This is a genomic window from Caulobacter sp., assembly GCF_039596335.1.
In the GTDB taxonomy this organism is placed as follows: Bacteria; Pseudomonadota; Alphaproteobacteria; order Caulobacterales; family Caulobacteraceae; genus Caulobacter.
Map to the genome: position 1 here is coordinate 331,813 of NZ_JBCNJZ010000002.1, position 55,765 is coordinate 387,577.

Genomic DNA, 55,765 nt, shown 5'->3' on the forward strand with positions numbered 1-55,765 from the left:
GCGCGACATGATCGCCGAGATCCGCTCGCTGAGTCCGCGTCCGGGCGCGGCCTATCACAGCGAGCCGGCCGAGACCCTGGTGCCCGACGTCATGGTCCGTGAGGGCCTGGGCGGCATGTGGCACGTCGAGCTGAACACCGACACCCTGCCGCGCGTGCTGGTCGACCAGCGCTACCACGCCCGCGTCTCCAAGGGCGCCAAGAGCGACCAGGAGAAGACCTTCGTCGCCGACTGCATGGCTACGGCCAACTGGCTGGTGAAGAGCCTGGATCAGCGCGCCAAGACCATCCTGAAGGTCTCCAGCGAGATCGTCCGTCAGCAGGACGGCTTCCTGGCCTTCGGCGTCGAGCATCTGCGCCCGCTGAACCTGAAGACCGTCGCCGACGCCATCGGCATGCACGAGAGCACGGTCAGCCGCGTCACTTCGAACAAGTACATCGCCACCCCACGGGGGGTGTTCGAGCTGAAGTTCTTCTTCACCTCGGCCATCCAATCGTCGGAAGGCGGCGAGGCCCACTCGGCCGCCAGCGTTCGCCACAAGATCAAGAGCCTGGTCGACGCCGAGAAGACGGAAAGCGACGTCCACTCCGACGACGCCATCGTCGAGATCCTGAAGACCGCCGGCGTCGACATCGCCCGTCGCACCGTCGCCAAGTACCGCGAAGCCCTGCGCATCCCGTCGTCGGTCGAGCGCCGCCGCCAGATGAAGCAGCCGGCTTCAAAGTCACTTTTGGCGCGCAAGGCGGCGGTCGAGCGGCTAACACTCGACCAAGGCGCGCGCCCTATCGCTCTCTCGCGCGTTCCTGACCGGGCGTTGACGAGGATTTGATGACCGACAAGAGCCTGGCCGACGTGATCGAGGGCTTCGGGGAGGACGCCAGTCCCACCCTGACAGTCGGCGAGATGCTGGAGGCGTTCGAGAGCCGCGCCTTTGGGGCCATGCTGCTGGTTTTCGGTCTGCTCAACACCCTGCCGCTGCCGCCAGGCTCCTCGACTATCCTGTCGCTGCCGATCCTGTTCCTGGCTCCGCAGATCGCCATGGGCGCGGACACGCCGTGGCTGCCGCGCGGACTGGTCGAAAAGCCCCTGAAGCGCAACGACCTGCGCGGCCTGTTCAAGCGCCTGGCGCCGATCGTGCGCAGCATGGAGCTGGTCACCCGTCCGCGGCTGAAGGCCCTGTTCTCGCCGCTGGGCGAGCGGGCCATCGGCGTGGTCTGCACCTTGCTGGCCTTGGTGCTGGTCCTGCCCATTCCCCTGGGAAATTTCGCGCCCGGCGCGACGGTCGCCGTGCTGGCCCTGGCGCTGCTGCAGAGGGACGGCTTTCTGGCGCTGTTGGGCTATCTGATGGCGTTGGGCAGCGGCGCTCTGCTGTTCGTCAGCGCCCATGTGGTGGTGATCGCCGTGCGCAAGCTGATTGGGGTGTTTTCGGGGCTGATGTAGGGGGAATCCGGACGTTTCCGTAAGGGGTACAGCCACGCTTGACACCCGTCCCGGACAGGCGCGTTGTATCGGTATGCAAGTCCAAGTCTCCGGCAAGCATGTCGACGTTGGTGAGGCTCTGCGAGCGCGAGTCTCCGACGAAATCACCCTGAGCATTGGCAAGTACTTCGACCGAGGCGGAGCCGCCGAAGTCGTGGTCAGCAAGGAGGGCTACGCCTTCCGTGTCGATTGCTCGGTAAAGCTGGCTTCGGGTCAGCAGCTCATCAGCCATGGATCGGGGGGTGACGCCCACGCGGCCTTCGATGCGGCGTTGTCGAAGATCGACACCCGCATCCGCCGCTACAAGCGCCGCCTCAAGAGCCATTCGGCGGCGGCGACGGCCAAGCAGGTCGAAAACGCCGCCATGTTCGTCCTTCGCGCTCCCGATATCGACGAGGGCGAAGAGCACGATTGGGATGTGGAAAACGACCACCCGACGGGCGCGCCCGCGGCCATGGTCATTGCGGAAACCCAAGCCGCTGTGAAGACGATGACCGTTTCCATGGCGGTCATGGAACTGGACTTGACCGCCTACCCGGCAATCGTGTTTAGGAACGCCGCCCATGGCGGATTGTCCGTGGTGTATCGACGTCCAGACGGCAACATCGGCTGGATCGATCCCGAGCGCACGAAGTCGCTGAACGGACACGCCGCGAACTAACCGGACCGCCCATGGTCTGGGGCGCCGCCGGCGGGTTTGGCTGGCGGCGTCGAGGCGGTCGACAAGAGCGAGCGTTGGAAGTCCATGACCATCGGCGATCTACTGGAGCCCGGAGCGGTGGCGCTACGCGCTGGCGCGCCTGGCAAGCGCCAGGCCCTTTCGATGGTCGCGGACGTCGCCGGCCGCGTTCTGGGCCTGGACGCCGACACGATCCTGGATGGTCTGATCGAACGTGAAGCCGCCGGCTCGACCGGCGTGGGCGAAGGCGTCGCCATTCCCCATGCACGTCTGGAAAGGCTGGACGGCATTCGCGCCGTCGTGGTGCGTCTGGACGCCCCGGTGGCGTTTGACGCCCTGGATGACAAGCCCGTGGACCTCCTGATCGCGCTCCTGGCCCCGCCAGAGGCCAATGCACAGCATCTGCGAGCCTTGGCTCGCGTGGCGCGCATGATGCGTCAGGCGGATATTCGCACGGCCCTGCGTCAGGCCCGCTCGGCCGACGCCATCCATGTGCTGCTGACCCAGGAAGCGGCCACGGCCGCTTGAGGCGGCTTGGCGGGCCTCTAGGGCCCGCCGCCATCATAAATCTAGTGAACCGACACCGGCGCCAGTTCGTGGGCGAGGGCGGCGGCGATCGCCGTGTCCCGGTCGATCATCACGGCCAGGCGCGCGCCGTCGGCGCGGCACACCGCGTACAGGGTCTGGTCGGGGGCCAGGTTGAAGTCCTCCACGCCCTCGGGGACGTCGGCGAGGATCTCGGCGGCCTTGATCGGCCGGACATAAACGAGGTCAGGCGCGCCAAGGGCCGCGAAAGCTTCGCTGGTGAACAGCGAATGGGTGTGGGTGTTGGGCGTCATGATGACCACCTCCTTCAACTAGGGAACGCGCCTTTTCCCGGCCGGTTCAGAGCCGGACCTCGCGGCGGGTTCGGCGCGGCCTTTCAGCCCGCGCTGCGGATCGGAATTTTCTTCACCAGGCGTTCCGGCTCGGGCCGAGCCAGGTCGATGTGCAGCAGGCCGTGCTCCAGGGTCGCGCCGCTGACCTCCATGCCCTCTGCGAGCACGAAGGTGCGCAGGAAGCCCCTGGCGGCGATCCCACGGTGCAGGAAGGCCCTCTCGGCCTCCGGACGACCCTCGACGTCGCGTTTGCCCGCTACGATCAACTGGCCGCCCTCTACGGTCACGTGCAGCTGGTCGGGCGAGAAGCCGGCCACCGCCAGGGTGATGCGCACCCCACCGTTTTCCGACTGTTCGACATTGTAGGGCGGATAGCTTTCCGAGGCGGCCTTGGCGGCGCGCTCGATCAGGTCTCGGGTGTGTTCGAAGCCCAGCAGGAAGGGGCTGTCGAACAGGATCGTCCGGGTCATCGCGAAGTCCTCGCTCAAGCGACTTCGTTCGTGGAGAGACAAACCCGGGGATCGGCGCAAGGTCCCCACGACACAGCCACAGAGATGGCGAGCGCGCGTGTAAGGTTCAAGAGGCGTGGGGTTCGAGAGCGCGCTGGGCGCGGGGGCCTGATGGCCAGGCCCAGAAATGGACAAGGCCCGGACGTTTCCGTCCGGGCCTTGATGGTGGAGCTTAGCGGAGTCGAACCGCTGACCTCTTGCATGCCATGCAAGCGCTCTACCAGCTGAGCTAAAGCCCCAATTTTTTCCTCGAAGACCTTGCGGTAACTCTCGGAAATCCTTGGTCTCTTCGGCGTTCCGGCTTGCGTCGCCCTCCGAAGAGGCGCGGAAACTAGTCCGGGATTTTTCGGGGATCAACCCCCCTCAGCGAACTTTTTTCGAGAAAAGTTTCGCATCCCTGGAAACGCCTGTGGATAGCCGGTTTCGAAAGCCCGAAACCGGCTATCCGGCAGGAATTAGTCGTCGTCGCCCTCGCCGGGCAGGCCTTCGATCTCGTCCTCGAGATTGTCGTCGTCGTCCTCGTCCTCCAGGAACGGAACGTCGTCGGCTTCCTCGTCTTCGAGTTCTTCGTCTTCCGCGAAGTCGACGCCCAGGTCGCCGTCGCCCGAGGGCGAGCTCGAACCGGGTTCGGAATCCTCGTCGTCGGACTCGACAACGTCGGCCTCGGCCGCCTCGTCGATTTCCGGCGTTTCGTCGGCTTCGTCCTCGTAGCCGTCCTGCTCCTTGGGAGCCGGGGCTTCCTTCTCGTCCTCGGCGTCATAGTCGGGCGTGACCGCGCGGGCGCGGACACGGCGCGACTTCAGCGCCTCTTCCGGATCGAACTGCTCACCACACTTGGGGCAGACGGCCGGACGACGGTTGAGATCGTAGAACTTCGATTGGCAGTTGGGGCAGATTTGTTTTGCGCCCAAGTCGGGATTGGCCAAGTTGGCGACCCTTTGATCCTGATGGGAAAAGCGGCCGGTCACTTGCCATGACGAGAGGCCGCTGTCAAAAGCAAACCCCTTCGCGAAAACCACCAAGTACTAAGGAGCCGGTTTCGGCATGTCGTCGGCTGGATTGAAGAGCGCACCCGCAGGCGCTCTGCGAGGGATCGTGCGGGCCCCGGGCGATAAGTCCATTTCTCACAGATCGATGATCCTGGGCGCGCTGGCGACTGGGACCACGACGGTCGAAGGCCTCCTGGAAGGCGACGACGTCCTGGCGACCGCGCGGGCCATGCAGGCCTTCGGCGCGCGCATCGAGCAGGAGGGCGTCGGTCGCTGGCGCATCGAGGGCAAGGGCGGCTTCGAGGAGCCGACCGACGTCATCGACTGCGGCAACGCCGGCACCGGCGTGCGTCTGATCATGGGTGCAGCGGCGGGTTTCGCCATGTGCGCCACCTTCACCGGCGACAATTCTCTGCGTGGCCGTCCGATGGGCCGGGTGCTGGATCCGCTGGCCCGCATGGGCGCGACCTGGCTGGGCCGCGACAAGGGCCGCCTGCCGCTGACCCTGAAGGGGGGCAATCTGCGCGGCCTCAACTACACGCTGCCGATGGCCTCGGCCCAGGTGAAGTCGGCCGTGCTGCTGGCCGGCCTGCACGCCGAGGGCGGCGTCGAGGTCATCGAGCCGGAAGCCACCCGCGACCACACCGAGCGGATGCTTCGCGCCTTCGGGGCCGAGGTGATCGTCGAGGACCGCGTCGCCGGCGAGCACACCATCCGCCACATCCGCCTGCCCGAGGGCCAGAAGCTGACCGGCACGCACGTGGCCGTGCCCGGCGACCCGTCGTCGGCGGCCTTCCCGCTGGTGGCTGGCCTGCTCGTTCCCGGTTCGGAAGTGACGGTCGAGGGCGTTATGCTCAACGAGCTGCGCACCGGCCTCTTCACCACCCTGCAGGAGATGGGCGCAGACCTGGTCATCTCGAACGTCCGCGTCGCCAGCGGCGAGGACGTCGGCGACATCACGGCCAAGTTCTCCAAGCTCAAGGGCGTCGTGGTGCCGCCCGAGCGCGCGCCGTCGATGATCGACGAATATCCGATCCTGGCCATCGCCGCCGCCTTCGCGGAAGGCGAGACGGTGATGCGCGGCGTTGGCGAGATGCGCGTCAAGGAAAGCGACCGTATCGCCCTGACCGCGGCGGGCCTGGAGGCCTGCGGCGTCGACGTCGAGGAGGAGCCGGAAGGCTTCATCGTTCGCGGCACCGGCCAGCCGCCGCGCGGCGGCGCGACCGTCGAGACGCATGGCGACCACCGGATCGCCATGAGCCACCTGATCCTGGGCATGGCCGCGCAGGAGGCCGTGTCGGTCGACGAGCCTGGCATGATCGCCACCAGCTTCCCCGGCTTCGTGGAGCTGATGCGCGGTCTGGGCGCGACCCTGAGCGAGGCCTGATCACATGGGCTTCATCATCGCCGTCGACGGTCCGGCCGCGTCGGGCAAGGGCACCGTGGCCTCGCGCCTTGCGGCTGCTTACGGCCTGCCGATGCTGGACACCGGCCTGCTATATCGCGCCGTCGGCGTGAGGCTGCTGGCCATCGGCGGCGACCTGGACGACCCGTCCGCCGCCGAGGCCTCGGCCCGGGGGCTGGATCTCTCGGAACTGGAGAAGCCGGAGGTGCGCACCCGCGCCGCCGGCGAGGCCGCCAGCCGTGTGGCCGTTCATCCGGGCGTGCGAAAGACGCTGTTTGACCTGCAGCGCGCTTTCGCCGAGCGGGAGCCCGGTGCGGTGATCGACGGCCGCGACATCGGCACGGTCATCGCCCCCGACGCCCACGCCAAGCTCTATGTCACCGCCAGCCCGGAGGTGCGCGCCGACCGCCGCTGGAAGCAGCTGACGGGGCAGGGCGAAAGCGTCACCTTCGACGAGATCCTGGCCGACATCCACAAGCGCGACGCGCGCGATGGCGGCCGCAAGGACGCCCCCATGACCCAGGCTGTGGACGCTATCTTGCTCGACACCTCGGAAATGAGTATAGAGCAGGCCTTCGATGCGGCCCGCCGTATCGTCGAGGACGCGCGCGCCCGGTCGGGAAACCTCCCGGGCTAATCCACCGCCGACCTCGCCGTGACCCAGAAAGTCGCGGGACCCGCTTCAAAACCCTCTTCATCCGGAATCCCGAGAACCGTCATTCGGCGGCGCTCATCGCAGGGCTTCCCCTAACCCTAGAGACCAAAGATCAGCATGGCTGACGATATGAGCTTCAACCCGACGCGCGACGATTTCGAAGCGCTCCTCAATGACTCGATGGGCGGCCGCGACTTCGCGGAAGGCACCGTCGTCAAGGGCCTCGTGGTCGGGATCGAAAAGGACTTCGCCATCATCGACGTCGGTCTGAAGACCGAAGGTCGCGTCCAGCTGAAGGAATTCGGCGTCGACGAGAACGGCAAGGCCACCATCAAGGCCGGCGACACCGTCGAAGTGTTCCTGGAACGCCTCGAAAACGCCATGGGCGAAGCGGTCATCAGCCGCGAAAAGGCCAAGCGCGAAGAAGCCTGGACCCGTCTGGAAGGCGTCTACGCCCGCAACGAACCCGTCATGGGCGCCATCGTTGGCCGCGTGAAGGGTGGCTTCACCGTCGACCTGGGCGGCGCTTCGGCCTTCCTGCCGGGCTCGCAAGTCGACATCCGTCCGGTCCGCGACGTCGGTCCGCTGATGGGCAAGGAACAGCCCTTCGCCATCCTGAAGATGGACCGTCCGCGCGGTAACATCGTCGTCTCGCGTCGCGCTATCCTGGAAGAAGCCCGCGCCGAGCAGCGCACCGAACTGGTGTCGCAGCTGCAAGAGGGTGAAATCCGCGAAGGCGTCGTCAAGAACATCACCGACTACGGTGCGTTCGTTGACCTGGGCGGCATCGACGGCCTGCTGCACGTCACCGACATGAGCTGGAAGCGCGTCAACCACCCGAGCCAAGTGCTCGCCGTGGGCGACACCGTGAAGGTCCAGATCGTCAAGATCAACCCGGACACCCAGCGCATCAGCCTCGGCATGAAGCAGCTGCAGTCGGATCCGTGGGATGGCGTTGAAGCCAAGTACCCGGTCGGCGCCAAGTTCACGGGCCGCATCACCAACATCACCGACTACGGCGCCTTCGTGGAGCTGGAAGCCGGCGTTGAAGGCCTGGTGCACGTCTCGGAAATGTCGTGGACCAAGAAGAACGTCCACCCCGGCAAGATCGTCTCGACCTCGCAAGAAGTCGACGTGGTCGTGCTGGACGTCGATCCGTCGAAGCGCCGCGTTTCGCTGGGCCTGAAGCAGGCTCTGGCCAACCCGTGGGAAGCCTTCGTGGAAGCTCACCCGGTCGGTTCGACCGTCGAAGGCGAAGTCAAGAACGCGACCGAATTCGGTCTGTTCATCGGCCTCGACAACGACATCGACGGCATGGTGCACCTGTCGGACATCGACTGGAGCGCTCCGGGCGAAGAAGCCATGGCTCGCTACAAGAAGGGCGACGTGGTCAAGGCGAAGGTTCTCGATGTCGACATCGAGAAGGAACGCATCTCGCTGGGCATCAAGCAGCTGGCTGGCGACCCGATGTCGGGCGACACCTACCGCAAGAACCAGACCGTGACCGTCACCGTCACGGAAGTCACCTCGGGCGGCATCGAAGTCCGCTTCGGTGAAGACGACGCCCCGATGACCGCCTTCATCCGCAAGTCGGACCTGTCGCGCGATCGTCAGGAACAGCGCCCCGAGCGCTTCGCCGTGGGTGACCGCGTCGACGCTCAGATCACCAACGTGGACAAGGCTGCCCGCCGCGTCTCGCTGTCGATCAAGTCGCTGGAAATGGCCGAAGAGAAGGAAGCCATCGAGCAGTTCGGCTCGTCGGACTCCGGCGCTTCGCTGGGCGACATCCTGGGTGCGGCTCTGCGCGAGCGCGCCACCAAGGAATAGTCTTCCGCTTCTCGTGAGCTGAAGTCAGGCGGCGGCTGGAGCAATCCAGCCGCCGTTTTCTTTTGCGCGCAGACCTGATCGAGGGTGTACGCATTAACCGAACCTTGGTCGTGAATCGCACGCAACCCCTTGAAGACTCAGCCCTCGTTGGGCAAAGGTCCGCTCGCGCCTTTTCCTCCCAAGGGCGTTCCGGGGATATCGATGATCAAGTCTGAACTCATCGCCAGGCTCGCGAATGAAAATCCGCACCTGACGCAGAAAGACGTCGAACGCGTTGTCGGCGTGATCCTGGAGCGCATGATCGGGGCCCTGGAGGATGGCGGTCGCGTTGAACTGCGGGGCTTTGGCGCCCTGTCGGTCCGCTCTCGCCCGGCCCGCACCGGCCGCAACCCGCGCACCGGCGAGGCGGTCGACGTCCGCGCCAAGCACGTGCCGTTCTTCAAGAGCGGCAAGGAACTGCGGGCCCGCCTGAACGCCGACGGCGACGAATAACAACGATTGTATCCCGGGGTTGACCCTGGGACACGAACGCCTTCAGCTTCGGCACCTTCATTTGGGTGGCGAGGAGTAGGCCATGAGCGTCGTCAAGGAATTCCGCGAGTTCATCTCGCGCGGCAACGTCATCGACCTGGCCGTCGGCGTCATCATCGGCGCGGCCTTCAACGGCATCGTCAAAAGCCTGGTCGACCAGGTGATCATGCCGCCCATCGGCCTGCTGACCGGCGGCCTCGACTTCTCCAAGCTGGAATGGGTGCTCAAGCCCGAGAATCCGGCCACGGAGGCGATCGAGAAGGTCTCGATCCAGTACGGCGCCTTCATCAACACCCTGATCCAGTTCTTCATCGTCGCGGCGGTGGTCTTCCTGCTGGTCAAGGCCGTCAACAGCATCCGTCGCCAGGACGCCGCCGAACCGGCCCCCTCGGCGCCGCCAGCTCCGACCCCGGAAGAAAAGCTGCTGACCGAAATCCGCGACCTGCTGGCCAAGCCTAAGGCTTAAAGGCTTTCGACGGCCGCTCGCCCCGCCGCCTGGCCCGTCTGCCAGGCGCCGTGGGCGGTGGAGAAGGCGCGAGCGCTGCAGGCTTCGCCCGCGAAGAACAGGCGCTGGTCCACGGGCGCCGCCAGCCGCGCCCGTTCGCCGGCCCGTCCCGGCAGGGCGTGGGAGTAGGAGCCGCCGGCCAAAGGATCGGTCGCCCAGGCCGTCTCGGCCAGCACATGCACCGTGCGGCGAATGTTGCTCCCGTACAGCCCGACCAGCTCCTCCAGTGCAAAAGCGCTGGCCGCACCAGGACCTTGCCCCTCGAGTGACCGGGCATGGGCGCCGCCCAGGAACACCTCGATCATTGGCCGGTGCAGGGGGCGCAGGTGATAGGCCCCGGTCGCCGTGCGCCGGGGATCGCCATAGAGCTGGGCCTCGGCCGGGAAGGCCTCGGGATCGTCCAGGCGCAGGAAAACCTTGTCGGCCAGGCCTAGCGGCAGGCCTGACACAGCCTCCAGTTTGTCCGGCAGCTCGGGGAGGAACCGCAGGGCGCCGGCGGTCAGGATCGCGGTCGGCACGCAGACGATCACAGCGCGTGCAGAGAGCATGCCCAGGGCCGTCTCCAGCACCACGCGCGGACCGTCGTGGCGGATCACCGACACCGGACAGTTCAAGCGGATCGGCAGAGCCGTCGGCGCCAGGCGCGTCAGGCCGGTCCCGTAGCCCTCGGCGACTCGCCAGTTGACGTCGGTGTCGTCATAGGCGGCGTAGTCGTGCAGCGAGACCTGATCGAACTCCGCCCCGTTGTAGAAGGCGCTGAAGGCGTTCAGCAGCGGGTTCCAAGGGCATCCGGGCTCCATCAAGTCCGCGGCCGGGCGGTCGGGGCCGCTGGCGGCTTCCTCGAGCCGGGTCTCCAGGGTCTGGAAGGCGCGACTGAAGACGGTGTGCTCCTCCCGCGTGAACATCGGACTGTCGGCGATATTGGCCCAGGGCGGCGGGGTTCTGTCGATGGTCAGGCCCAGGGCCTGGAAGCGGGCCACCAGCGGGTTCTGGTCGGCCGAGTGCAGCCACTCGCAGCCCAGGTCGATCGGGCCGACGGGCGTCTCCACGGTATGGCCGCGGCCGCCCAGGCGGTCGCGGGCCTCCAGCAGGACGCCTGAGCGCTCACTGGCGGCCACCTCTCCGGCGGCGGCCAGGCCGGCGGCGCCGGCGCCCACGATCGCGATGTCGACCTCGTTCATGGAGACCTCAATCGCGCTCGTGGGGCCCGCGTTCCGCTACTTGCTCAGGCCCTACTTAGTAAGATTGGGAGCATCCAGATCGAGCTTGTCGGTCGCGATCACCGTGGCGTCCGGTGCGGCCTTGGTCAGGCTCTCGCCCATGGCCTTGGCGTCGCCGGCGACGATGACGCTCATCTGGGCCGGATCCAGCTTGTCCTTGGCGAAGACCTGGACCTCTTCTGGAGTCACGGCCTCGACCTTGACGGCGTAGCTCTGGATCTCGGTCAGCGGCACGCCATAGACGGCCAGGTTGCCCAGGATGTTGGCCAGCCCCTCGGACGTGCCCAAGTCACGGCCGAAGCCGCCGACTAGCACCGACTTGCGGGCCGTCAGTTCGGCGGTCGAGGCGGGCTCGGCTGCCAGGCGGGTGAGCTCGGCGCGGGTCAGGGTCACGACCTCGCCGGCCGACTCGTTCTTGGTCTGCACCCGGGCCGAGAAGCCGCCGAAGCGGCCCTGCGGCGTCAGGCTGGAGCCGGCGCCGTAGGAGAGGCCGCGCTTGATGCGGATCTCCTGGTTCAGGCGCGAGGAGAAGCCCACGCCCAGCACCGTGTTGGCGACAATGCCCTGATAGTAGTTCGGATCCGCGCGGGTGATCGCCGGCTTGGCCAGCACCACGGCTGCCTGGCCCGTGCCCGGCAGGTCGATGACCAGGTTGCGCGGTGCATAGCCGGTCGGGGCGGCGGGCGCGGCCGGCGGCGGGGTGGCGGGCTTCTTCCAGCCGCCGAACGCCTTCTCGGCCAGGGCGAAGCCGGCTTCGGGCGTCAGGTCGCCAGTCAGCACCAGCACGGCGTTGTCCGGACGCCAGGCGGCGGCGTGGGCCTTGGCCAGATCCGTGGTCTTGATCTTGGGCAGCGAACCGGGCGTGCCGCCGGCCACGTGGCCATAGGCCGAACCCGCGTACAGCAGCGGCGCGGTGGCGAAGGCGGCCAGGGTCCCGGGGCGCTGGAACGACACCGACAGGCCGTCCAGGGTCTCGGTGCGGACGCGGTCCAGCTCCTCGGCCTTGAAGGCCGGGTGCTGGGCGACGTCGGCCATGATGGCCATGGCCGGGGCGGCGTTGTTGGCGGTGACGCTGAGGGTCAGGGAGGCGGCCTCCCAGCCAGAACCGGCTTCCAGATTGGCGCCCAGGGCCTCGGTCTCGCGAGCGATCTGGGTGGCCGAGCGGGTGGCCGTGCCTTCGGTCAGCAGGCCCGAGGTCAGGCTGGAGACGCCGGCCAGGCCCTGCGGATCGGCGCTGGCGCCGCCCTTGACGGTCAGGTCGGCGGTGACCAGCGGCAAGTCGCTGGACTTGGCGACGATGACCCGCAGGCCGTTGGCCAAGGTCTTCTCGGCCAGGGTCGGCAGCACGGCGGGCACCGGGGCGGCGACGGCGGGCATCTTCTCGCGTTCGGCTTCGGGCGCGAGCGTCGTGACCGGGCCGTCGTACTTGACCGAGGCGACCTTAGGGATCGGCGGGGTGGCGTCCTTCTCGCCGGCCGGGCGGTCCTTTTCCGGCAGGTAGCGGATCACCGTGCTGCGGTCGTCGGCCAGATACTTCTTCGCCACGCGCTGGATGTCGGCGGCGGTCACGGCCTGCAGTTCGGCCAGGCTGGTGTTGGCGACGGCGGCGTCGCCCTCGGTCTGCAGGGCGTAGCCGAGGGCGAAGCCGCGGCCATCGATCTCCTCGCGGCGGCGCACGGCGTCGGCCAGCAGGCCGGCCTTGGCTTCCGCCAGCTCTGCGGCAGTCACGGGGGCGTCGCGGAAGCGGGCGACCTGGGCGCGCAGGCCCGCCTCGCCCTGGGTCGCCGTCTTGCCGCCGGCCATCACCGCGCCGACGTAGAACAGGCCCGGCTGGGCGTTGTTCGGTGCGGCCGAGAACACCGACTGGGCGATCTGCTCCTCGTAGACCAGGCTGTCATAGAGGCGCGAGGACTTGCCGGCCGACAGGATGGCGTCCAGCACGGTCAGGGCCGGCACGTCCTTGTCGGCGGCGGGGGGGGCCAGCCAGGTGATGGCCACGGCCGGCAGCGGCACGTTGGGGCCGTAGGTGTTGACGCTCTTGGGGCCGGTGCGGGCCGGCTCGACGGCGGTGACCTTGGGCAGGGCGCTCGCCGGCTTGGCGATCGGCGCGAAATACTTGTCGATCATCGCGTCCAGCTGGGCCTGGTCGAAATTGCCGACGATGATCAGGGCCGCATTGTCTGGGCGATAATAGGTGCGGTGGAAGGCGCGCACGTCATCGACCGTCGCCGCGTCCAGCTCCTCGATCGAGCCGATGCCCGGGCGTTGATAGGGGTGGGTGGTGAACGACTGCTGCGGGATCGAGAGCGCGAAGAAGCGGCCATAGGGATCGGCCAGGACCCGTTGGCGCAGTTCTTCCTTCACGACGTCGCGCTCGGAGGCGAACACGGCCTCGTCGATGACCAACGACTTCAGGCGGTCGGCCTCGGCCCAGACCAGGCGTTCCAGATGGTTGGCCGGGGCGACCTCGTAATAGTTGGTGAAGTCGTCCCAGGTGGAGGCGTTATTGAAGCCGCCCACGTCCTCGGTCAGGCGATCCAGCGTCTCGCTGGGCATGTTGCGCGTGGCCTTGAACATCAGGTGCTCAAAGAGGTGCGCGAAGCCCGAGCGGCCTTGCGGATCGTCCTTGGAGCCGACGCCGTACCAGACCTGCACCGTCACGTTCGGCGTGGTCGTATCGCGGGAGGTTAAGACCTTCAGGCCGTTGGGCAGCACGCGTTCCTTGTAGACGATCGGCGGCACGGTGATGGCCGAGGCCGTCGGCGCGGCCTTCGCCTTGGTCTGGGCCATCGCCAGCGGAGAAAGGGCGGTCGTGGAGAGAGCCGCGGCCACGAGGGCCAGCTTGGCGGTGCGGAACATGCGCTTAAGGTCTCCTGAAAGTCGTGAGGGACCCTAGCACCAGCGCTCCGCGGGTAAAGCTTACCAACCTGTCATCTGCGCCGACATGAGGATGGAACCAACCGGCGACGTCTGTGTTAGGGAGAGTCGTTTCGTCCCCACCTGCGTGCAGGGCCGATCGTATCGGGGGGGAAAGTTTGTCCGAAATCTCACTACGCGAGCGCCTGCGCGCGGCCACGTCCGAGGCCCATGCGGCGCTGGACGCCACGGCCGGCGGGCTGGGTCTGTCGACCCGGGCGGGCTATGGCGCGTTCCTGTCGGCCTCTGCGTCGGGCTTGGCCCCGCTGGAGGCGGCCCTGGAACGCGGCGGCGTCAGTGAGTGGCTGCCGGACTGGCCACGCCGGGCTCGCCGCGAGGCGGTGTTTCAAGACTTGAGCGCTCTCGATCTCGACGCCCCCGAAGCCGACCCGGCGCCGACACCGTCCTTCGCCTTCGCCACGGGCATGCTCTACGTGCTGGAAGGCTCGCGTCTGGGCGCGCGGTTCCTGTCGCGTCAGGTCCGTACCGCGGACCCCGATCTGCCGCTGGCCTATCTGACCCACGGCGAGGACGACGACCTATGGCGCAGCTTCGTGGCGTGGATGGAGGCGATCCCCAAAGTCGGGTTTCGGACAGACGACGCCGAAGCAGGCGCGCGATATGCGTTCCAGCGTTTCTCGGACGCGTTCGCGCGCGTCTCGCCTACCGGCGCGTCTGGAGTAGTGGATGACCGAGCAGGCGGCCATGTCGGGGTTTGAAGTCGACCTGACCAATTGTGACCGCGAGCCGATCCACATTCTCGGCTCGGTCCAGCCGTTCGGCTTCCTGCTGGCGGTCAATTCCGACTGGATCATCGTCCACGCCTCGACCTCGGCTTTGCGCTATCTCGGTGTCACGGTCGACGACCTGCTAGGCAAGCCGCTGGCCCAGCTGCTGAACGGCCACGCCCTGCACAATATTCGCGGTCGCCTGCAGATCATGCGCGGCGCCGACGCCGTCGAGCGGATGTTCGGCGTCGCCCTGATGGACGGTGGCGAGGATTTCGACCTCGCCCTGCACTATTCCGGCCGACTGCTGGTCATCGAGGCCGAGCCCAGCCAGGCCGACGCCCTGATCGAGGCGGCGTCTGCCGTGCGCTCGATGACCACGCGCATCGCCGCGCGCCCCAGCTTCGACGAGTTCTGCCACGAGGCCGCCCGCCAAGTCCGCGCCCTGACCGAGTTTGACCGGGTGATGGTCTATCGCTTCGGCCACGACGGCGCCGGCGAGGTGATCGCCGAGTCCGTTCGGCCCGGCATCGGCTCGTTCCTGGGCCAGCGCTATCCGGCTTCCGACATCCCTGTGCAGGCTCGCGCCCTCTATGAGCGTAGCTGGCTGCGGATCATCGCCGACGTCGACGCGGAGGTCTCGCAGATCATCCCGCCGGTCAGTGTCACGGGTGAGCCCGTCGACCTGTCGATGAGCATGCTGCGGGCCGTTTCGCCGATCCACCTCGAATATCTGCGCAACATGGGCGTGGCCGCTTCGCTGTCGATCTCGATCCTGCGCGACGGCAAGCTGTGGGGCCTGTTCACCTGTCACCACTACGCCCCGCGCCACATCAGCTACGAGCGCCGCACGGCCGCCGAGCTGTTCGGCCAGCTGTTCTCCCTGACCCTGGAAAGCCGCGAGCGCGAGCACGAGGCCCGGCGGATGACCGAGGCGCGGGCTCTGCACGACCGGATGATGAGCGCGGTGGTCGCCGCCCCCCAGGGCGCCGACAGCCTGACGCCGTTCCTGGACGATCTGTGCCGGCTGGTCGGCTGCGACGGCCTGGCCCTGTGGCTGGAGGGGCGCCTCACCTTGCGCGACTCCACGCCCGACGCCAGCGACGTCCACACCCTGATCCGCGTGCTGCGCGAAAAGGACACCCACTCGGTCTTCGCCACCCATGAGATCAGCGCCGTGCTGCCCTCGGCGGCGGCCTGGGCCGAGAAGGCGGCGGGCATGATGGCCGTCCCGCTGTCGCGTGCGCCGCGCGACTATCTGATCTTCTTCCGCAAGGAGGAGGCCAAAACCGTCGTGTGGGCGGGCAAGCCGGCCAAGCTGGTCCAGGTCGGGCCGCTGGGTGACCGCCTGACCCCGCGCAAGAGCTTCGAGGCCTGGGAAGAGACCATGCGCGGCCAGGCCCGGCCGTGGTCGGCGATCGAGAAGTCCCTGGCCGAGAGCATGCGCGCCAGCCTGCTGGAGATCGTCTTCCGGCTGACCGATCTGGCCGACGAGGAGCGCCAGCGCGCCAACCAGCGTCAGGAACTGCTGATCGCCGAGTTGAACCACCGGGTGCGCAACATCCTGGGTCTGATCCGCGGCCTGATCAGCCAGAGCAAGGCCGGTGTCGGCAGCGTCGAGGAGTTCGCCGAGGTGGTGGGCGGCCGTGTCCAGGCCCTGGCCCGGGCCCACGACCAGATCACCCGTCACCAGTGGGGCCCCGGCGCCCTGTCGGACCTGATCACCGCCGAAGCCGAGGCCTACCTGTCGACCAAGGCCGAGCGGGTGAAGCTGAATGGCGCGCCGACGGCCGTGGCCCCCGACGCCTTCTCGATCCTGTCGCTGGTCATCCACGAACTGATGACCAACTCGGCCAAGTATGGCGCCCTGTGCGACCAGCGGGGCCAAGTGCTGATCGACTGGGCCCGCGACGCCAAGGGCGACCTGATCATCGACTGGCGCGAGAAGGACGGTCCGCCGGTCAAGCCGCCGACCCGTCGCGGCTTCGGCTCGACGATCATCGAGCACTCGATCCCGCACGACCTCAATGGCGAGGTCAGCCTGGACTACCGGCCCGAGGGCTTCCAGGCGCGCATCCGCATTCCGGGGCGCTACGTCACCACCGAGGGCGTCACCGCCACGCTCAGCCAGCCGCGCCGTTCGGACAATCCGGTGCGCGCGCCCGAGCGCATGCTGGTGCTGGAAGACAACATGATCATCGCCCTCGATCTGGAGGACATGCTGACCCGCATCGGCGTCAAGCACGTGATCGTGGCCTCCAGCGTCTCCCAGGCTCTGGAATATCTGGCCGAGGAGAAGCCGCCGTTCGCGATCCTCGACGTCAATCTGGGGGCCGAGACCAGCTTCCCGGTGGCCGAGGCCCTGCAGGAGCTGGGCGTGCCCTTCGCATTCGGCACCGGCTTTGGCGACAGCGCCGCCTTTCCCGACCGCTTCCGCGACATCGCGGTGCTGCAGAAGCCCTACAGCGCCGAGAGCGTCGCCGGACTGTTCTAGCTATTTGTGGGCCACCACCCAGGCGGCAAGGCCTACGAACAGGAACAGCGCCAGGACCCGGGCGATCCAGGGGGCGGTGACGAACAAGCCCAGCACCGTGAAGCCGGACTTCACCGCGTCGGGCCGGGTCAGGGCGTCCTTGAACGTGCCGCCGCCGCCACGCGAGGCGGCGATCGGGTGGCCGCAGCCGGGGCAGGTCGGGGCGGCTTCCGAGACCTGGCGGGCGCAGGCGGGACAGGAAATCAGGGCCATGCTCAGCCTCCAGCCTTGGGGGTGATGCGGATCTCGACGCGGCGGTTCTTCTGCCGGCCGTATGGATCGTCGCTGCCGTCGGGATGGGCGTTGGGGGCCACCGGCTGCTTCTCGCCGAAGCCTTCCGACGCTAGGGTGCGGCCGGCGGGACCGGCCAAGCGGTCGGCGACGGCCTTGGCGCGGCGCAGCGACAGGGCATCGTTATAGGCGTCGTCGCCCTTGGAGTCGGTGTGACCGCCGATCGTCACCAGGGCGGTCGGATAGCTCTTCAGCACCTCGGCGGCCTTGGTCAGGGCCGGTTCGGCGTCAGGCCGGATCGTCGCCTTGTCGAAGTCGAACAGCACGTCGGCCGGCAGGTCGACCACAATCGTCCCCTCGCTGCGGCGGGCGTTCAGCTCGCTCAGCAAGGTGCGGGTGGTCTCGATGCGGGCGGGCGCGACCTCGGAGGCCACGAAGACGCTGGAGAGCGTGCTTTCGGGACCGGCCTTGTCGAAGGTCGAACGCGGGGCGTTGGCGGCGCGTTCGAAGGTCGAGGCCATGCCGATGGCGCTGCCCTTCATTACCCGCACCCGAACATCGGCGGTGGCCAGGCCGGGGATCGTCGCCAGGGCGGCGACGGCCAGCAGCAGCGACCTCATCCGGCGGCCCCGGCCGCTTGGCCGTTCAGCGGCACATCCAGGCGCAGGAACGGACCGATGATGCTGTCGGAGGTCGAGCCCTCGTTGAACACCACGGTGATCTTCTGGGCGTCACGCGGCACGGCGCCCATGAACACCAGGCGGCCGTTCATGGTGTCGCCGTTGACGATGTTCATGTTCGGATTGCCCTCGGGGGCCTTCAACATCAGCTTCTGGCCGCCGGGCAGCTGGATGTAGGTCGGGTTGGTGGCCATCTCGACGTTGTTGGTCGCCTTGCCGGCGAACGAGATGCTGACGTCCAGCACCGTGGCGTCCTCGGCCAGGTCGACGTTCTTGACCCGCACCGTGGCGCCGACCTCGGTCACGCCCTGGACGTCGACCGGGATCGAGCGCGTCTGGCGCGGCTGAGCGGTGACAGGGGTGTTGGCGGCGGCGGCCGCGGTCGCTTCGGGTGACGTCGTCGCCTCGTCGGTCTTCTCCTTGGGAGAGCAGGCGGCCAGGGCAAGGGCGGACGCCCCCGCGACGAACATCAGGCGAAGGGCGGTCATGAAACGCTCCGTGGCGGTGAACCCGTGCGCATAGGCCCACCGCAAAGGTTCGGCCGCGCTCAAGCTCAACTCTCGGAATAGCAAAAGGCTCCGCCGGGAACCGCGCCGTCAGTCCAGCGTCAGGCGGCCGCAATAGCCGAAGATCACCCCGACCCACGGATGGGCGACCAGGACGCGGAAACGATAGACGCCGTCGCGCGCGAAGGTGCGGGCGCGGATGCGCGGCGCCCAGGCGGCGGGGAGGGGCAGCGATCCGATCCGCCAGTCTTCGAACTCCCACGAAAAGCCGCCGGGATAGTCGGCGGCGTGGAAGCGAAAGGTGATCGGCCCTGCCGTCTCCTCGAAGGCGTAGGCGTCCTCGCGCACGGCGGCGATACGCGAGCGGAAGCGGCGCGACCCGAACCGGCGGGTCCAGGTCTCGCCGACGGCCGCGGGCGCGATGTCGACGACCGTCAGGTGGCGGCCGGTCTCGGGCAGACCCTGGAACAGCCGGACGACCCGTGCCAGGCCGCCGGCGCCACGGGCTCGCGCCCAGCCGGTCAGAGTTCGGGCGCTTCCGTCGTGAGCGCGCCGTACGACCGGGAGGAGAGCGTTTAGGCGCGAGCCCAGGGCACGGGGAAAGACATTGGCGGCGCGCGGCGCGGCGGCGTCGATGCGGGTGCGGATCGGGAACGGCGCCAGCGGCGCCAGCAGGTCCTCCAGCGGCAGCAGGCCGACACAGGCCGCGGCGCGGGGCGGGTCTGGCATCCGGTCGTCGAGCAGGGCGCGCAGGATCGCCGCGGCGGGGGCGGCCGGGGTGTTGGGCCCGGCGCCGGCCTGGGCCCACAGTCCCCAGCGGGCGCGGATGGTCTCACGCTGGGCGTCCTTGCCGACCGCCTCGACGACCATGCCGCCGCGATCGCTGCCGAACCGGGCCAGCTGGTCGGCGAGACGGCCCAGCAGCGCGACGAACGGCGTCAGGTCACGGATGAAGCCCTTGCGCCGGAGCCAGCCCAGCAGCGCCAGGCCGTGATGGGCCACGGGCAGTTCCAGACCGGCCTCGAACCGTCCGACGTAGCGAGGTTTGTAGCGGCGCGGTAGCGCGTCGAGGTCGGGGGTCTCGGCCAGGGCGACCCAGCGGCGGCCCAGGCCTGGGAACAGCTCGCGTCGAGATCCGCTCCACCCCGGCCGTCGTGTCCAGGCGCCGCCCTCGAACACCCGCACCGGCTGGCCGACCCACGAGAAGATCGCCGCGACCACGGACGGGCCGCGCGGGGCGTCGGCGCCGGGCGAAATGGCGGTGGTCACCGCATCGATCCGGCTCCACCCGGCCGTCAGGCGGTCGAGGGCGGCGGTGCTGAGGGCCGGGGTCGAGCTGGCCCCGGTGATCGCCCAGCGCCGGGCGGTCGCGGCGGCCTGCGCCATGGTCTCCGGCAACTGCTCGACGAAGGCGCGGCCGTCGGCCAGGTCGACATAGTGCGCGCCGGCCGCCACAGCCGCCTTGACCAGGCGCAGGTCGCTGGTCTGGAACGGTCCGGCGGCGTCGACCACGGCGAACGGCTTCAGGTCAGTTAATGCGGTGGGCGCGTCACGGTCGAAGGTCGCGATTTCGATCGTCGCCGATCCTTGCAGCCGATCGCGCAAGGCCTCCAACGGTTCGCGGCGCCGGGCGGCCAGCACCAGCACGACGTCCGGCCAGCGGGCGATCATGGCCGCCAGACGGGCGCCAAAGACTCCGCTGGCCCCGACCAGGACGATGCGGCGGGGCGGGCTCACTCCAGCACGAACCGTGCGCGCTGGGCCGGCGTCGGGACCATGCAGCGATCCTTCTTGCCCATCAGCCGATAGCGACGGGCGGCGATCCAGTCATAGGCCGCGTCGGTCATGCGGCGGGGCAGGCGATCCACGACGGCCAGCCAGGACCACGGCGCCCGCATCCGGCGGAGCAGGGCGCCGATCGCAGCCGTCTTGGCCAGGGGGCGGCCCTGGTCGAGGAACAGGAAGCTCTCCGGCGTGTCGGGATCCAGCCCGTGCGCGATGGCCAGTCGCCGGCCGTAAGGCGACTGGATCGGCGTGAAGCGGATGACGCCGTCCCGATCCAGGGCCAGCACGGCCTGCACCGAGCCCGTACAGAAATTGCAGACGCCGTCGAACAGCCAGAGGCCGTCGACGGGGTCCGCAGGGTCAGGCTGGGCGGTCAGACCTTGCCCCGGTTCTTGACCAGGTCGTCGACCACGGCAGGATCGGCCAGGGTCGAGGTGTCGCCCAGGCTATCCAGCTCGTTCTCGGCGATCTTGCGCAGGATGCGGCGCATGATCTTGCCCGAGCGGGTCTTGGGCAGGCCCGGGGCCCACTGGATGACGTCGGGCGTAGCGATCGGGCCGATCTCGCGGCGGACCCAGTCGACCAGGTCCTTGCGCAGACCGTCAGTGGGTTCGACCCCGGCGTTCAGGGTCACGTAGCAATAGATGCCCTGGCCCTTGATCTGGTGCGGATAGCCAACCACGGCCGCCTCGGCGACCTTGGGATGGGCGACCAGAGCGCTCTCGACCTCGGCGGTCCCTAAGCGGTGGCCCGAGACGTTCAGCACGTCGTCGACCCGGCCGGTGATCCAGTAGTAGCCGTCGGCGTCGCGCTTGCAGCCGTCGCCGGTGAAGTACTTGCCGGGATAGGTCGAGAAATAGGTCTCGAAGAACCGCTGATGGTCGCCATAGACCGTGCGCATCTGGCCCGGCCAGCTGTCGGTGATCACGAGATTGCCCTCGGTCGCGCCCTCCAGCACCACGCCTTCGGCGTCGACCAGCTGCGGCTTGACGCCGGGCATCGGACCGCAGGCCGAGCCGGGTTTCAGGCCGTCTGCGCCGGGCAGCGGGGTCATCAGCACGCCGCCAGTCTCGGTCTGCCACCAGGTGTCGACGATCGGGCAGCGGCTCTCGCCGACCACGCGGTGGTACCAGAGCCAGGCTTCCGGATTGATCGGCTCGCCGACGCTGCCCAGCAGGCGCAACGACGCCCGCGAGGTGCGCTCGACCGGGGCCTCGCCTTCGCGCATCAGGGCGCGCAGGGCGGTGGGGGCGGTGTAGAAGATCTCGACCTTGTGCTTGTCGATCACCTGCCAGAAGCGGCTGTTGGACGGATAGTTCGGCACACCCTCGAACATCAGGCTGGTCGCGCCGTTCGCGAGCGGGCCGTAGACGATGTAGGTGTGGCCGGTCACCCAGCCCACGTCGGCGGTGCACCAGTAGATTTCGCCGGGGCGGTAGTCGAACACCACCTCGTGCGTCCAGCTGGCCCAGACCAGATAGCCGGCGGTGGTGTGCAGCACGCCCTTGGGTTTGCCCGTCGAGCCCGAGGTGTAGAGGATGAACAGCGGGTCCTCGGCGTTCATCGGCTCGGGCGAGCACAGGATCGAGGCCTTGGCGGCGGCGGTCTCGTAGATCACGTCGCGGCCCGGCTCCATCGGCACCTCGGCGCCGGTGCGGGTGACGACCAGCACGGTCTCCACGCCGGGGCAGTGGTGGACGGCGGCGTCGACGTTCAGCTTCAGCGGGATGCGCTTGCCGCCCCGCACGCCTTCGTCGGCGGTGATCACCAGCTTGGAGTCGCAGTCATTGATGCGGCCGGCCAGGCTGTCAGGCGAGAAGCCTGCGAACACCACCGAGTGCACGGCGCCGATGCGGGCGCAGGCCAGCATGGCGTAGGCGGCCTCGGGGATCATCGGCAGGTAGATCGTAACGCGGTCGCCCTTGGTGACGCCCTGAGCCTTGAACACATTGGCCATGCGGCAGACCTGCTCGTGCAGTTCCGCATAGGTGATCTTGCGCGAGGCGGCCGGGTCGTCGCCCTCCCAGATGAACGCCGTCTCGTGGGCGCGATGGGGCAAATGGCGGTCGATGCAGTTGGCGGAGACGTTGAGGACGCCGTCCTCGTACCAGCGGATCTTGAAGTCCTCCTTGTCGAAGGAGACGTCCTTGATCTTGGTCGGCGGGGTCATCCAGTCCAGACGGCCGGCCAGGTCCTTCCAATAGGCGTCGGGGTCTTCCTCGACCCGGCGGCGCGCCGTCGTCAGGGTGTCCACGTCCAGATAGGCCCGTTCAGCCCAGCCCTTGGGTACCGGAAACATCATGCCGTCGCTCACCAGCCGCTACTCCCTTTGAGCTTATATCGTTGGTCGCCGAGATAGGCGATGCCGACCGCGCGGCGCAAGAAGACCACTCGGGTTTCTTGAGGAAGGGCTGTCATCCCGGGCGAAGACCCGGGACCGCGGAAAGCTCGGCGCTCGCCGCGGTCCCGGCTCGGCGCGCTTCACGCTTGGCCGGGATGACAGTTTCTATCGAGATCAGAAGAAGCCCAGGGCCTTGGGGCTGTAGCTGACCAGCAGGTTCTTGGTCTGCTGATAGTGGTCCAGCATCATCTTGTGGGTCTCGCGGCCCACGCCCGACTGCTTGTAGCCGCCGAAGGCCGCGTGGGCCGGATAGGCGTGGTAGCAGTTGGTCCAGACCCGGCCGGCCTCGATGCCCCGGCCGAAGCGATAGGCGCGGGCGCCGTCGCGGGTCCACACCCCGGCCCCGAGGCCGAAATTGGTGTCGTTGGCGATCTGGAGCGCCTCTTCCTCGGTCTTGAAGGTGGTCACCGCCAGCACCGGGCCGAAGATCTCCTCCTGGAAGATCCGCATCTTGTTGTGGCCCTCGAACACGGTCGGCTCGACGTAATAGCCGTCGGCCAGCTGGCCCGGCAGGATGGTGCGCTTGCCGCCGGTCAGGAGCTTGGCGCCCTCGTTCTGGCCGATGTCCATGTAGCCGAGGATCTTGTTCAGCTGCTCTTCGGACGCCTGGGCGCCGATCATGGTCGCGGGGTCGAGCGGGCTGCCCTGGACAACGGCGTTCACGCGCTTCAGCGCCTTTTCCATGAACCGCTCATAAATCGACTCCTGGACCAGCGCCCGGCTGGGACAGGTGCAGACCTCGCCCTGGTTCAGGGCGAACATGGTGAAGCCCTCCAGCGCCTTGTCGAGATAGTCGTCGTCCTCGCGCGCCACGTCGTCGAAGAAGATGTTCGGCGACTTGCCGCCCAGCTCCAGGGTCACCGGGATCAGGTTCTGGCTGGCATATTGCATGATCAGCCGGCCGGTCGAGGTCTCGCCGGTGAAGGCGATCTTGGCGATCCGCGGGCTGGACGCCAGCGGCTTGCCGGCCTCGACGCCGAAGCCGTTGACGATGTTCAGCACGCCGGCCGGCAGCAGGTCGCCGATCAGCTCGGCCCAGACCATGATCGAGGCCGGGGTCTGCTCGGCAGGCTTGAGCACCACGCAGTTGCCGGCGGCTAGGGCCGGGGCCAGCTTCCAGCAGGCCATCAAGAGCGGGAAGTTCCACGGGATGATCTGGCCGACCACGCCCAGCGGCTCATGGAAGTGATAGGCGATGGTGTCGTGGTCGATCTCGGAGATCGAACCCTCCTGCGACCGCAGGCAGCCGGCGAAATAGCGGAAGTGGTCGATGGCCAGGGGAATGTCGGCGGCCTGGGTCTCGCGGATCGGCTTGCCGTTGTCCCAGGTCTCGGCGGTGGCCAGGGTCTCGAGGTTCTCTTCCATCCGGTCGGCGATGCGCAGCAGGATGCGCGAGCGGTCGGCGGCGGGGGTGCGGCCCCAGGCGGCCTTGGCGGCATGGGCGGCGTCCAGGGCGCGCTCGATGTCGACGTCCTGCGACCGGGCGATCTCGCAGATCTTGCGGCCGGTGATCGGCGAGGCGTTGTCGAAATAGCGGCCGTCGGCCGGGGCGACCCACTGGCCGCCGATGAAGTTGTCGTAGCGGGCCTTGAACGGCGGGCGCGACAGCGACTCGATGAATTCGGGCTTGGTCATGGTTTCCTCCAGCGCCTGTTGGCGTCTTGGAGTCAGATTGGCCCCGTCCTTGATCTCGGGCGCCCCTCCGCCTCGGGGGCGTATGGCGACTGTCTCAGATGTGCGACAGGTTCAGTGGAATTCGCGATCCCGGGTCAGGTCCAGGCGCTTCATCCGCCGGTGCAAGGTGGCGCGGGATAGTCCCAAGAGCGCCGCGGCGGCCGAGACATTGCCGCCGGCCTGGCTGAGGGCCCGGCGGACGGCCGCGCGTTCTGCGCCATCCAGGTCGGCCGAACGGTCGGGCGAGGGCAGGCCGCGGCGCAGGGCCTCGTCGGTCAGTTTCAGCGACAGCCGAGCGGCGCGGGTGGCGCCGATCACCAGGTCGTCGCCGTCCACCGCCAGCATCGGCGCCGAGGCCCGCTCGGCCCCGGTCTCGGGCAGCAGCACGATGCGGGCGTGGGGGAAGGTCTCGCGGAAGGCGCGGGCCTCGATGCGGCGGGCCGCGTCGGTGACGGCCCGCTCGACCAGGCCGGTCAGACCGTCCAGCCCCGGACGGCACGACGAGACGTCCAGCGCCCCGGCCAGACGCCCAGCCGGATCGAACAGCGGCGCGACGGTGCAGGACAGGCCGATATTGCGGGTGTGGAAGTGCTGGTCGCGGTGGATGGTCAGCACCCGCTGCTCGGCGATGCAGGTGCCGATGCCGTTGGTGCCTTCGCGGGCCTCGCTCCACACTGCGCCTTCCCACAGGCCCCAGCGGCGGAAGACCGCGTCGTCGCCGGCCATGCCGCGCCGGTCGACCGGCACGCCGTCGGCATTGGTCAGCAGAACGCAGCAGCCGGCGTCGCCAACCGCCTGGAAGAGAGCGTCCAGATTGTCCTGCGCGGCGACCAGCAGACCACCCAGTTGCTCGCGGGCGTCGCGCAGCTCCGAACCGGTCAGGGTCTCGGGCGGCTTGCGGTTTTCGGGGTCGAGACGGTGTTGGGTCAGGCAACGACGCCAGGACGCCGCGACCGGCGACAGGGCAGGCGACAAAGAAGGCAATGGGCCATCGCGCAGCACCGACAGCACCCGTTCGGCATGATGGGCCATTTCAGGTCCTCCCGTCTTGTCCACAGCATGACGTCGGGAAAGGCTCGAGCGCAAGTGTGACGTTTTGGGGTCGGCGGGTCCCCGTTTCGGGCGTAAAGCGTCCGCTCCTGTTCTTCCCGAAGGCGTCTTCCCATGCTGCTCGCACTGTCCACCTGGTCCGAGATCGAGGCCCGCATCCAGACCGACCAGACCGTGGTCGTGCCGATCGGCTCGAACGAGCAGCACGGGCCGACTGGCCTTCTGGGCACCGACTGGCTGTGCCCGGAGATCATCGCCCACGAGGCCAGCAAGCGCGCCGGCGACAAGATCCTGGTGGCCCCGACCTTCAACATCGGCATGGCCCAGCATCACCTGGCTTTCCCGGGCACCATCTTCCTGCGCCCGTCGACCTTCATCGCCGCGATCGGTGACTGGGTGCGCTCGCTGGGCGCTCACGGCTTCACGCGGATCTATTTCCTGAACGGCCACGGCGGCAATGTCGCCTCGATCGAGGCCGCATTCTCGGAGATCTATGCCGATTACAGCTTCCGCCAGCAGCGCGCGCCGTTCGCCTTGAAACTGAAGAACTGGTGGGACTTGGCCGGCGTCAACGCCCTGGCAAATCGTCAATTCCCGACCGGCCACGGCAGTCACGCCACGCCGTCCGAGATCGCCGTGACCCAGTGGGCCTATCCCGAGACCATCAAGACCACGGCCTATGAGCCGAAGATCGCGCCGATGGGCCCGATCCGCGAGGCGCTGGACTTCCGCGCGCGCTTCGCCGACGGCCGCATGGGCTCCGACCCCGCCCAGGCCACGCCTGAGAAGGGCGGCGAGCTGGTCGACATGGCGGCCAATGCGCTGATCGAAGACCTGGCGGCGTTCGGGGCGGAGAAGTCGCCGGCCTAGGCCTCGACCACCCGGCGCTCCAGCGCCGGCTGGCCATGCCGCGTGGCCATGATCTCGCCGATCACGGCCACCGCGACCTCGAACGGGGCCTTGCCGCCCAGGTCCAGACCGATCGGGGCGCGTAGCTTGGCGAGATCCCGTTCAGTCAGGCCAGCGGCGCGCGCCCGGTCAATCCGCTCGGGCAGGCGCCGCCGCGCGCCCAGCAGGCCGACATAGGGCGCGGGCGAGGGCAGGGCGGCCATCAGGGCCTCGTGGTCGTGCTCCAGGTCGTGGCCGCAGATCGCCACGGCGGTCCAGCGGTCCAGGCCGATGGCGCTCAAGGCCTCGGCCACGGGCTCGCGGCGATAGGCGACGCCGGGCAGCGGCGGTGGGGTGGTCGGACCCTTGGACCGCACCAGCCAGGTCTCGAAGCCGGCCTGGGCCCCCAGACTGGCCGTCGCCAGGGCCGTGGGATCTCCGCCCAGCACCACTAAACGCGGCATGGGATCGAAGGCCCGCTCGAACGCGCCGGCCCACGGGGCCTGCGGCTCCTCGACGCACAGCCGCTTTTCGCCGTCGCTGAGCCAGAAGGCCGGCGCGCGGGCGGCGGCCAGATCCAGCAGGGTGCGAGCGGCCGGATCGTCAGGTTCGATGCGCTCGACCAGGATCTCGATCCGCGCCCCGCACAGCAGGCGGATATCCGGCCAGGGGCTGCCCTCGCCATAGACAAGGCGCCTGGGCACGCCGTCTTCCAGGCAGGCGCGCGCATGGCCCTCGACGTCGGCCTCGATGCAGCCGCCGGACAAGAAACCGGATAAAAGTTTTTCGCCGAAGACCATCTGGGCGCCGACCGGACGCGGTCCGCCGCCGCCAAGATGGGTGATGGTCGCCAGGGCCGCCGGACCTCGAGAAAGCGCCGTGGACAAGGCCGGACGGGCGTCTTCGACCATGCCGTGCATAGGCCAGGCAGGGGCGGAAACGGCGTCGAAACGGTCTGTCGTCATCGGCTCGACTTTAACCCCTCGGCAAGGTTCCAGAAACCGGATGTTCAAACCTTGGCGCGTACCGTTCGCATCTGTTGTGGTTTTTGGCGCACGGATGGCGATGTCCATTTCGGTTTCAAAACTTGGTCTGGCTGCGGCCCAGTTCGGTCTCGACGGCGGAAGCTCGTCGGCGCCGCGTGGTCGTTCGCCCGAGGCCGAAACCCGCGACATGCTCAACATCGCCTGCCGCGCCCAGCTGTCGGTTCTCGACGCCTCGGGCCTGTATGGCCGCGCCGAGACCCTGCTGGGTGACCTGATCCCGCGTCCGGTGCCGTTCCGCGTCACCATCGCCGCCGCGCGCGCCGACCGCGGTCCCGACTATGTCGAGGCCGAGGCCCGCGCCACGTTGCGCCGCCTGGGCGTCGAACGCGCCGACTCGATCATCGTTCATTCGCCGGCCGAACTGTGCGGTCCGCACGGCGCGGCCCTTTGGGATCGCCTGCAGCGCCTGAAGGATCAGGGCCTGTTCGCCAAGATCGGCGTCGCCGCCCACGCCACCGACGATCCGGTCGGCGTCGCCCGCCGCTTCAAGCCCGACATTCTGCAAGCCCCGGCCTCGCTGCTCGACCAGCGCCTGCTGGCCGACGGCTCGCTGCAACGCATCGCCGGCATGGGCGTCGAGGTGCATCTGCGCTCGATCTTCCTGAACGGCCTGCTGTTCCTGCCGCCCGATCGCGTCCCGGCCCAGCTGAAGGGCGCCTCGGGCCGTCTGTCGCGTGTGCGCCGGATGATCGCCGAGGGCCGTTCGGATCCGCTCCAGGCCGCCCTGGGCTTTGCCCTGTCGCGTCCCGAAGGTTCGGCTGTCCTGGTCGGCTGCAACTCGGCCGCCGAACTGTCGGCCGTGGTCGCCGCCGCCTCCAGCCCGCCGCCGGATCTGGACTGGGACGACATGGCCATCGACGATCCGGTCGCGCTTGACCCGCGACGTTGGGTCGCCTGATCAAACCCTAGAATCACGTTCGAGACTGCTTGCAGGTCGTGGCCGTTCGCGCGTCCGTGACCGCTTGTTCATGTCTCGTAAGCTTATGATTCACCTGGATTTTATGAATCCCGTCTAGCTTGGTCCCGACCTTTTAGAGACGCCTGTCCGGGGGACGGGCTTTGGGGAGACGCGTCATGATCCTCGCCGTCCTGCAGGCCCGCATGGGGTCGTCCCGGTTGCCGGGCAAGTCGATGGCCACCCTCCAAGGCGAGCCGATGATCGTGCGCCAGCTGGAGCGTCTTCGCGACGCGCGCTGCCTGTCCAAGATCATCGTGGCCACCAGCCAAGATGCGGCCGACGACGCCCTGGCCGGGTTCCTGGTCTCCCGTGGCTACACCGTTCATCGCGGGGCCGGCGCCGACATCCTGGCCCGCATCGCCCGCTGCGCCGACGCGATCAGCTCGGTCAGCCACGTCGTCCGCCTCAAGGGGGATGCGCCGTTCATGGATCCGGGCGTGGTCGACGAGGCCATCCGCCTGGCTCTGGCCAGCGGCGCCGACTACACCTCCAACCGCGTGCATCGCACCTATCCGGCCGGTCTCGAGGTCGAGGTGATCAAGGCCAGCGCCCTGCGCGCCGCCGCCGCCGAGGAGCGCGATCCGCAGGCCCGCGTCTCGCCGACCGCCGCCATTCGCAACCAGCCCGACCGCTGGAGCCAGGCCCATCTGCGCGCGGCCCGCGACTGGTCGAAGCTGGACTGGCGGGTCAAGACCGCCGCCGACCTGGCCTTCGCCCGCTCGGTCTACGACGCCCTGCATCCGGTCGATCCGGGCTTCCGCATGACCGACGTGCTGGACCTGGTCGAGAGCCACCAGGACATAGGCCGCTTCGCGGCCTGAACCCGCCAAGCCACAGATACAGTAAGGGCGCCGTGCGAAGTCGCGCGGCGCCCTTCTGCTGTCTGACTACTTCCAGGCCCCGTACGGGTCGACCGAGGTCTTGCCCAGCGCCTGGGCCACCGCCGGGTGGGTCAGTTCGCCGTTCAGGACATTGAGGCCGCGGGCCAGGTGGACGTTAGCCTTCAGGGCGTCCAGGCCCTTGTCGGCCAGGGCCAGGCCGAACGGCAGGGTGGCGTTGCCCAGGGCTTCCGACGAGGTGCGCGGAGCCGCGCCGGGCATGTTGGCCACGCAGTAGTGGACGACGCCGTCGACGACATAGGTCGGTTCGGCGTGGGTGGTCGGCTTGCTGGTCTCGAAGCAGCCGCCCTGGTCGATCGAGACGTCCACCAGCACCGAGCCCGGCTTCATCTGCGACAGGTGCTCGCGACGGACCAGCTTGGGGGCGGCGGCGCCGGCGGTCAGCACCGCGCCGATCACGACGTCGGCCTTGAGAATCTCTTCCTCGACTGCGCCGAAGGTCGAATAGCGGGTCAGGATGCGGCCCTGATAGAGGTCGTCCAGCTCGCGCATGCGCGGGATCGAGCGTTCCAGCACCACCACCTCGGCGCCCAGGCCGGCGGCCATGCGCGCAGCGTTGGCGCCGACGACGCCGCCGCCCAGCACGGCCACGCGGGCCGGCGGCACGCCGGGTACGCCCGAGAGCAAGAGGCCCATGCCGCCATTGTGCTTCAGCAGGCTCTCGGCCGCCGAATAGATGGCGATCCGGCCGGCCACTTCCGACATCGGGGCCAGCAGCGGCAGGCCGCCGTTCGCGTCGGTGACGGTCTCATAGGCGATCGCGGCCGCGCCGCTCTTCAGCAGGCCCTCGGTCTGGGCCGGATCAGGCGCCAGGTGCAGATAGGTGAAGAGGATGTGGCGCGGCTCGAGCTTTTCCCACTCGACCTTCTGCGGCTCCTTGACCTTCACGATCATGTCCGCGCCGGCGAAGACGGCGGCCGCGTCCGGGGCGATGGTCGCGCCGGCCTTCACATAGACCTCGTCCGTATAGCCGGCGCCGAGGCCTGCGCCCGTCTGGACGAGAACCTTATGGCCGTGCCCGACATATTCGCGGACGGCGGTGGGGGTGAGACCGACCCGGTGTTCGCCCGGCTTGATCTCGGATGGGACGCCAACGCGCATGATGCTTCCTCCAAAAGCGCTTTGACCGGGACTGTGCGCTCAGGGGCGCGCAGTTTCCCTGGGGATTTCGAGCGACGTGACCGCTGTTACGCAGGAATCCTGCGTGCTATGTCGCTGCGATGAAGAAAGCTGCCGTGATCCTCGACGGTTTCGACCGGAAGCTCCTCCACCTGCTGCAGCGGCGTGGCCGCGCCAGCTATGTGGAAATGGCTGAAGCGGTGAATCTTTCCGAGTCCGCCTGTCTTCGTCGCGTGCGGGCGCTGGAGGAGGCCGGGGTTGTCAGCCGCTACGCCGCGGTGATCGACGAGCGCGCCGTGGGCCTGCCGCTCAGCGTCTTTGTCACCGTGACCCTGTCATCCCAGGCCGAGAGTACGCTCAGCGCCTTCGAGAAGGCCATCGCCAACGTCCGCGAGGTGGCCGAGTGCTACCTGATGACCGGCGGCTCGGATTACCTGCTGCGGCTGGTGGTGCGCGATGTCGACGACCTGGAGCGGGTGCATGCGCAAGAGCTGACCCGTATCCCCGGCGTCGTGCGAGTCAGTTCCAGTATCGCCATGAGAACTGTCGTTAAGCGTGTCGAATTGCCGCTGTAGGGGTTCGATTAACCGTTCTTGAGCGGTTGAGATTCTAGCGTTCGCCGACTTCAATCACGTCGGGGGACGAGATGGTTTCGAGACGACTTCTGCTGGGTGCGCTGGTCGGCCTGGCCGCGCCGGCCATGGCTTTCGCCGAAGGTGATGGCCCCGCGCCGAGCCTGCTGACCAAGAAGGGCCGCCGTACACGCTCGGCCCTCAAGCACCAGGCCACCGACAAGGCCGCGCTCGACAAGGCGCTGGCCGAGGTCAAGCCGCTGGAGGCGCAGCCGGCCGTACACGCGCCGGCCGCCGCGCCCGCCGTCACGCCCGATGAGGCGCTGGGTCGCCTCAAGCACGGCAACGCCATCTACGCCCGCGGCGGCGCCAATCTGATGCTGCCGACCACGGCCCGCATCGCCGAACTCTCGCAAGGCCAGCATCCGTTCGCGGTGGTCATCGGCTGCGCCGACAGCCGCACGGCGCCGGAGCTGGTCTTCGACTGCAACATGGGCGAGCTGTTCGTCGTCCGTGTCGCCGGCTCGACCGTCGGCCGCGAAGGCCTGGGCTCGATCCTCTATGCCGTCGAGCACCTGGGCGCGCCGCTGATCGTCGTGCTGGGCCACACCAAGTGCGGCGCGGTGGGCGCGGCCGTCGACGTCGCCAAGAAGCACGCCGACCTGCATGGCGCGCTGCAGGAAATGGTGCTGCCGATCATCCCGGCGGTGCTGGAAGCCGACGAGACGCACCCGGCCGACCTGCAGGACGCCGCCATCCGCCGCAACGTCCGCGACATCGCCGGCCGCCTCAAGCGCGCCGACGAGGTCCTGACCGAGCGCATCGCCGACGGCCGCCTGAAGGTGGTTTCGGCCTGCTACGACCTGGGAACCGGCGTGGTCAGCTTCGACGCCTGACGCCGTCATCTACCTGCCGTTGACCCCTGCTCGCGCTTAGGCTCAAGTCGCCTCAACAAAAGCATGAGCGGTGGGATAACGGATGTCGACGGATCAGACGCCGCCGGAAGGCGCGCCGAACGGCTCCTCGCAGGACAAGTCTTTCAAGAGCCGCTGGACGCGCCTGCGTGACGGCGTCTCCGCGCGCTGGCCCGCCGGGCTGAAAGGCCCGGTGGCCATTGCTGTTGCAGCGGCCCTGGCCGCCGGCTTCGGCGGCGGTTTCGCGGTCGGTAAGGGCGGCTGGTTCTTCGGCGGCGGCAAGCCGGCCGGGGCCGAATCAGTGAAGGGTGAGAGCTGGTCGCTGTTCGGCAAGCCGCGGGGCGCCAACGCCCCGCGTCGCGGCATCCCCAAGCCCGAGGGCTTCGCCGTCTGGCAGACCCGCGTCGACAGCAGCGGCGCTGATCCGCTGGCCTGTATCCGCATGTCCAAGGATCTGGATGCGTCCAAGTCCTATGCCGACTTCGTGCTGGTCTCGCCGGACCTGGGCCGCCAACCGTCGGTGCGGGTGAAGGGCGACGAACTGTGCCTGGGCGGCATCGGCTTCACCGATCACCGCGTCACCCTGCTGAAGGGCTTCCCCGCCAAGGGCGGCGAGACCCTGACCGCCAATGCCGACGTCGACTTCACCTTCGGCGAGAAGCCGCCGTACGTGGGCTTCGCCGGCGATGGCGTGATCCTGCCGCGCGAAGAGGCCGACGGCGTCGGCATCGAGACGATCAATGTCCAGACCCTGGCCGTCGAGGTCTGGCGCGTGCCGGACCGCAATCTGGTCCGCAAGTCGATCAGCGCCCCCGATCCGACCGGTGAAGGCGACTGGGCCGGCGACTATGGCGACGACGCCGTGGGCGACGACGGCCGCCGTGTCTGGAAGGGGACCGTGCAGGTCACCGGCGGCGCGACCGGCCAGAAGGCCACCACCGTCTTCCCGCTGGGCGCGGTGCTGAAGGACATGAAGGCCGGCGCCTTCGTCATCAAGGCGCGCGACGCGTCGGGCGCTCGCGATCCCGACGAGGAGAACGGCGACAACAATCCCGCCCAGGCCCGCCGCTGGATCGTGTTCACCGACATGGCGATGCTGGCCTATGACGGCAGCGAAAGCCTGGACGTCGTGGTCCGCTCGCTGAAGACCGCCAAGACCCTGTCGGGCGTGCGCGTGGCCCTGGTCGCCGCCGACGGCGAGTCCCTGGCTGAAAGCAACAGCGACGCCGACGGCCGCGTGCGCTTCCTGCGGCCGCTGCTGAAGGGCCAGGGCGCCGAGCGCGCCAAGATGGTCATGGCCTATGGCCCGCAGGGCGATCTGGCGCTGCTGGACCTGGACCGCTCGCCGGTCGACCTGTCCAAGCAAGGCGTGGGCGGCCGCACCGAGGGCGGCGTCGGCGGACGCAGCGTCGCCTCCGACATCGACGGCTATCTCTATGCCGACCGTGGCATCTATCGCCCCGGCGAAACCGTTCACCTGACCGCCATGGTCCGCGACCGGATGGCCAAGGCCGTCTCCGACCGCAAGGGCGAGATCGTCGTCAAGCGGCCGTCGGGCGTGGAGTTCAAGCGCTATCCGTTCAGCCAGGCCAATGCCGGCGCGGTGCTGTCCGACATCGCGCTTCCGCGCTCTGCGCCCCGTGGCCGGTGGACCGCCGAGCTGAAGATGGAGGGCATCGAGGAGGCTAGCGGCAGCCTGTCGTTCTCGGTCGAGGACTTCGCCCCGCAGCGTCTGGCCGTCACCGCGACGGGCCAGGAAGCCAAGCCCGTGGCCGCCGGCGAGACCCGCCAGGTCGATGTCTCGGCCCGCTTCCTCTACGGTGCGCCAGGCGCTGGCCTGCAGACACAGGGCGAGGCCCGCCTGCGCGTCGACAGCGACCCGTTCCCGGCCTTCAAGGGCTATGAGTGGGGCGACCAGGGGAAGCCCTTCGACGAGAAATATATCGACCTGGGCACGACGGTGACCGACGGCGAGGGCCGGGCGATCCTGTCGGTGGGGACCAGCGAGGCCGGCGACACCGCCCAACCGCTGGTCGCCGCCGTCACCGCGTCCGTGTTCGAGCCCGGCGGCCGTCCGGTCCGTGAAGGCCTGGACCTGAAGGTGCGTGGCAAGGAGCTTTACTATGGCGTCAAGGTCGACCAGGGCGAGTCCGGCAAGGGCGATCCGCCCGTCAGCCTGGACATCATCGCCGTCAACGCCGCCGGCCAGCGCGTGGGCGCGACCGCCAGCTACACCCTGGTGGCCGAGCGCTGGGACTATGACTGGTTCCAGCAGAACGGCCGCTGGCAATGGCGGCGCACTAGCCGCGACGCCATCGTGGCCAAGGCCTCGGTGAACATCACCGCCGGCTCGCCGGCCAAGCTGACCCGCCGCCTGGGCTGGGGCGACTATCGCCTCGAGATCGAGGGCGCCGACGGCGCACGCACCGTCACCCGGTTCTCGGCCGGCTGGGGCTCGCCCGCCAAGGAAGGCGAGGCCCCCGACGTGGTCCGCGTGACCGCCGGGACCAAGACCTATGAGCAAGGCGACACGGTCGAGATCACTCTGAAGCCGCCCTATGCCGGCGAGGCGCAGGTCGCCGTCGCCACCGACCGCCTGATCGACTTCAAGACGGTCACGGTCGGCGAGAACGGGACCACGGTTCGCCTGAAGGCGACGGCCGCCTGGGGTGGCGGCGCCTATGTCATGGTCAGTGTGGTGCAGCCGCGCGACCCGGTCGCCTCGCCCAAGCCGCGTCGCGCCCTGGGTCTGGTGTATGTGCCGATCGACCCGAAGGGCCGCAAGCTGACGGTCGACCTGGGCACGCCGACCAAGATCGACAGCAAGGCTCCGGTCGAGATCCCGGTGAAGGTGTCGGGCATGGGCCTGGGCCAGAAGGCCCGCGTCACCATCGCGGCGGTGGACGAGGGCATCCTGCGCCTGACCCACCAGGAAAGCCCCGATCCGGTGAAGTGGTACTTCGGCAAGCGGGCCCTGACGCTTAGCTACCGCGACGACTACGGCCGTCTGCTGGATCCGAACCTGGGCGCGCCGGCCAATGTCAATTTCGGCGGCGACGAGATCGGCGGCGAGGGCCTGACCGTCACCCCGATCAAGACCGTGGCCCTGTGGTCGGGCGTGGTCGAGACCGGCTTCGACGGCAAGGCGGTGATCAAGCTGCCGGCCGCCGACTTCAATGGCGAGCTGCGCCTGCAGGCCGTGGCCTGGACCGACACCGCCGTCGGCTCGGCCTCCAAGCCGCTGACCGTGCGCCAGCCGGTGGTGGCTGACCTCAACCTGCCGCGCTTCCTGGCGCCGGGCGATGAGGCCTATGCCACGCTGGAACTGCACAATGTCGAGGGCAAGCCGGGCGCCTACACCGCCGAGGCCTTCTCGTCGGGCGGGCTGAAGGTCGCCTTCAAGAAGGTGTTCCAGCTGATCCTGGGCCAGCGCATCGCCGAAAAGATCCCCTTCCTGGCGCCGGACGTCACCGGCGTCGGCAAGATCGGCTTCAAGGTCGCTGGCCCCGGCTTCTCGACCCAGAAGGACTATCCGATCCAGACCCGCCTGGGCTGGGGCGACGTGGTGCGCACCACCACCGAGATCCAGCGTCCGGGCGAGGCCTTCACGCCCTCGTACCAGCTGCTCTCGGGCCTGGCGGCGGGCGACGTGACGATGCAGGTCAGCTACTCGCCGATCCGCGGCTTCGACCCCTCGGCGATCGCGGTGGCGCTGCAGCGCTATCCGTACGGCTGCACCGAGCAACTGGTCTCGGCCGCCTATCCGCTGCTGTACGCCCAGACCTTCTCGCAGGATCCGAAGCTGAAGCGCACGCCGGCGGCCCTGTCGCAGGCGGTGGGCAAGCTGCTGGACCGCCAGACTCTGGACGGCGCCTTCGGCCTGTGGCGGGTGGGCGACGGCGAGGCCGACCCCTGGCTGGGCGCCTATGTCGTCGACTTCCTGCTGGAGGCGAAGGCGCAAGGCATCGCCGTGCCCGACGTCGCCATCGACAAGGCCGTCGGCGCCATGCGCCAGGTCAGCCGGCCGGAAGGCTGGGCCTCGGTCGCCTATCGCATGGAATATCCGGGCTGGTGGGCGTCGAACGAGGACGCGTCCAAGAAGGCTACGGAACGCATGCGTCGCCGCGCGTCGGCCTACGCCCTCTACGTGATGGCCAAGGCCGGCAAGGGCGACCTGGCCCGCCTGCGCTGGTGGCACGACGTCCAGATGAAGGACGAGAGCCAGCCGGTCGCCAAGGCCTATGTCGCGGCGGGCCTGGCCAAGATGGGCGACAACGCGCGCGCCCGCTCGGCCATGCGCCAGGCGGTGTCTTCGCTGGGCTATCGCGACGAGCTGGACTGGTACCAGTCGACCCTGCGCGACACCGCGGTGGTCACGGCCTTGGCGGCGGAGTCCAACATGATGGACATCGCTCGCCAGATGCAGGGCCGCCTGGAGAACGTCAGCAAGGATCCCGACAGCCTGAACACCCAGGAGCAGGCGGCGCTGATGCATGCCGCCAACGCCCTGATCCAGGCCGCCGGCCCGATGTCGATCGAGGCTCAGGGCGCCAACGCCCTGCCGCCGGCCGGCGGCGCGCCGCGCTGGGCCGTGGGCAAGCTGACCGACGCCCGCTTCGTCAACAACGGCAAGGGCGCCCTGTGGCGCACGGTCTCGGTGCGCGGCACCCCGACCTCGGCCCCGGGCGCGGCCAGCAACGGCCTGTCGGTCAGCAAGCGCCTGATGTCGATGGGCGGGGGCAGCATCGATCCGGCCACGATCCGCCAGGGCGACCGGGTGATCGTGCTGGTGTCGGGCTACAACCAGCAGTCCCGCTCGACCGCCCTGGTGGTCGACGACGCCCTGCCGGCCGGGTTCGAGATCGAGACGACACTGGGGGCCGACGACGCCCAGAATGGTCCGTTCAAGTTCCTGGGGACCCTGACCGCCGCCGACGTCCAGGAAAGCCGCGACGACCGCTTCGTGGCCGCCATGGACTTGGGCGGCGGCAAGCCCTTCGCCCTGGCCTATGTGGCGCGGGCGGTGACGCCGGGTTCGTTCTTCCTGCCGGGCGCGGTGGCCAAGGACATGTACCGTCCCGCCGTCAACGCCCGCTCGGAAGCCTCGCGCGCCACCATCGCGCCGGGTCAGTGAGGACACCTAAGGTCGCGGCGATCACCAAGGGCTTGGTGGTCGCCGTCGGCGCCCAGGTCGTGCTGTTCACGCTGAGCGCGGCTCTGCCGCCCGATATGACGCGGGCCCGGCATTCATCGCCGGTGGTCCAGGACCATCGCGGCGCGTGGCTGCGCGCCCTGCCGGTCGAGGACGGGCGGTGGCGGATCCGCGCCGATCTGAAGCGTACCGACGACAGCTTCCAGAGACGCCTGATCAAGGTCGAGGACGCTCGGTTCTGGCTCCACCTGGGCGTCGACCCGCTGTCGCTGACCCGGGCCATCGGCTCGGCGGCGGTCCATGGCCGGGTGACGTCTGGCGCCTCGACCCTGACCATGCAGACCGCGCGGCTGCTGGAGCCGCGGCCGCGGACCGTGGGCGCGAAGCTGATCGAGATGGTTCGCGCCGTGCAGCTGGAGTCGCGGCTGTCCAAGCGCGAGATTTTGGCCCTGTACCTGACGCTGGCCCCCTATGGCGGCAATCTGGAGGGCGCGCGGGCGGCAAGCCTCAGCTATTTCGGCCATGAGCCGTCCAGCCTGACCCACGGCGAGCAGGCCCTGCTGATCGCCCTGCCGCAGTCGCCCGAGGCCCGCCGGCCCGACCGTCGCCCCGAGTCCGCCAAGCGCGCCCGCGCCTCGGTTCTGGACAAGCTTGTTCGTGCCCGCGCGATCACCGAAGCCGCCGCCTACGAGGCGCGCAACGAGCCGCTGCCGGGCCGCACCCCGTTCCCCGCCCTGGCCTGGCACGCGGCCGGCGAACTGGCCCGCAACGCCCCGCAAGGGACGGCCACCGTGGTCTCGACTCTGGACGCCGACCTGCAGGGGCGGCTGGAGCCGATGGCCGCCGCTGTCGCCAACGCCCAAGGGGTGGACGCCACCGCCGCCATCCTGGTGGTCGAGATCAAGACCCGCGCCGTCCGCGCCGCCGTCGGCTCGGCGGGCCGCGACCGGGCCGGCGGCTGGGTCGACATGACCCGCGCCCTGCGCTCGCCCGGCTCGGCCCTCAAGCCGTTCATCTACGCCATGGCCATGGACGACGGTCTAGTCGCCGCCGACACCCAGCTGGCCGACAACGCCACGCGCTTCGCCGACTACCAGCCCGAGAACTTCGACCGCGTCTTCCACGACAAGGTCACGGTGCGCGAGGCCCTGGCCCACTCGCTGAACGTTCCCGCCGTGGCCACCCTGGAGCGGCTGGGCCCCGAGACCTTCGCCGGTAGGGTCGAAGCCGCCGGCGCGCATCTGGCCCGGCCCAAGGCGCAGCTGAAGGAGGCCGGCCTGGCCCTGGCCCTGGGCGGCGAGGGCATCACCTGGCGCGATCTGGTCATGCTGTACGCGGCCCTGGGCGACGGCGGCATCGCCAAGCCGCTGGCCTGGACGGAAGAGGACGCCAAGACCCGCGAACGCGCCAACGGCCATCGCCTGGTGCGTGCAGACTCGGCGCAGCAGGTCCTGGACATCCTGCGCGAGGCCCCGGCGCCCAAAGGCCGCGCGCCCTCGGCCCTGACCCTGGGCGGGCCGTCGATGGCCTTCAAGACCGGCACCTCCTACGGCTTCCGCGATGCTGTGGCGGCCGGGGTTGTCGGCGGCTACGCGATCCTGGTCTGGACGGGCCGGGCCGACGGCGGCGCGCGCGGCGGGCTGACCGGGCGCGATGCGGCCTTGCCGCTCTTGTTCGATGTTGCCGATGCGGTCGGCGCCCCGACCTCGGCCCCGCGTCCGATCGCGCCCAAGGCCGCGCCCCAGGCCCTGCAGCGGCTGCACGCCGTCGACGCCGGTCCGCGCCTGATCTTCCCGCCGGACGGGGCCTCGGTGCAGGTCGACGCCCTGGGCGCAAAGGGCCGCGGCCTGGTGCTGGCCGCCCAGGGCGAGGGCCTGACCTGGTACGTCGAAGGCGCGCCGCTGGACCTGGATCCGGTCAGCGGACGCGCCATCTGGAAACCGGCCGCCCCGGGGTTCTACCGACTGATGGTGGTGGACGCCCAAGGCCGCAAGGCGAACGCCAAGGTGCGGGTCAAGGGCGGCTAGCCGCCTACTCGCCCCGCTTCCAGAACGGACGATCCTGGACGATGGTCTCGGCCATCACGCGTTCGTAGTCCTCGGCGCTGCGGATGCCGATGTTGAGGTCGTTCACCAGGCCGTCGTGCAGCGAATAGACCCAGCCGTGGACAGCCAGTTCCTGGCCACGCGCCCAGGCGTCCTGGACGAAGACGTCGGCGGCGACGTTGCGCACCTGGCGGGCGACGTTGAGCTCGGTCAGGCGGTCCAGCATCTCGCGCTTGTCGTCGATCTTCTCAAGCTCGTGCTTGTGCTCGGCATGGACCTCGCGGATCGGGTGCAGCCAGTGGTCAACCAGGCCGCGACGCTTGCCATCGATGGCCGCCGCGACGCCGCCGCAGCCGTAGTGGCCCACGACCATCACGTGCTTGACCTTCAGCACGTCGACCGCGAACTGCAGCACGCTGAGGTAGTTGGCGTCCTGCGGCGGGGCCAGGTTGGCGACGTTGCGGTGCACGAACAGCTCGCCCGGATCCAGACCGACGATCTCGTTGGCCGGCACACGGCTGTCGCTGCAGCCGATCCAGAGATATTCGGGGCTCTGCTGGCCTTCCAGGCGCTTGAAGAACTCCGGGTCGACGGCGGTCTTGCTCTTCGACCAGGCGGCGTTGTTGGCTTTCAGGTCCTCAAGCATCTAGCGCTCCGGATGATGATCAGGGTGGGCGGCGGCGATGGCCGGGTGCTTGGCCGCGCGCGTGGCGGCGGCCTGGATCGCCGGGAAGGGCGACAGGTCGATGTTGAAGCGGCCGGCGTTGAACACCTGCGGCACCAGCAGGCAGTCGACCAGACCCGGCGCATCGCCATAGGCGAAGCCGCCCGAGTGCTGGGCGACCATGGGCTCGAGCGCGCGGAAGCCGTCGCTGATCCAGCGGGCGACCCAGGCGTTGCGGTCGGTCTCGCCGATCTCCAGGGCCGTCAGTTGGCGCAGAATCCGCAGGTTGTTCAGCGGGTGGATATCGCAGGCGATGATCTCGGCCATGCCGCGCACGATGGCCCGCTCGAACGGGGCGGTCGGCAGCAGGCGCGGCTCGGGCATCACCTCGTCCAGCCATTCCAGAATGGCCAGGCTCTGGGTCAACGGGCGGCCGTCGATCTCCAGGGTCGGGACCAAGGCCTGGGCGTTCAGAGCGCGATAGTCATCGCCTTGGTGGGCGTTGGCCACCAGATCCACGGGGCGCAGGTCGTAGGCCAGACCCTTCAGGTTCAGGCCGATGCGCACCCGATAGGGCGCGCTGGCGCGCTTGGCGCTGTGCAGGACGAGCTTCAACGCCGGCTCCTAGACGAGGGTGAACTCAAGGCGTCCGACGCCCTCGACCTCGCCGACGACCGTGTCGCCGCGCACGATGGCCCCAACGCCTTCGGGCGTGCCGGTGAAGATCAGGTCGCCGGCGGCCAGGGTCCACAGTTGGCTGGCCTTGGCGATCACCTCGCCGAGGTTCCAGATCAGGTCGCCGATCTGACCGCGCTGGCGCTCGGTCCCGTTGACCGACAGGGTGATGGCGGCCTCGGGGCCAGGGGCGTCCATGACCTTGATGGCGGTGATCGGGGCGCTCTCGTCGAAGGCCTTGCCGGCTTCCCAGGGATGGCCCTTGGCCTTGGCCGCGCCTTGCAGGTCGCGACGGGTCAGGTCAACGCCGACCGCATAGCCGAACACGGCTTCCAGCGCTTGCTGCGGCGTCAGGTCGGCGCCGCCGCTCTTCAGGGCCACGACCAGCTCGATCTCATGATGCAGGTCGCTGGTCGCCGGCGGATAGGCGATCTGGCTTTTCAGCGGCGCGACGGCGTCGGCCGGCTTGGCGAAGAAGAACGGCGGATCGCGGGTGTCTGCGCCCATCTCGCGGGCGTGGGCGGCATAGTTGCGGCCGACACAGAGGATGCGGCGCACCGGGAAGACCGCGTCGGATCCCTCCACCGGGACCGTCGGAATGGCGTGCGGGGGGATGGCGTAGGAGGTCATGGCGCTTCGTTTAGACCCAAAACCGTCGAGCCAAAACCCTCGTTGAACATCCGCAAGGCGGGGAGCCCAAAGTCATTGCCGTTCAGAAATCCTGCGGTTGAACCGATGGAATAAACGTTCTTTCACTTGCCCCCGTCCCTGACGCCGAGTCATGTCGTTATCGGGGCTTTTTGGGCGAATATTCGGGGGCGTCATGCTGATCATCGAGAACCTGACCCACGTCTACGGAAACGGCACGCGGGCGCTGGACGAGGTCAACCTGACGATCCCGCGCGGCATGTACGGTCTGCTAGGCCCGAACGGGGCCGGCAAGTCGACCCTGATGCGCACCATCGCCACCCTGCAGGCCCCGACCTCGGGCCACATCCGCTTCGGCGACATCGACGTTCTCAAAACCCCTGAACTGCTGCGTCGCACCCTGGGCTATCTGCCGCAGGACTTCGGCGTCTATCCGCGGGTCAGCGCCTACGACATGCTGGACCACATGGCGGTGCTGAAAGGGATCGCCGGGCCTAAGGAGCGCAAGGAAACGGTCGAGAACCTGCTGAACCAGGTCAATCTGTGGGGCGTGCGCAAGAAGGCCATCGCTGGCTTCTCGGGTGGCATGCGCCAGCGCTTCGGCATCGCCCAGGCCCTGATCGGCGATCCGCGCCTGATCATCGTCGACGAGCCCACCGCCGGCCTCGACCCCGAGGAGCGCAATCGCTTCCTGAACCTGCTGGCCGAGATCGGCGAGAACGTGGTGGTGATCCTGTCGACCCACATCGTCGAGGACGTCTCCGACCTCTGCCCGGCCATGGCGATCATCTGCGACGGCCGCATCGTCAAGGAAGGCGCGCCGGCCGATCTCGTGGGGCAGCTTAACGGCAAGATCTGGAAGAAGATTATCGACAAGGCTGAGCTCGAAGCGGCCAAGACGCAGTACAAGGTGATCTCCACCCGTCTGCTGGCCGGTCGCACGGTCATCCACATCCTGTCCGACGACAATCCCGGCAACGGCTTCGAGCCAGTCGCGGGCGGGCTGGAGGACGTCTACTTCTCCACCCTCTCGACCACCCGGCGCGCGGCGTAAGGCGGGAGCGGCCTGATGTTTGGCAAGATCGCGGGCTTCGAGCTCCGCTACCAGCTGAAGTCGCCCGTCTTCTGGGTGGTGTCGGTCGTCTTCTTCCTGATGGTGTTCGGGATCACGGCGTCCAACCAGATCTCGATCGGCCTGGGCCCCAGCGATCATCGCAACGGGCCGTTCGCCCTGGCCATGAATCACCTGATCTTCTCGATCTTCTTCATGTTCGTGACCACGGCCTTCGTGGCCAATGTGGTGGTGCGCGACGACGAGACGGGCTTTGGGCCGATCCTGCGGTCCACGCGCGTGAAGAAGTTCGACTATCTCTACGGCCGCTTCACCGGCGCCTTCCTGGCCGCGGCGATCGCGTTCCTGATCGTACCCCTGGGCGTCTTCGTCGGCTCGCTGATGCCGTGGGTCGATCCCGAGCGCCTGGGGCCGAACGATCCTGCCGCCTATCTCTACGCCTATGTGGTCCTGGCCCTGCCGGCCATCCTGATGACCTCCTCGGCGTTCTTCGCCCTGGCGACGGTCACGCGCTCGATGATGTGGACCTATGTCGGCGTCATCGCCTTCCTGGTGCTGTACGTCATCGCCGGCATCGCCCTGGACAAGCCCGAGTTCGAGCAGGGCGCGGCCTATTGGGAGCCGCTGGGCACCGCCGCCTACGGCCTGGCCACCAAGTATTGGACCGCCAGCGAGCGCAACAGCCTGACCCCGCCCCTGGTCGGCGCCCTGCTGTTCAATCGCGTCTTCGCCGTCGCCCTGTCGCTGGGCTTCCTGGCGCTGGCCTATGGCCTGTTCCGCTTCCAGTCGGCGGACCTGTCGGGCCAGAAGAAGCCAGGATCAGGCAAGGTCAAGAAGACCAAGGGTGACGCGGACGCGGCGCCCGTCGTCTCGGCAGGCCCGCTGCCCAAGCCGGTCTTCGACCGTCGCACCGCCTGGGCCCAGCTGGCGATCCGCACCCGTCTGGACATGGGCCAGGTGTTCAAGAGCCCGGCCTATTTCGTGCTGCTGGCCTTGGGCCTGGCCAACGCCATGGGCTCGCTGTGGTTCGCCACCGAGGCCGACCAGTATGGCGGCGTGCTGTATCCGGTCACCCGCATCCTGCTGCAGCCGCTCATCGGCGCGTTCGGCCTGATCCCGATGATCATCGCCATCTACTATTCGGGCGAACTGGTCTGGCGCGAGCGCGAGAAGAAGACCCACGAGATCATCGACGCCACCCCCGTGCCCGACTGGGCGTTCGTGGCCCCCAAGACCCTGGCCATCAGCCTCGTCTTGATCTCGACCCTGCTGGTCAGCGTGGCCGCCGCCATCCTGGCCCAGCTGCTGCACGGCTACTTCGATCTCGAGCTGCACAAGTACCTGCTGTGGTACGTGCTGCCGCAGGCCGTGGAGTTCACCCTGTGGGCGATCCTGGCGGTGTTCCTGCAGGCCGTCAGCCCGCACAAGTTCATCGGTTGGGGCCTGATGGTGCTGTACATCGTCAGCACCATCATCTTCTCCAGCCTGGGCCTGGAGGGGAAGCTCTACAACTACGCCTCGACCACCGACACGCCGTTCTCGGACATGAACGGTCTGGGCAAGTTCTGGATCGGGGCCTGGTGGCTGCGCGCCTATTGGAGCGCCTTCGCCGTCATCCTGCTGGTGCTGGCCTACGGCCTGTGGCGGCGGGGAACCGAGAGCCGTCTGCTGCCGCGCTTGGCGCGACTGCCGCGACGTCTGAGCGGCGGCGCGGGACTGCTGGCCGGCGGGGCGCTGGTCGTCTTCGCGGGGCTGGGCGGCTTCATCTACCTGAACACCTATGTCGCCAACCCGTATCGCACCAAGATCGACAACGAGCGCTGGCAGGCCGACTACGAAAAGACCCTGCTGGCCTTCGAGACCGTCCCGCAGCCCAAGATCATCGCCATGACCCTGGACGTCGATCTGAAGCCCCACGCGCCCAGCGTGGAGACCAAGGGGTCGTACGTCTTCCAGAACAAGACCGGCGCGCCGCTGCGCGAGATCCACGTCCGCTTCGACCGTGATCTGAAGGTCAAGGGCCTGTCGATCGAGGGCGCGCGGCCCAAGCGCACCTTCGAGCGCTTCAACTATCGCATCTTCGCCTTCGACACGCCGCTGGCCCCGGGTGAGCAGCGCAAGATGAGCTTCATCACCCTGCGCTCGCAACGCGGCTTCCCCAACAGCGATCCGGAAACCCGCGTCGTCGACAACGGGACCTTCGTCAACAACCTGGAGATCGCGCCGATCCTGGGCATGTCGCGCGAAAGCCTGCTGCAGGACCGCGCCAAGCGCCGCAAGTACGGTCTGCCGGCGGAGCGTCGCATGGCCCCGCTGGGCGACGTGGCCTCACGCCAGTTCAACGCCTTGCGCAAGGACGCCGACTTCGTCAGCTCCGACATCACGGTGACGACCGAGGCCGACCAGACCCCGATCGCGCCGGGCTACAAGGTCTCGGACACGGTCAAGGACGGCCGCCGCGTCGCCCGCTTCGTGACCGAGGCGCCGATCATGCCGTTCATCTCGATCCAGTCGGCCCGCTACAAGGTGGCGACCGAGCGGTACAAGGGTGTCGAGCTGGCGGTCTATTACGACGCCCAGCACGCCTGGAACATCGAGCGGATGAAGACCTCGATGAAGCGGTCGCTGGACTACTTCCAGGCCAATTTCAGCCCCTACCAGTTCCGTCAGGTGCGCTACCAGGAGTTCCCCGACTACGCGCAGTTCGCCCAGTCGTTCGCCAACACCATTCCGTGGTCGGAGGGGATGTTCTTCATCTCCGACTACCGTGACCCCAGCAAGATCGACATGGTCACCTATGTCGGCGCGCATGAGATCGGCCACCAGTGGTGGGCCCACCAGGTGATCAGCGCCGACCAGCAGGGCAGCACCATGCTGGTCGAAACCTTCGCCCAGTACTCGGCCCTGATGGTGATGAAGCACACCTATGGCGAGGCCGAGATCCGCAAGTTCCTGAAGTTCGAGCTGGACAGCTACCTGCGCGCGCGGGGCGGCGACGTCCTGGACGAGCAGCCGCTCTACAAGGTCGAGAACCAGCAATACATCCACTACCGCAAGGGCTCGCTGGTCATGTACCGGCTGCAGGACCAGCTGGGCGAGGAGGTCGTCAATCGCGCCCTGCGCCGGTTGATCGCCCAGTACGCCTTCAAGGGCGCGCCCTATCCGATCACCACCGACTTCCTGACGATCCTGCGGTCCGAGGCCCCGGCCAACAAGCAGGCCCTGATCACCGACCTGTTCGAGAAGATCACGCTCTACGATCTCAAGACCAAAAGCGCGGTGGTCAAGGCGCGGGCCGACGGCAAGTTCGACGTCACCCTGACGGTCGACGCCCAGAAGAAGTACGCCGACGGCAAGGGCAAGGAGACCAACGCGGCCCTGAACGAGACCATGGACATCGGCCTGTTCACCGCCAAGCCGGGCGACAAGGGCTTCGACGCCAAGGACGTGGTGCTCTACCAGCGCCGCGCAGTCCGGTCGGGCGTCCAGACCTTCACCTTCACAGTGAGCAAGGCGCCGAAGTTTGCCGGGGTCGATCCCTACAACACGGTCATCGACCGCAACGGCGACGACAACACGATCGCGGTCGGCGCCAAGGCGGGCGAGTGAGCGAGGATCTGACGCTGAAGATGGACGGGCCGGCGCTGGACGCGTTCCTGCGCCGCGCCTTCCCGGAGGCCGACCCCGACCACATGCCGCGGGTTCTCGAGGTCGCACCGGGCCTGGTGCGGATGGTCCAGCCCTATGCCAGCCGGCAGCTGCGTCCGGGCGGGGTGATCTCGGGGCCGACGCTGATGACCCTGGCCGACACGGCGGCCTATGTGCTGGTCCTGGCCCATATCGGCGAGGTGGCGATGGCGGTCACGACCTCGCTGACCATCCACTTCCTGCGCGGATGCAAACCGGGCGACCTCGTCGCCGAGGCCGCCCTGCTCAAGCTCGGCCGCCGCATCGCGACGGCCGACATTCTGTTGTGGACGGAAGGGCGAGACCGGCCGGCCGCCAAGGCGACCGTGGCCTACGCCATCCCGTGACCTGCGAGCTTAGTTCTCGCGGGCCTTGGCCACGTCCTCACCGGTGTCGAAGCCCTTCTTCAGGCCTTCAGCCATGTTCAGATGTTCCTGAACCTTGGGGGCGGTGGCGGCGGCGAAGGCCTTGATGGCCGGGGTATCGCCGTCCTGGGCGTAGCGCTGCAGCAGGTTCAGAGCGGCCTGGTGGGCGTCGACCTGGCTGTCGGCATACTTCTTGTCGAAGTCCTTGTTGTCGGCCTTCGTCAGGTCGTCCAGCTTACCCTGCATGTCCGACGACAGCATGGTCGGCAGGGTGATCGTGGCGCCCGAGGCGGCGATGGCGGCCTTCAGCTCGGTGCTGGTGGCGGTGTGAGCCTTTTCCATCGCGGCGGCGAACTTCTTGACCGCCGGGTTGGTCGAGCGGGTCGCGGCCAGCTTGGCGGCGGCGATCTCGAACATGTCGCTGTCGGCAACCTTGGTGGCGAACACTTCGGCCTTGGTCTCATCGGCCGGGGTCGGGACGGTCGCGGCCGGGTTGGCGTCCGGGGTCGCGGCCTGTTCGGCCGGGGTGGCGGCGCCCTTGGTCTCTTCGGTCTTCGGGCCGCAGGCGGCGAGGCTCAGGGCGGCGATAGCGGCGCCAGCGATCATCAGGTGACGGTTCATGGCTCTGTCTTTCCCTACCGGTTTTTCTTAGGAAGTCGTGAGGGTCGGCGCTGCGCAGCGTCGAGTGAGCAACAAACATCACGGCGCCGTGAACGGTTCCGGTTAGGGCGACGGATTAACAAATGACACAGACATCTCCTGCTGGGCCGCTATCGGGCCTGCGCGTCATCGAGATGGGCTCGCTGATCGCCGGGCCGTTCTGCGGCCAGGTTCTGGGCGACTTCGGCGCCGAAGTGATCAAGCTGGAGGATCCTGGGACCGGTGATCCGATGCGCCAGTGGGGGCGCTCCAAGCCCAAGGGCCTGTCACCCTGGTGGCCGGTGATCGGCCGCAACAAGAAGTCCGTGACGATCGATCTGCGTACAGATGAAGGCCGCGACATCGCCCGCGCCCTGATCGCCAAGGCCGACGTGGTGGTCGAGAACTTCCGCCCCGGCACGCTGGAGAAGTGGGGCATGGGTTACGAGGCCTTGGCCGCGACCCACCCGGGCCTGGTGATGGCGCGGGTGTCCGGCTTCGGCCAGACGGGTCCGTATTCGAAGCGCGCCGGCTACGCCCTGGTCGGCGAGGCCATGGGCGGCCTGCGCCACATCACCGGCGAGCCCGATCGCAATCCGGCCCGGGCCGGTATCTCGATCGGCGACAGCCTGTCGGGCCTGAACGCGGCTCTGGGGGTGATGATGGCCTTGCACGCCCGCGAGCGGACAGGGAAGGGCCAGGTGGTCGACGCGGCCATCTACGAGAGCGTGCTGACGGTGATGGAGAACCTGATCACCGAGTACGACCTGACCGGCTATGTCCGCGAGCGTTCGGGGGCCGTGCTGCCCGGCATCGCCCCGTCCAACGTCTATCCGACCAAGTCCGGCGAACTGGTGCTGATCGGCGCCAACCAGGACACCCTGTTCAAGCGCCTGTGCGACCTGATGGGTCGGCCTGACCTGGCCGAGGACGTCCGATATCGCGACCACGCCGCGCGGGGCGCCAATCAGGCCGAGCTGGACGCCCGCATCGCCGCCTGGACCCTGGACCAGGACATCGACGCTCTGCTGCCGAAGCTGGAGGCCGCCGGCCTGGCCACGGGCCGGATCTACCGCGCGCCGGACATGATCGAGGACCCGCAGTTCGTGGCCCGCGAGTCGATCGTCACCGTGCCGCATCCAGTGTTCGGCGAGATCAAGATGCAGAACGCCTTCCCGCGGCTGACGGAGACGCCGGGCGGCGTGCGCTGGCCGGGCCCGACGCTGGGCGAGCATACGGATGAAGTGCTGCGCGAGGTGGCTGGGCTGAGCGTAGAGGCGGTGGACGGGCTGCGGGCGCGGAAGGTGATCTAGCTAGAGCGCCTTGCGGAAGTACACCACCCGCTCGGTCTCCTCGAAGCCGATGGCGCGGTGGAAGTCATGGCTCTGGACGTTGTCTTCCAGCGCGTCTGACGCCAGCTCCGTGCAGCCTTGCTCGCGGCCCCAGGCGGCGATCGCCTCGCACAGGGCGCGGGCGACGTCGGCCTTGCGATGTTCGGGCGCGACATAGATCCCTTCGACAAAGGCGACCGGCGAGGTCTCGCAGCCATTGACGTAGTCGTGGCGCAGCGCGGCCTCCGCGAAACCGGCGATCGCGCCGTCCGGCATTTCGGCGACGAAGTTGGCCAGCGCGCCGTCGTCCAGCATGTCCGCCGCTTCCGCACGGTGCTCCGTCGCTGAACCGTCCGGCCACAGATCGGCGCGCAAGGCGGCCCAGGCGTCGAGGTCGGCGGCCTGCGCCCGACGGATGATCACGCCCGGCCCGTCACCCCGGCCACGGCGCGGGCGATCTGGTGGACGTTGTAGGGCTTGCGCACAATCGGGGCGTCGAAGCCCATCGGCGCGGCCTTGTCGGCATAGCCGGTGGCGAACACGAACGGCCGGCCCATGGTGCGCAGGATCTCTGCGACCGGGGCCACCGACTGGCCGTTCAGGTCGGCGTCGAGCACCGCGACGTCGAAGGCCTGCTCGACCATCGACAGGGCCTCGCCCAGTTCGGCGGCGCAGCCGATCACCTCGACCCCGGCGTCCTCCAGGCCCGCCTCCAGCTCCATGGCCAGCAGCAGGGAGTCCTCGACGATCAGCACCTTGAGGCCGGCGATGGCCCCTGGGCGGATGGTCTCGTCGGAGGCGACGACGGTCTCGACAATGCGTTCCGGCGCGGCTTCGACCGGTTCGATCGGCGGGGCGTCGGCCAGGGCCTCGGCCGAGCCCTGGATCATCGCCGTGACGCCGCTGGGGCGATAATTGATATGAGCCGAGCCGCCCAGCTCGCGGCCGGCGACGTCCTCGATCAGGGTCGCGCCGAAGCCCTTGGTCTGGGGCGGATTGGCGGGCGGGCCGCCGGTCTCTAGCCATTCAAGCGCAAAGCCGCCCTCGGGCGTGCGCCGCCAGACGACCTCGACCTTGCCGTTCTCCGACGAGAGCGAGCCGTAGCGCACCGCGTTGACCGCCAGCTCGTGCAGGGCCAGCGACAGGGCCGAGGCCGCGCGCGGGGTCAGGAAGATCTCCGGCCCGTCCCAGCGGGTCTGGGTCGGCGACAGGCCGCCCAGCTCGGCGGCGGCGATCCGCGCCAGGGTCGCGCCGCGCCAGCGGGCGGCGGTCAGCAGGTCGTGAGCCGAGCTCATCGACTTCAGCCGGCCGGCGAAGGTCTTCAGGAACACGTCCAGCGAGGCCGACTTGCGCGCCGACTGGGCCGCCACCGACTGGACGACCGCCAGCAGGTTCTTGATGCGGTGGTCCAGCTCGGCGACCAGGTTCTCGCGCTGCTCCTCCTCGGCCCGGCGCTCGGTGATGTCCTGGACGACGCCGATCAGATAGGCTGGCTGGCCGTCGGGGCCGGGCACGGTGACGCCGGCGCTGTGGTTCCAGACCTCGCGGCCGTCGGCGTCGGTGGCCCGGCGGTACTCGACGTCATAGCGGCCGCCTTCGTCCAGCTGGGCATTGATCGCCTCGCGGGTGCTGTCGCGCTCGTCGGGGTGGATGTAGGCGAACAGCGCCCGACCATCCTCGCCCGGGGCCTCGCCCACGGGGATGTCGGCGATCGCGGCCAGGCGCGGGCTGATCTTGAAGACGTCGCGTTTGATGTCCCACTCGAACTCGCCCAGGCTGGCGGCCGAGATGGCCAGCTTCAGCCGCTCGCTTTCCAGGGTGCGATCCTTGCCAGCGGGCTTCAGGGCCTCGGCGGCAAGTTCGGCCAGGTCCTGCAGCGCCTCCAGATCCTCGGCCGAGGCCGGTCCGCTGGCGCCGGGGCCTTCGACGAGGAGGGCCCCCAGAATGAAGCCTTCGGCGGTGCGAATGGGGACGGCCAGGTCGACCGGCGCCTTGGCCGTGACCACACGGTCGGCCAGGTCGCCGGCGCGCGGGCTCTCGGGGCCGGCATAGCCGATATAGGCGAGGCGCCAGACGCGATCCTGATCAACCAGTGCGATTGCGGCGCGGGGCGCGTCGAACAGTCGGGCCGCCAAGCGCGCAAGCCGCAGAAAACGCGGCTCATTCGTCGCGCCGTCGAGAATATCCAAGGCCTTCAAGGCGTCGAGCCTGGCGGCTTCCTGGCGGTCGTCGGTGACGATGGGGGCGTCCTCCATGATTCGACCTTAGACTCGCTTCGCGCAGGGCGCGAGCGCATTTGGCATAGTCATGTTGGCCGTCGACTTACGGGGGAATCCCCTGTGGTGCAGCTTGTCGACCTTAGGTATCGTGGAACTTCAAGCCAAGCTCGGCGTTGACGAGGCGCAGCTTCCGCGCCCCGGTTGGTCGCGTCGCGAACAGGAGATGTCCATGCCCGCCAATTCCCCCGCCGCCAAGGAAGCCGACAAGGCCAAGTCCGCCACGCTGGAAGCCGTCGAGCACGCCGAGCGCAGCTTCACCGAAGCCGCCAACGCCGCCCGCGTCCAACTGACCGAAGCCGCCAAGCGCGTCGAGAAGTCCCTGGCCGAAGGTTTTGACACCCTGCGCGCCCAGAGCCGCACCTATACCGACACCGCTGGCCAGCAGATCGAAGACGCCCAGCGCTACGCCTCCGAGCGCATCCGTGAGCGTCCGATCACCGCCACCCTGGCCGGTCTCGGCGTTGGCGTGCTGATCGGCCTGCTGCTGTCCGGCGGCCGTAGCAACAACCGGTGATCTTCGAAAAGACCCTCATGACGCTGGCAGCGGCCGCGGCGATCGCCGCCGCCGCCGCGGTCGGTGTCGTGTCCGCCGCCTTCGCCGTCTATGCTGTCCTCGTACCTTTGGTCAGCGCCGCTGGCGCTGCGGCGATCGTCGCGGGTATCGCCGCCCTGATCGTCGCCATCGCCGGCATGATCGCTGCGCGCAAGGTCGAGGGCCATCGCGCCCACAGCCAGGCGCCGCCGCCGGTCGGAGGTTTCGATATCACTGGCCGGATCGTCGACATCGTGCGTGAAAAGCCGATGATGTCGATCGGCATCGGTCTGGCCGCCGGGATCTTCGCCCTGAAGAACCCGACCCTGACCGCGACGGTGGCCAAGGCGTTCCTGGACCCCCGGCCGCCGCCGCCGCGTTGATCCTTCTGGTCAAGACAAGACGCCGCCGGAGCTCCCGGCGGCGTTTTCATGTCCAGCACCTTGAAATCCCAAGAAACCCAAAGTTTCAAAGGGGATTTATCTCTAAAATTTGAGCGAGATCATTGTGCGAAACCCCTCGCGCTTTGGCCTCGGCCGCTCTAGATGCCCTTCGCGTTCCCGCCTCGCGCGGCGACGGCTTCCCAAGGAGAGACCATGTACACGCTGCCGGACCTGCCCTACGCCTACGACGCTCTGGAGCCCACGATCTCCGCCAACACGCTTCGCTTCCACCACGACAAGCACCACGCCGCCTATGTCACGGCCCTGAACGGCCTGCTGAATGGCGACGACAAGGGCTCGCTGGAAGCGGTCATCAAGGACGCCGGCCCGGGCAAGGTGTTCAACAACGCCGCCCAAGCCTGGAATCACGCCTTCTTCTGGGACGGCCTGTCGCCGACCAAGACCGCGCCGGGCGCCGAGCTGGCCGCCGCCATCGAGAGCACCTTCGGCGGCCTGGACGTCCTGAAGGAAAAGTTCGTCGCCGAAGGCATCGGCCACTTCGGTTCGGGCTGGGTGTGGCTGGTCTCGGACGCCTCGGGCGCCCTGAAGATCATCTCGACCCACGATGCCGAGAGCCCGGTCACCCAGGACCTGACGGCCCTGGCCGTCGCCGACGTCTGGGAGCACGCCTACTATCTGGACTACCAGAACCTGCGGAAGGGCTTCCTGGAGGCCGTGTTCGACAACGTCCTGAACTGGACGCTGGCCGACAGCCAGTACGCCGCGGCCAAGTCGGGCCAGCAAGGCTGGGCCTATCCGGCTCCGCAATAGGATCCGCCACACTTCGGACAAGTCTCCGGAACGCCGGTGAGTCGGGCGCGTTGTCTCCAGGCGAGGCTGCTTAAGCTTCGAACCAGACAACGCCCCGGCAGTTCGCCGGGCCTTTTCGGAGAGTCCGATGCTGAATTGGGCCGTTACTTTCCTGGTGATCGCCCTGATCGCCGCCCTGCTGGGTTTCACCAGCGTCGCGGGCACGGCGATCGGGATCGCCAAGATCCTGTTCTATATCTTCCTGATCCTGTTCCTGGTGTCGCTGGTCAGCCATCTGTTCCGCGGACGCGGGGCCAGGTAGCGACCTGACCAGGATGAGACCTGAACGGCGCGGCTTCGACCGCGCCGTTTTCATTTGCGGGGATCAGAGCCGGCGGTCGAAGGCCCAGGTGCGCCAGACCTCGAACTGCCCGCGCTCATAGGCCAGGGCCTTGACCCGTACGCATTCGGGCTCGATCTCGATGACGTTGAAGCCCGGGGCCGCGCCACGCTCGCGCACCGACAGGGTGCCTGAGCCGACCGCCTGGGTCTTGCCGTCGCCGAACGGAATGGCGGTGACGAACGGCAGGTGGATGTGGCCCGACAGGATGACGTCGGCGCCGGCCGCCACGAAGCGGTTGGCCGCATCGACTCCGCCCCGGACCTTGGCGGTCATCGGCCCGCCCAGCACTTCCATCAGGGGGTGGTGGCAGACCACCACGCGCAGATCGCCGGCGGGCGCGGCCTCAAGCTCGCGCACCACGCGGCGGATCTGGCTGCGCGAGACCGCGCCCTTCGACCAGTTCCAGCGGATCTGGGCCACCCGGGCGCTGTTCAGCGAGGCCACGGTGACGCCTGCTCCGCGCCAGGCCGCGCCGTCTTCGTCGCCGAAGCGGTCCTTGAACCGGCCCCAGCCGCGGGTGAACCGCGCCCACAGTTCTCGCGGACCTACGAACGGGGTGTCGTGATTGCCGGGCACGACGATCATCGGGTCGGGCAGGCGCGACAGCCATTCGGCGGCGGCTTCGAACTCGACCAGCTTGCCGTCCAGGGTCAGGTCGCCGGCCGCGACGACCAGGTCCGGCTGGGCTGCAACGATCCACGCCGCCGCCGCCTCCACCGCCTCGCGGTTCTCGCCGCCGAAGTGGATGTCGGAGACCTGAACCAGCTTCATGCGGTCGTCACCGTCGCGTCGCCGGGCAGTTCAGGCGGCACCAGGGCGCGGAAGGCCTTGGGACGGAAGCGGATCGAAACCTCGGGATCGAACCGGGTCGGTTCGCCGTCCAGGATGGCGGGGATGCGACCGCCGGCCCAGACCCGGCCCGTGCGGCACAGGCCGGCATTGACCGACGGGTCCTCGCGCCACTGGCCGCGCGCGGCGTTGAAGCCCAGGCGGAAGACATCCAGGGCGCTGGACGGGTCCAGGGCGGCGGCTTCCAGCGCTCGCTCATCGGCGTCCAGGGCGGTCGAGACCAGCGGGCACATCAGGGTCAGGGCCTCGGCCTTGATCTTGTCGCGGCCGTCCAACTCGAAGCGTAGGCGGCCGGAGAAGGCGCGGCGGAAGGCGCGGCGGGCGCGGGCGATGGCCAGGTCGAAGCGTCCTTCGCGCGCGGCCTCGCGGGCGGTGGCCCACAAGGCCGGGCTGCCCAGGATGGCGGCGACGAAGAACAGGCGTCCGCCGACCTCGCCGCCGGAGATGTCGCGCGCCTCGCCTTCCTCAAGGCAGGCGCGCATGGCGGCTTGCCAGTCACGATCGCCGTAGAGCGCGCGGGGCAGCATGTTCATGGTCCCGCCCGGCAGCGCGGCGATCGGCGGACCGTTGGGGCCGGCCATCTCAGCGGCAGCCCGGGCGGTGCCGTCGCCGGCCAGCACCAAAACCGCGTCCGGCGCGGCGTCGATCGCCTGGCGCAGGCAGTCGCCCAGCTCGCCCGGCTGGGGGGAGTGGACCACGCCGTTGACCCCATGCTCGGCCAGAAGCTGTTCGGCGACCTGCGGCGCGTCGGCAGCGACAGAGCCCGAAGCGGTGTTGACGACGACATCGATGCGTTTCACGGGCGCCCCTTACTTTGAACCCGCCGACGCAACGGCCCGGCCTACGCCATGGTTCCGCTTCGCAGCGGAACCGTCCGCCCCTGCGACCGTTTGCTCGGCAGGGGACAGGACTCGGAACGGAGAGCCACACCATGATGAAGACCGTGATCGCCCTGATGGGCGTCGGCGTGCTGGCCGGGGCGTGCACCACGACCGGCAACACGGAACGTAACGCCGCTGGCGGCGCGGCGCTGGGCGCCCTCGCCGGCGCCGTGATCGGCAACAATGTCGGCAGCGGCAGCGCCAGCACGGGCGCGGCCATCGGCGCGGCCATCGGCGGCACCGCCGGCGCCATCAAGGGCTGCCGTGAAGACGGCGGCTGCGGCGCCAACTCGGCCAACCGTCGCCAATATTACGATGAGCGCGCCGGCCGTTACTACTATTACGACTCCCGCGCGGGTCGCTACTATTGGGAAGACGGCGCTCCGCGCTACTAAGGCAGCGCAAGGCGACGACGCCCATGGAAAGGCGATCGGCTTGGCCGGTCGCCTTTTGTGTGCTCGGTTCCGTGTTCAACGGCTGGTGGAGGGATGGCTATGAAGACGAAGACGATCGTGACCGCGGTGCAGGCGGTAACCCTGGGCGGTGTGGTGCTGGCCCTGGCCGGTTGCGCCAGCTCCGAAGGGCCCTGGCGCACACTGCGCAAGCCCGTGACGGCCGCAGCGCCCAACTGCGTGGCGTTCCAGTCCTCGATCTATTTCGAGCAGGACAGCGCGTCCCTGACGCCGGAGGCGATCCAGGTGCTGGCCAACGCCCGTGACCAGTCGCGCGGCTGCGCGGTGAAATCGGTGCGGGTGGTGGGCCTCGCCGATGCGGTCGGGACCTCAGACGCAAATCTGGCGCTGTCCAAGCGCCGCGCCGACACCGTGTCGTCGAGCCTGGCTCGCCACGGCTTCAGCAAGGTCGATTTCGACAAGGCCGCCGTCGGCGACGCCGGGGCCGTGGCCGCTTCGGGCGCCACCGCCCCGCTGCGCCGTCGCACCGACATCCTGTTCGATCTGGCGGCCAAATAGAGCCACGAAGAAAGGCGGGCCGGTTGACCGGTCCGCCTGAGTTCGCATCAACAAAGGGGGGTGCGAAGGCGGCAGGCTGGCTATCGCCAGCCTCAAGTCGGGGGGGCGTCGCCGCCTTCACGAAGATGGAAACGAGGTAGCGCGCCGGCGGTTCCCGCTTGGCGCGATTTTTTTTGCAAGTTTCTCCGAGAGGTCGTTTCCGGGAACGGCGAGGCATCGGGGACGTTGAAATCTGCAGGCGGCAAGGTTGCTGCCGGGGCAGGGGAGAGACGTCGTGATCCGGACTTATCAGGCCGAGCATGGCGGAATGGTTTTCGAGAAGACGCTGTCACGGCGTCAGAAAAAGATGCGCACGCGGATCATGGCCATGGCCGTGATCGCAACGATCGCAGCGTCGGCCGGCATGGTGCAGGCGATGCACGATCGTTCCGTCTTCGAGCGGGCGTACGCGTCCAACACCTGGGTTCCGTAGGAGGTAGGACATCATGCCCGCCGACATTCATCATCCGCAGACCGCGCCGCAAGGTCGGGGTCCTCGCGTCAACGCCACCCGCGCCCGCCAAGGTCGCTGGGGCAAGCAGATCTTTTGGGTCCTGGTCGTTTCGACCGTGCTGGCCGCGATCGCCCTGTTCGGGGCCTGGAGCTTCCGGGCCAACGACCTGGCCGCGGTCGAGGTCAACAATGGCCCGACGACCTCGGCCGAGGTTCAGGCTTATGACACGCCGCAACAGCCGGCGCGCCAGACGCCCGCCAACTAGCCGGCGGTCTTCGCAAGCCTTCGAAGGGCGGTCTCCTCGCGGAG

At 68.5% G+C, this 55,765-nt stretch carries 52 protein-coding genes, 1 tRNA gene and 1 pseudogene (1 of these 54 cut by a window edge); 30 read left to right on the forward strand and 24 right to left on the reverse strand.

The features are described 5' to 3' along the window. The 4 genes and pseudogenes from rpoN to ptsN all read left to right on the forward strand — a co-directional run. Positions 1-712, forward strand: a pseudogene (gene rpoN / locus ABDW31_RS05650) (RNA polymerase factor sigma-54); its annotated part reaches 773 nt to the left of the window's first position; the annotation flags it as partial. A gap of 113 nt (positions 713-825) precedes the next feature. Further along, the gene (locus ABDW31_RS05655) at positions 826-1,440 is read left to right on the forward strand and encodes an exopolysaccharide biosynthesis protein (protein WP_184715352.1); all 615 of its coding nucleotides are present in this window, start codon (positions 826-828) and stop codon (positions 1,438-1,440) included. 73 nt (positions 1,441-1,513) lie between these two features. Beyond that, complete coding sequence (gene raiA, locus ABDW31_RS05660; protein ID WP_184715354.1) at positions 1,514-2,140, forward strand: ribosome-associated translation inhibitor RaiA; 627 nt, start codon at positions 1,514-1,516, stop codon at positions 2,138-2,140. Between the two features lie 84 nt (positions 2,141-2,224). Next, positions 2,225-2,686 carry a PTS IIA-like nitrogen regulatory protein PtsN gene (ptsN, locus tag ABDW31_RS05665; RefSeq protein ID WP_184715356.1) on the forward strand — a complete coding sequence of 154 codons (462 nt, stop codon included), beginning with the start codon at positions 2,225-2,227 and terminating at the stop codon, positions 2,684-2,686. Between the two features lie 41 nt (positions 2,687-2,727). Here ptsN and ABDW31_RS05670 read toward each other — a convergent pair whose 3' ends face one another. The 4 genes from ABDW31_RS05670 to ABDW31_RS05685 form a co-directional block, all read right to left on the reverse strand. Then, positions 2,728-2,997, reverse strand: coding sequence for a DUF1150 domain-containing protein (locus ABDW31_RS05670; protein ID WP_184715358.1), 270 nt, complete (start codon positions 2,995-2,997; stop codon positions 2,728-2,730). An 83-nt stretch (positions 2,998-3,080) separates the two neighbouring features. Further along, on the reverse strand, positions 3,081-3,506 hold the full coding sequence (locus tag ABDW31_RS05675) for an Hsp20 family protein (protein WP_184715360.1): 426 nt from the start codon (positions 3,504-3,506) through the stop codon (positions 3,081-3,083). Between the two features lie 202 nt (positions 3,507-3,708). Next, a tRNA-Ala gene (locus tag ABDW31_RS05680) sits at positions 3,709-3,784 on the reverse strand. A gap of 216 nt (positions 3,785-4,000) precedes the next feature. Further along, entirely contained in the window at positions 4,001-4,471 is a 471-nt protein-coding gene (locus tag ABDW31_RS05685; protein WP_184715362.1) for a TIGR02300 family protein, read from the reverse strand. A 118-nt stretch (positions 4,472-4,589) separates the two neighbouring features. Here ABDW31_RS05685 and aroA point away from each other — a divergent pair, with 118 nt between their 5' ends. The 5 genes from aroA to mscL all read left to right on the forward strand — a co-directional run bounded on the left by aroA (position 4,590) and on the right by mscL (position 9,418). After that, positions 4,590-5,921, forward strand: coding sequence for a 3-phosphoshikimate 1-carboxyvinyltransferase (gene aroA / locus ABDW31_RS05690; protein ID WP_184715364.1), 1,332 nt, complete (start codon positions 4,590-4,592; stop codon positions 5,919-5,921). A 4-nt stretch (positions 5,922-5,925) separates the two neighbouring features. After that, the gene (gene cmk, locus ABDW31_RS05695; RefSeq protein WP_184715366.1) at positions 5,926-6,576 is read left to right on the forward strand and encodes a (d)CMP kinase; all 651 of its coding nucleotides are present in this window, start codon (positions 5,926-5,928) and stop codon (positions 6,574-6,576) included. Positions 6,577-6,711: 135 nt separating this feature from the next. Beyond that, positions 6,712-8,421 (forward strand): 30S ribosomal protein S1, encoded by a 1,710-nt coding sequence (gene rpsA, locus ABDW31_RS05700; protein WP_184715368.1) that lies wholly within the window; start codon positions 6,712-6,714, stop codon positions 8,419-8,421. 201 nt (positions 8,422-8,622) lie between these two features. Further along, positions 8,623-8,913: an integration host factor subunit beta gene (locus tag ABDW31_RS05705; protein ID WP_010921415.1), complete on the forward strand. Its 291-nt coding sequence runs from the start codon at positions 8,623-8,625 to the stop codon at positions 8,911-8,913. Between the two features lie 82 nt (positions 8,914-8,995). After that, complete coding sequence (gene mscL / locus ABDW31_RS05710) at positions 8,996-9,418, forward strand: large-conductance mechanosensitive channel protein MscL (RefSeq protein ID WP_184715370.1); 423 nt, start codon at positions 8,996-8,998, stop codon at positions 9,416-9,418. Here the strand turns inward: mscL and ABDW31_RS05715 are convergent. Both ABDW31_RS05715 and ABDW31_RS05720 read right to left on the reverse strand, forming a co-directional pair. After that, on the reverse strand, positions 9,415-10,638 hold the full coding sequence (locus ABDW31_RS05715) for an FAD-dependent oxidoreductase (protein ID WP_184715372.1): 1,224 nt from the start codon (positions 10,636-10,638) through the stop codon (positions 9,415-9,417). The two genes, mscL and ABDW31_RS05715, sit on opposite strands and share 4 nt — an antisense overlap. A gap of 51 nt (positions 10,639-10,689) precedes the next feature. After that, positions 10,690-13,536: a pitrilysin family protein gene (locus ABDW31_RS05720; protein ID WP_184715375.1), complete on the reverse strand. Its 2,847-nt coding sequence runs from the start codon at positions 13,534-13,536 to the stop codon at positions 10,690-10,692. Between the two features lie 176 nt (positions 13,537-13,712). On the opposite strand from ABDW31_RS05720, the gene ABDW31_RS05725 reads away from it, so the two are divergent. Further along, complete coding sequence (locus ABDW31_RS05725; protein ID WP_184715377.1) at positions 13,713-14,312, forward strand: biliverdin-producing heme oxygenase; 600 nt, start codon at positions 13,713-13,715, stop codon at positions 14,310-14,312. Then, a complete protein-coding gene (locus tag ABDW31_RS05730) occupies positions 14,281-16,815 on the forward strand; it encodes an HWE histidine kinase domain-containing protein (RefSeq protein ID WP_343698426.1) in 2,535 nt (844 codons plus the stop codon). Before ABDW31_RS05725 ends, ABDW31_RS05730 begins: the two co-directional genes overlap by 32 nt. On the opposite strand, the gene ABDW31_RS05735 is transcribed toward ABDW31_RS05730, so the two are convergent. The 8 genes from ABDW31_RS05735 to ABDW31_RS05770 all read right to left on the reverse strand — a co-directional run bounded on the left by ABDW31_RS05735 (position 16,816) and on the right by ABDW31_RS05770 (position 25,163). Next, the gene (locus ABDW31_RS05735; RefSeq protein WP_184715387.1) at positions 16,816-17,067 is read right to left on the reverse strand and encodes a zinc ribbon domain-containing protein; all 252 of its coding nucleotides are present in this window, start codon (positions 17,065-17,067) and stop codon (positions 16,816-16,818) included. Between the two features lie 2 nt (positions 17,068-17,069). After that, positions 17,070-17,705, reverse strand: a complete 636-nt coding sequence (locus ABDW31_RS05740; protein ID WP_184715389.1) for an OmpA family protein — start codon at positions 17,703-17,705, stop codon at positions 17,070-17,072. Further along, the gene (locus ABDW31_RS05745) at positions 17,702-18,253 is read right to left on the reverse strand and encodes a hypothetical protein (RefSeq protein ID WP_184715391.1); all 552 of its coding nucleotides are present in this window, start codon (positions 18,251-18,253) and stop codon (positions 17,702-17,704) included. Before ABDW31_RS05745 ends, ABDW31_RS05740 begins: the two co-directional genes overlap by 4 nt. Before the next feature lie 108 nt (positions 18,254-18,361). Beyond that, positions 18,362-20,008, reverse strand: coding sequence for a DUF4166 domain-containing protein (locus ABDW31_RS05750; RefSeq protein ID WP_184715393.1), 1,647 nt, complete (start codon positions 20,006-20,008; stop codon positions 18,362-18,364). Further along, complete coding sequence (locus tag ABDW31_RS05755; protein ID WP_184723541.1) at positions 20,005-20,433, reverse strand: DCC1-like thiol-disulfide oxidoreductase family protein; 429 nt, start codon at positions 20,431-20,433, stop codon at positions 20,005-20,007. Before ABDW31_RS05755 ends, ABDW31_RS05750 begins: the two co-directional genes overlap by 4 nt. Then, the gene (gene acs / locus ABDW31_RS05760) at positions 20,430-22,373 is read right to left on the reverse strand and encodes an acetate--CoA ligase (RefSeq protein ID WP_184723538.1); all 1,944 of its coding nucleotides are present in this window, start codon (positions 22,371-22,373) and stop codon (positions 20,430-20,432) included. Before acs ends, ABDW31_RS05755 begins: the two co-directional genes overlap by 4 nt. A gap of 198 nt (positions 22,374-22,571) precedes the next feature. Continuing rightward, complete coding sequence (gene adh / locus ABDW31_RS05765) at positions 22,572-24,092, reverse strand: aldehyde dehydrogenase (protein ID WP_184715395.1); 1,521 nt, start codon at positions 24,090-24,092, stop codon at positions 22,572-22,574. Positions 24,093-24,203: 111 nt separating this feature from the next. Further along, positions 24,204-25,163, reverse strand: a complete 960-nt coding sequence (locus ABDW31_RS05770; RefSeq protein ID WP_184715397.1) for a GAF domain-containing protein — start codon at positions 25,161-25,163, stop codon at positions 24,204-24,206. A 132-nt stretch (positions 25,164-25,295) separates the two neighbouring features. Here ABDW31_RS05770 and ABDW31_RS05775 point away from each other — a divergent pair, with 132 nt between their 5' ends. After that, positions 25,296-26,051: a creatininase family protein gene (locus tag ABDW31_RS05775; RefSeq protein WP_184715399.1), complete on the forward strand. Its 756-nt coding sequence runs from the start codon at positions 25,296-25,298 to the stop codon at positions 26,049-26,051. On the opposite strand, the gene ABDW31_RS05780 is transcribed toward ABDW31_RS05775, so the two are convergent. After that, positions 26,048-27,142 (reverse strand): XdhC family protein, encoded by a 1,095-nt coding sequence (locus ABDW31_RS05780; RefSeq protein ID WP_184715401.1) that lies wholly within the window; start codon positions 27,140-27,142, stop codon positions 26,048-26,050. The two genes, ABDW31_RS05775 and ABDW31_RS05780, sit on opposite strands and share 4 nt — an antisense overlap. Between ABDW31_RS05780 and ABDW31_RS05785 the strand changes: the two genes are divergently transcribed. Continuing rightward, on the forward strand, positions 27,135-28,013 hold the full coding sequence (locus ABDW31_RS05785) for a bifunctional regulator KidO (RefSeq protein WP_184715403.1): 879 nt from the start codon (positions 27,135-27,137) through the stop codon (positions 28,011-28,013). The genes ABDW31_RS05780 and ABDW31_RS05785 overlap by 8 nt on opposite strands. Before the next feature lie 176 nt (positions 28,014-28,189). Next, positions 28,190-28,894: an NTP transferase domain-containing protein gene (locus ABDW31_RS05790; RefSeq protein ID WP_184715404.1), complete on the forward strand. Its 705-nt coding sequence runs from the start codon at positions 28,190-28,192 to the stop codon at positions 28,892-28,894. Between the two features lie 66 nt (positions 28,895-28,960). On the opposite strand, the gene ald is transcribed toward ABDW31_RS05790, so the two are convergent. Continuing rightward, entirely contained in the window at positions 28,961-30,073 is a 1,113-nt protein-coding gene (ald, locus tag ABDW31_RS05795) for an alanine dehydrogenase (RefSeq protein WP_184715405.1), read from the reverse strand. 119 nt (positions 30,074-30,192) lie between these two features. On the opposite strand from ald, the gene ABDW31_RS05800 reads away from it, so the two are divergent. The 4 genes from ABDW31_RS05800 (at position 30,193) to pbpC (ending at position 38,756) form a co-directional block, all read left to right on the forward strand. Continuing rightward, positions 30,193-30,666, forward strand: a complete 474-nt coding sequence (locus tag ABDW31_RS05800; protein ID WP_184715406.1) for an Lrp/AsnC family transcriptional regulator — start codon at positions 30,193-30,195, stop codon at positions 30,664-30,666. A 71-nt stretch (positions 30,667-30,737) separates the two neighbouring features. Next, complete coding sequence (locus ABDW31_RS05805; RefSeq protein WP_184715408.1) at positions 30,738-31,559, forward strand: carbonic anhydrase; 822 nt, start codon at positions 30,738-30,740, stop codon at positions 31,557-31,559. Between the two features lie 82 nt (positions 31,560-31,641). After that, positions 31,642-36,711, forward strand: coding sequence for an alpha-2-macroglobulin (locus tag ABDW31_RS05810; protein WP_184715410.1), 5,070 nt, complete (start codon positions 31,642-31,644; stop codon positions 36,709-36,711). Next, entirely contained in the window at positions 36,708-38,756 is a 2,049-nt protein-coding gene (pbpC, locus tag ABDW31_RS05815) for a penicillin-binding protein 1C (protein WP_184715412.1), read from the forward strand. Before ABDW31_RS05810 ends, pbpC begins: the two co-directional genes overlap by 4 nt. Positions 38,757-38,760: 4 nt before the next feature. Here pbpC and ABDW31_RS05820 read toward each other — a convergent pair whose 3' ends face one another. Genes ABDW31_RS05820 through ABDW31_RS05830 form a run of 3 tightly spaced genes read right to left on the reverse strand, consistent with a single transcriptional unit; the run spans position 38,761 to position 40,743 of the window. Beyond that, positions 38,761-39,420, reverse strand: a complete 660-nt coding sequence (locus ABDW31_RS05820) for a carbonic anhydrase (protein WP_184715414.1) — start codon at positions 39,418-39,420, stop codon at positions 38,761-38,763. Then, positions 39,421-40,053 (reverse strand): maleylacetoacetate isomerase, encoded by a 633-nt coding sequence (maiA, locus tag ABDW31_RS05825; RefSeq protein ID WP_184715416.1) that lies wholly within the window; start codon positions 40,051-40,053, stop codon positions 39,421-39,423. Positions 40,054-40,062: 9 nt separating this feature from the next. Then, a complete protein-coding gene (locus ABDW31_RS05830; protein WP_184715418.1) occupies positions 40,063-40,743 on the reverse strand; it encodes a fumarylacetoacetate hydrolase family protein in 681 nt (226 codons plus the stop codon). 193 nt (positions 40,744-40,936) lie between these two features. Here ABDW31_RS05830 and ABDW31_RS05835 point away from each other — a divergent pair, with 193 nt between their 5' ends. From ABDW31_RS05835 to ABDW31_RS05845, 3 genes are read left to right on the forward strand one after another with little or no spacing between them, the layout of a single operon-like run. Then, positions 40,937-41,815, forward strand: coding sequence for an ABC transporter ATP-binding protein (locus ABDW31_RS05835; RefSeq protein WP_184715419.1), 879 nt, complete (start codon positions 40,937-40,939; stop codon positions 41,813-41,815). 15 nt (positions 41,816-41,830) lie between these two features. Beyond that, on the forward strand, positions 41,831-45,442 hold the full coding sequence (locus tag ABDW31_RS05840; protein ID WP_343698427.1) for a M1 family aminopeptidase: 3,612 nt from the start codon (positions 41,831-41,833) through the stop codon (positions 45,440-45,442). Further along, positions 45,439-45,867: a PaaI family thioesterase gene (locus ABDW31_RS05845; RefSeq protein WP_184715423.1), complete on the forward strand. Its 429-nt coding sequence runs from the start codon at positions 45,439-45,441 to the stop codon at positions 45,865-45,867. Before ABDW31_RS05840 ends, ABDW31_RS05845 begins: the two co-directional genes overlap by 4 nt. A gap of 9 nt (positions 45,868-45,876) precedes the next feature. On the opposite strand, the gene ABDW31_RS05850 is transcribed toward ABDW31_RS05845, so the two are convergent. Further along, positions 45,877-46,506: a DUF4142 domain-containing protein gene (locus tag ABDW31_RS05850; protein ID WP_184715425.1), complete on the reverse strand. Its 630-nt coding sequence runs from the start codon at positions 46,504-46,506 to the stop codon at positions 45,877-45,879. A gap of 122 nt (positions 46,507-46,628) precedes the next feature. Here ABDW31_RS05850 and ABDW31_RS05855 point away from each other — a divergent pair, with 122 nt between their 5' ends. After that, entirely contained in the window at positions 46,629-47,837 is a 1,209-nt protein-coding gene (locus tag ABDW31_RS05855; protein ID WP_184715427.1) for a CaiB/BaiF CoA-transferase family protein, read from the forward strand. Here ABDW31_RS05855 and aac(6') read toward each other — a convergent pair whose 3' ends face one another. Then, complete coding sequence (gene aac(6') / locus ABDW31_RS05860) at positions 47,838-48,278, reverse strand: aminoglycoside 6'-N-acetyltransferase (protein WP_184715429.1); 441 nt, start codon at positions 48,276-48,278, stop codon at positions 47,838-47,840. Then, positions 48,275-50,110 (reverse strand): HWE histidine kinase domain-containing protein, encoded by a 1,836-nt coding sequence (locus tag ABDW31_RS05865; RefSeq protein WP_184715437.1) that lies wholly within the window; start codon positions 50,108-50,110, stop codon positions 48,275-48,277. Before ABDW31_RS05865 ends, aac(6') begins: the two co-directional genes overlap by 4 nt. 193 nt (positions 50,111-50,303) lie before the next feature. Between ABDW31_RS05865 and ABDW31_RS05870 the strand changes: the two genes are divergently transcribed. The 4 genes from ABDW31_RS05870 (at position 50,304) to ABDW31_RS05885 (ending at position 52,181) form a co-directional block, all read left to right on the forward strand. Continuing rightward, positions 50,304-50,648 (forward strand): hypothetical protein, encoded by a 345-nt coding sequence (locus tag ABDW31_RS05870; protein WP_184715439.1) that lies wholly within the window; start codon positions 50,304-50,306, stop codon positions 50,646-50,648. Beyond that, positions 50,645-51,049 carry a hypothetical protein gene (locus ABDW31_RS05875; protein ID WP_184715441.1) on the forward strand — a complete coding sequence of 135 codons (405 nt, stop codon included), beginning with the start codon at positions 50,645-50,647 and terminating at the stop codon, positions 51,047-51,049. Before ABDW31_RS05870 ends, ABDW31_RS05875 begins: the two co-directional genes overlap by 4 nt. 213 nt (positions 51,050-51,262) lie before the next feature. Continuing rightward, on the forward strand, positions 51,263-51,880 hold the full coding sequence (locus ABDW31_RS05880; RefSeq protein WP_184715443.1) for a superoxide dismutase: 618 nt from the start codon (positions 51,263-51,265) through the stop codon (positions 51,878-51,880). A 127-nt stretch (positions 51,881-52,007) separates the two neighbouring features. Next, positions 52,008-52,181, forward strand: coding sequence for a DUF1328 domain-containing protein (locus ABDW31_RS05885; protein WP_184715445.1), 174 nt, complete (start codon positions 52,008-52,010; stop codon positions 52,179-52,181). A 63-nt stretch (positions 52,182-52,244) separates the two neighbouring features. Here the strand turns inward: ABDW31_RS05885 and ABDW31_RS05890 are convergent, their stop codons facing one another. Beyond that, entirely contained in the window at positions 52,245-53,033 is a 789-nt protein-coding gene (locus tag ABDW31_RS05890) for a metallophosphoesterase (protein WP_184715447.1), read from the reverse strand. Then, entirely contained in the window at positions 53,030-53,911 is an 882-nt protein-coding gene (locus tag ABDW31_RS05895) for a diacylglycerol kinase family protein (protein WP_184715449.1), read from the reverse strand. Before ABDW31_RS05895 ends, ABDW31_RS05890 begins: the two co-directional genes overlap by 4 nt. A 131-nt stretch (positions 53,912-54,042) precedes the next feature. Between ABDW31_RS05895 and ABDW31_RS05900 the strand changes: the two genes are divergently transcribed. From ABDW31_RS05900 to ABDW31_RS05915, 4 genes are all read left to right on the forward strand, one after another. Next, positions 54,043-54,387, forward strand: coding sequence for a glycine zipper domain-containing protein (locus ABDW31_RS05900; protein WP_184715451.1), 345 nt, complete (start codon positions 54,043-54,045; stop codon positions 54,385-54,387). 99 nt (positions 54,388-54,486) lie between these two features. After that, positions 54,487-54,963 (forward strand): OmpA family protein, encoded by a 477-nt coding sequence (locus ABDW31_RS05905; protein ID WP_184715453.1) that lies wholly within the window; start codon positions 54,487-54,489, stop codon positions 54,961-54,963. Between the two features lie 274 nt (positions 54,964-55,237). Then, a complete protein-coding gene (locus ABDW31_RS05910; RefSeq protein ID WP_184724264.1) occupies positions 55,238-55,435 on the forward strand; it encodes a hypothetical protein in 198 nt (65 codons plus the stop codon). Positions 55,436-55,448: 13 nt separating this feature from the next. Continuing rightward, on the forward strand, positions 55,449-55,721 hold the full coding sequence (locus ABDW31_RS05915) for a hypothetical protein (RefSeq protein WP_184715455.1): 273 nt from the start codon (positions 55,449-55,451) through the stop codon (positions 55,719-55,721). The last annotated feature ends 44 nt before the right edge of the window (positions 55,722-55,765 follow it).

Bases quoted from the DNA above. Each gene is read 5' to 3' on its own strand.
- ABDW31_RS05670 (WP_184715358.1), bottom strand. From the start codon at position 2,997: ATGACGCCCAACACCCACACCCATTCGCTGTTCACCAGCGAAGCTTTC.
- ABDW31_RS05720 (WP_184715375.1), bottom strand. From the start codon at position 13,536: ATGTTCCGCACCGCCAAGCTGGCCCTCGTGGCCGCGGCTCTCTCCACG.
- adh (WP_184715395.1), bottom strand. From the start codon at position 24,092: ATGACCAAGCCCGAATTCATCGAGTCGCTGTCGCGCCCGCCGTTCAAG.
- ABDW31_RS05820 (WP_184715414.1), bottom strand. From the start codon at position 39,420: ATGCTTGAGGACCTGAAAGCCAACAACGCCGCCTGGTCGAAGAGCAAG.
- ABDW31_RS05790 (WP_184715404.1), top strand. From the start codon at position 28,190: ATGATCCTCGCCGTCCTGCAGGCCCGCATGGGGTCGTCCCGGTTGCCG.
- ABDW31_RS05915 (WP_184715455.1), top strand. From the start codon at position 55,449: ATGCCCGCCGACATTCATCATCCGCAGACCGCGCCGCAAGGTCGGGGT.
- ABDW31_RS05855 (WP_184715427.1), top strand. From the start codon at position 46,629: ATGACACAGACATCTCCTGCTGGGCCGCTATCGGGCCTGCGCGTCATC.
- ABDW31_RS05770 (WP_184715397.1), bottom strand. From the start codon at position 25,163: ATGGCCCATCATGCCGAACGGGTGCTGTCGGTGCTGCGCGATGGCCCA.
- ABDW31_RS05885 (WP_184715445.1), top strand. From the start codon at position 52,008: ATGCTGAATTGGGCCGTTACTTTCCTGGTGATCGCCCTGATCGCCGCC.
- ABDW31_RS05870 (WP_184715439.1), top strand. From the start codon at position 50,304: ATGCCCGCCAATTCCCCCGCCGCCAAGGAAGCCGACAAGGCCAAGTCC.
- ABDW31_RS05800 (WP_184715406.1), top strand. From the start codon at position 30,193: ATGAAGAAAGCTGCCGTGATCCTCGACGGTTTCGACCGGAAGCTCCTC.
- ABDW31_RS05715 (WP_184715372.1), bottom strand. From the start codon at position 10,638: ATGAACGAGGTCGACATCGCGATCGTGGGCGCCGGCGCCGCCGGCCTG.
- ABDW31_RS05810 (WP_184715410.1), top strand. From the start codon at position 31,642: ATGTCGACGGATCAGACGCCGCCGGAAGGCGCGCCGAACGGCTCCTCG.
- rpsA (WP_184715368.1), top strand. From the start codon at position 6,712: ATGGCTGACGATATGAGCTTCAACCCGACGCGCGACGATTTCGAAGCG.
- ptsN (WP_184715356.1), top strand. From the start codon at position 2,225: ATGACCATCGGCGATCTACTGGAGCCCGGAGCGGTGGCGCTACGCGCT.
- ABDW31_RS05745 (WP_184715391.1), bottom strand. From the start codon at position 18,253: ATGACCGCCCTTCGCCTGATGTTCGTCGCGGGGGCGTCCGCCCTTGCC.
- ABDW31_RS05830 (WP_184715418.1), bottom strand. From the start codon at position 40,743: ATGACCTCCTACGCCATCCCCCCGCACGCCATTCCGACGGTCCCGGTG.
- ABDW31_RS05900 (WP_184715451.1), top strand. From the start codon at position 54,043: ATGATGAAGACCGTGATCGCCCTGATGGGCGTCGGCGTGCTGGCCGGG.
- ABDW31_RS05840 (WP_343698427.1), top strand. From the start codon at position 41,831: ATGTTTGGCAAGATCGCGGGCTTCGAGCTCCGCTACCAGCTGAAGTCG.
- ABDW31_RS05785 (WP_184715403.1), top strand. From the start codon at position 27,135: ATGTCCATTTCGGTTTCAAAACTTGGTCTGGCTGCGGCCCAGTTCGGT.
- raiA (WP_184715354.1), top strand. From the start codon at position 1,514: ATGCAAGTCCAAGTCTCCGGCAAGCATGTCGACGTTGGTGAGGCTCTG.
- ald (WP_184715405.1), bottom strand. From the start codon at position 30,073: ATGCGCGTTGGCGTCCCATCCGAGATCAAGCCGGGCGAACACCGGGTC.
- ABDW31_RS05775 (WP_184715399.1), top strand. From the start codon at position 25,296: ATGCTGCTCGCACTGTCCACCTGGTCCGAGATCGAGGCCCGCATCCAG.
- ABDW31_RS05850 (WP_184715425.1), bottom strand. From the start codon at position 46,506: ATGAACCGTCACCTGATGATCGCTGGCGCCGCTATCGCCGCCCTGAGC.
- ABDW31_RS05835 (WP_184715419.1), top strand. From the start codon at position 40,937: ATGCTGATCATCGAGAACCTGACCCACGTCTACGGAAACGGCACGCGG.
- ABDW31_RS05705 (WP_010921415.1), top strand. From the start codon at position 8,623: ATGATCAAGTCTGAACTCATCGCCAGGCTCGCGAATGAAAATCCGCAC.
- ABDW31_RS05780 (WP_184715401.1), bottom strand. From the start codon at position 27,142: ATGGACATCGCCATCCGTGCGCCAAAAACCACAACAGATGCGAACGGT.
- ABDW31_RS05735 (WP_184715387.1), bottom strand. From the start codon at position 17,067: ATGGCCCTGATTTCCTGTCCCGCCTGCGCCCGCCAGGTCTCGGAAGCC.
- ABDW31_RS05890 (WP_184715447.1), bottom strand. From the start codon at position 53,033: ATGAAGCTGGTTCAGGTCTCCGACATCCACTTCGGCGGCGAGAACCGC.
- ABDW31_RS05730 (WP_343698426.1), top strand. From the start codon at position 14,281: ATGACCGAGCAGGCGGCCATGTCGGGGTTTGAAGTCGACCTGACCAAT.
- ABDW31_RS05865 (WP_184715437.1), bottom strand. From the start codon at position 50,110: ATGGAGGACGCCCCCATCGTCACCGACGACCGCCAGGAAGCCGCCAGG.
- ABDW31_RS05805 (WP_184715408.1), top strand. From the start codon at position 30,738: ATGGTTTCGAGACGACTTCTGCTGGGTGCGCTGGTCGGCCTGGCCGCG.
- ABDW31_RS05905 (WP_184715453.1), top strand. From the start codon at position 54,487: ATGAAGACGAAGACGATCGTGACCGCGGTGCAGGCGGTAACCCTGGGC.
- ABDW31_RS05740 (WP_184715389.1), bottom strand. From the start codon at position 17,705: ATGAGGTCGCTGCTGCTGGCCGTCGCCGCCCTGGCGACGATCCCCGGC.
- ABDW31_RS05675 (WP_184715360.1), bottom strand. From the start codon at position 3,506: ATGACCCGGACGATCCTGTTCGACAGCCCCTTCCTGCTGGGCTTCGAA.
- mscL (WP_184715370.1), top strand. From the start codon at position 8,996: ATGAGCGTCGTCAAGGAATTCCGCGAGTTCATCTCGCGCGGCAACGTC.
- ABDW31_RS05880 (WP_184715443.1), top strand. From the start codon at position 51,263: ATGTACACGCTGCCGGACCTGCCCTACGCCTACGACGCTCTGGAGCCC.
- aroA (WP_184715364.1), top strand. From the start codon at position 4,590: ATGTCGTCGGCTGGATTGAAGAGCGCACCCGCAGGCGCTCTGCGAGGG.
- cmk (WP_184715366.1), top strand. From the start codon at position 5,926: ATGGGCTTCATCATCGCCGTCGACGGTCCGGCCGCGTCGGGCAAGGGC.